The organism is Mycoplasmatota bacterium (genome assembly GCA_018394295.1).
In the GTDB taxonomy this organism is placed as follows: Bacteria; Bacillota_I; Bacilli_A; order Haloplasmatales; family Haloplasmataceae; genus JAENYC01.
Map to the genome: position 1 here is coordinate 2,825,897 of CP074573.1, position 57,671 is coordinate 2,883,567.

The window sequence follows — 57,671 nt, forward strand, 5'->3', positions numbered from 1 at the left end:
AAAATATTGCTTATCATTCACTTTTCCCATTCCCAGGAGAAATTGTAGAATTTGACAATTAGGTAGGTCTACTGGCTTATAAATCATCCTACTTGAGATTCCTTCCCGCTTTCACAGTGGATTACTATCTCTTTCGTCCTCACATACAGTTGCTGGGACAGCTCAGGTTTATCCTGATTCCCTATTAAGCTTATAATAGCGCCTAAATATCATATTTACTTTTTGTCTACAAAATCATTATAATTGTTTATATATTAATTATCAACACTTTTCTTTACTTTTCTATACTTAGTGAAGTTGTGATTCATACATCTCAAAATACTTCCCTTTTAAAGACATTAACGCTTCATGATTACCTCTTTCAACAATACTTCCTTTTTCTAACACAATAATCTGATCAGCATCTTTAATTGTAGAAAGACGGTGTGCAATAATGAAAGTTGTACGATTTTTCTTAACCACTTCTAATGCCTTTTGAATTAACTGTTCTGTTTCTGTATCAATATTTGCGGTTGCTTCATCAAGAACTAATACAGCCGGATTATATATCATTGCTCTCGCAAAAGAGATTAATTGTCTTTCACCTGTTGAGAAGTTTGAACCCATATCTAACACAGGATCATGAATTCCTTTAGAAAATTTCTTAATAAAACGCTCAGCTCCTATTTTTATTAAGGCGTCCTCAATTATTTCATCTGTAACCAATTCATTATTTAAACTGATATTTGAAGCGATTGTTCCAGTGAATAGCACAGGATCTTGTAATACAATCCCTACATGTTTTCGATAAGCTTGTTTAGAATATTTTCTAATATCAACATCATCGATAAGGATTTCTCCTTCAACATAATCATAGAAACGAAGCATTACATTCATCATTGAACTTTTCCCACTACCAGTATGTCCAACTAAAGCAATCGTCTGCCCTGAGTTAACTTTTAAATTAATATCTTTTAAAATATAATTATCTTTTTCATAAGCAAAATATAAATGTTTAAATTCAATATTTCCTTTAAATCGTTCTACTTCATCATCATATAAGGCAATTTCATCTTGATCTAGTAAATAAAATACACGATCACATGAGACTAAAGATTGTTCAAACACATCAATGTTTCCAAAAATTTGATTGATAGGGTTAATTAACTTATTCATATAATCGATAAATGCATAAATAACACCAACTTCAACAACCGTCTGGATCCCAAGAGCTCCCCATCCAAAATATAAGAGAATTGCCCCATATATTAATCTTTGCAAAGATCTTACTAAGTTACCAGATAAAGTCGCATTTAACGTCAACATTCTATTTCTATATTCTAAATAACGTTTATTATGTGATTGGAATTCCTCATAACTTAAATCTTCACGATTAAACGCTTGAATAACTTCCATACCTTTTATAGACTGATTTAAATAAGCGTTTATTTCTGAATTTTCACTTCTAATCACTTGATTATTTTTTTTAGCCCCTTTTCTATATAACTTACCCCAGATTAAAAGAATCGGTAATAAAATTAAACTATATCCTGCTAACTGCATATTTAAAATAAACAAACTAATATAAATTCCTACAAAATATACAATAGCACTTATAAATACAATTAGAGTTCTTGAAAATAAGTTGATAATCGTTTGTGTATCATTTGTGACTCTTGCGACTACTTTACCAGCTGGAATTTTATCAAAATAGGAAATATGTAATTTTTGAATCTTTTCAAAAGCATCTTTTCTAATATCATAAGTTACTTTATTTCCTAACCTAAAGAAGCTTAAACGATATAAATAGGTTATAATCATCACAATGAAATTTAAAATAACATTGATTATAACAAGTACAATAATAGGATAAACGGCAGGTTGATAAAAATTTAATACTTCATTTGAACCTAATAAATCAACATCATATCGATGCTCTATATTATTAACATCAGTAACAACCAACTGGTTATTACTTATTTTTTTAGAACCCTTTACCACATATTCATCAATAAAATAAAATTTATTATTAATCAAATATACTCTAACCTCATTATCTGTAGAAATCCATTTATCTTTATTATCCTTTATGTTTCTACTTTGTGCATAATACTTTCCCTCATATTCAACAGGGTTTTCCACAGTTTTATCCACAACATACCAAGGTTTCTCCACACCTATTAAATAGTCATCAATAATCGTTTTATAAATAAAAGGAAAAATCAATTCAATACTGATTGCTATTATGAGCGATATGAGTGATAGGAAAACTAATTTTCTATATTTATTTGTATATTTCCATATTCTTAAAAATCTCATTTTCTATCACCCCTGTTATTACTCAACAATTGTTGATGAACATATTGTTTACAATACCATCCATCGATCTCCATCAATTCTTGATGAGACCCACGTTCAACAATGACACCATCATTTAATACAATAATTTCATCTGCATGTTCAACAGCTGACAATCGATGAGCAACAATTATTGTTGTTTTACTCTTTCTTACCTGTCTAATATTTGATAATATATCTTTTTCTGTCGTTCCATCAACTGCAGATAATGAATCATCTAAAATCAAGACTTCAGGATTTGTGATAAAAGCCCGTGCAATTGATAATCTTTGTTTTTGTCCACCTGAAAGCATAACTCCTTGTTCACCAACAATCGTCTCTAAACCATCATCTAAAAAAGCGATATCTTTTCTAAATGAAGCTAAATCAATTGCTTGATTCACTTCCTCTTCTGTTGATTCTTTTTTACCAAATGCGATATTTTTTTTAACTGTACCTGTAAATAAAATATGTTCTTGTGGAACATACCCTAAATATTGACGAATATCTTGAGATTTCATATCTTTTATATTAACACCATTTATTAATACATTTCCTTCTTTTAAATTATATTGTTTTAGTATTTGTCTTAATATCGTTGTTTTCCCAGAACCTGTTTTCCCTACAATACCAAGTGTTTTTCCTTTTTCTAATTTAAAACTAATATTTTCTATCACATTATACTCACTAGTTGGATATCTGAATGTAACATTATCAAATTCAATTACGTTTAAATGCTTCCCTGCAGATATTGGATGAACCGGTTCTACTATATCTGATTTTTGTTTCAAAATACTATTAATACGATCATATGAGGCATTCCCACGACTCATAATATTCACCATATCACCTAAGGCAAACATCGGCCACCCTAACATTCCTAAATAAATAGAAAAAGAAACTAATTTACCAGGTGTAATTTCTTGATGAAATACCATATAACATCCGACACTTATCGCAATCGTATATGCTATGGTAAATGCTGTTCTAAATAAAGGATCAAATAATGCATTTACTTTAATTAATCCTAAATTTTTCTGATAAGCATTTTTAGCACTATCTTCTAAACGATTAATATCTTCTTGTTCTTGAACAAATGCCCGTACCACTCGTACACCAGTTACAGATTCTAATACCTTATTGTTCATTTCACTGAATGCATTTTGTGACTTTGTATAAGCTTTATGTATTTTATCACCTAAGATTTTGACCCCAATCACAACAAATGGTAATGGAATTAAAGATAGCAGTGTTAATTTTAAACTAATTGTATATATCATCATAAATAATATAAAAATTAAATATATAACTGAATCCACTAAAGTTAGAACACCATACCCAGCTGTCATCGACACAGCGTTTAAATCAGTGGTTGCACGAGCCATTAAATCACCAACTACATTTCTTTCAAAAAACTTGCTATCCATTTTTAGAAGATGTCGAAAGAAGTTTTTTCTAATCGTAAACTCTAATTTAATTCCTGCGCCAAACAATAAATAAGCCCAAAAAAACGTCACTATATATCCGCCAACAGTGATAAGCAACAAATATAGAATTAATTGTATTAAAGATTCTTGTGTGATTGTTTTGTTGATTATTTCATCGATTCCTATTTCTAATATTTTTGGAGGAAGGACACTAACAATACTCGCTATATTTAAACAAGTTATTGCTAGTAAATAGCGAACCCAATGGTCCTTTATGTACCAACCAATTTTTTTGAAAATACTAAACATATTCTCACCTCACTTAATCACATTTAGCACTATTATATAATAACAGAGTAATATATCAATAGTTCTTGTATTATTTTTAATAAAAACTTATTTATTTTCGCTAAATTCAATTTAAGTGTTGATATTTTTTTATTGTTACATCTATGATGTAATAAGTCACTTTATAATGAAATTATAAAGTGAGGTAATTAGAATGATAAATAAAATAGATTTAATTAATGAATTAAATAAACTATCTATAAAGAATTATGAAGATGTTTTTAGTTTCATTATGTCTTTCAATAACCCTATAGAATCTAAAAGCGATATTTGTTTGAATTGTCCACATTGTGGTTCAGTTGAGTTTGTTAAAAATGGAAAAACAAACAAAGGAATTCAAAGATACATTTGTCGCGAGTGTAATAAATCATTTTGTGATACATCTAACACTCTTCTTTATAGAAGTAGATGTACTGAAGATATATGGTTAAAATTTATTGATTGTGAAATATCAGGATTATCTTTAAAAGAAACTGCTTATTATAATAATTTAAGTATCACAACTTGTTTTTATATGCGACATAAGCTTTATAAAGCAATCAGAAACTTAAAGATGAAAGAAACTTTATCTAGTAAAGTTGAATTAGATTGTATTTATACAAAGATAAATCTTAAAGGAACCAAACCATCAAATATGCCTAGACATAGTAAAAAGAGAGGTAATACATCTGCATATTCAGGTATATCTCATCACAAAGTATGTATTGTCGCTGCAATCGATGAAAATGATAATATGTTGCTTGAGATAGCTGGAGTTGGATCGGAATCAATGGAAAAATACACTAAATATACCGATAAATTTATGGATACAACTTTAATTATTTCTGACAGTAAACCATGTATTCAACAATTTGCGAATAATTTAGGTGTTAAGAATGATAAAGTTCCTGTGATAGCTAATAAAAAACGTTATACTACTAATCTAGGTAATAGTTTAGGTGATATTAATCAATTGGCTACCGGGATTACTAAGATTATAAAAAATAGTCATGGTGTATCTATAAGACATTTACAAGATTACTTATCATTTTACCTATATAAAAAACAATTACATTATAGAACTAATCGAAAAGATCATGCAAATATAATGTATAACTTATTAAAATACAATCATCATTTATCTAATAAGGATACGTTAAATTTTGATTATCCAATATCTTTAAAAGATGCTTATTATGAATATCGATATGGGATTTTTGCATAATCATCAACACTTAAATTGAAAAGAACGTTTATTTTTAATTTTTAGGAAAGTTTACCTTAGTCAACTTCTATTCAAAGCATACTTCAACTATCAATATATAAAAAAAGTTGTCATTACGACAACTTTTTGTATCTTTTGATTAATCTTCACTTAATAAATTCTTAAAATGATTATCACTAACATCTAGTTTTAAAACAATTTGTTCTAGTCTAAAACTCAGAATTATAAATGCTGTTGACAAAAACACACCTTTAATAATATTAGGTATTATTGTCGCAACCGCACCAGTATATATTAGATTATGAGTATATGGTATATTTGTATAAATAAAGTATAGTTTAAAGAAAATCAAATAATTTAATGTTGGTAATATAACAATCATAGCTATAGTTGCTACAATTGTTGGAATCAAACGAATTAAAATTTTGTTATTATTGAATATCTTCTTAGAATATTTCATAGAAAAGTAAAACGGAAGAACATAAACCATTGAAGCTGTAAATGCAATGATTTCTTCTAATCCTACTCCTGTTTCACCACGTTTCACCAAAAAATGTAATAATGATTTTAGAAAAGCTACAATTATTCCACCTATAGGACCATAAATCACTGTTGATATAATAACCGTTAAATCACTAGCATCAACTTTAAAGACATTTGTTAATGGTATTTCAAAATACATCAAAACTGTTCCTAATGATGCTAATATTGCTAATGTAACTAGTTTCTTTGTTTTATACATAATTTTCCCTCCAAAATATATTTTTAGATAAGAAAAACCCCTTATATAATCTTCTAAGGGGTTTAGTTTCAGAGGTACATTAATTGCATACTAAAACCATTAAAACTTCTCCCAGCCAGACTTTACTGTCGATTACGGAATTTCACCGTACTGACTAATGATGAATCATCATTAGTGTTGTGGACTATAACCACCGGTAAGGAATTTCACCTTGTCTCGAAGATTGTATATTCGGTTATTTCTTACACTGACATTATATGATAGTTTGACGAAAAATGCAAGTTGAAAGTTTTGTTATTTATAGTATTTACTTAAAAATTAGTCATAATTCATTATATATAATGAATAGTATATATTAACAACGAAAAGGAGGAAACTATGAAACTTACTAAGTGGGAATTTATTGGTGTTATTCTTATCTCAGGATTAGGAATATTTTTACATTATGCTTACGAACTATCTGAAAGTAATCAATATGTAGCTTTGTTCGCTCCTGTTAATGAGACGATTTGGGAACATTTGAAAATGGCGTTTTATGGTATGATTGGCTTTGCTTTATTTGAGTATATTTTTATAGGTAGTGAACATAAAAATTTTATATTCGCTAAAGCATTTAGTTCATTACTAGCTTGTTTTTTAGTTGTTGTTTTATACTATGGATATACTAATTTCCTTGACCCTAGTTTATATCTAGACATCATTATTTTTGTTGTCGCAATATTACTTGCTCAAATGTTTAGTTTTGCAATATTAAAATCTAAACTATTTATTAATGGACTAAACTACATAGGATTAATCGCAATATTCTTAGCTGCATTAACTTTTGCAAGTTATACATACGAACCACCTCATGATAATAATGTTTTCACTGAAACTCTATCACACGAATAATATTACTTGAATAGTTTAAAAATTCCTCCTTTAAATTGTAATTTTTGACATAAAATGTTAAAATTTATAATACATAAAGGAGGAATTTTTATGGGGTTAAGAACAATTATCAAACTATATTTTCGCTTAATTATACTAATTATTTTTTCAACTTTTTTAGCCTATGATTATTACTACAGTACAAACATGACTAATTACCTCATAAATTATAAGCTATTTAATGTTGTTTCTATAATTCATATTTTATGGCTATTTTTAGTGTTAGAAATGATCGTTTTAATCATTCCTAAATTCAATCGATATTCTTATAGCGGTAAACATTTATTAAAACATTGCCTTCCTGAAACAAATTACAACCAGGAAAAATTAGATCAATTTACAAATCAAAATAAAAAAAGAGCATTAAACAGTGCTATCTTTTGGATTTTATTAAATGCACCATTTGCACTTTTGTTCTTTTTAGGCTATCTTCATCCACGATTTTTTTATTGGTTATTTTTCTTATACTATTTTTTCGATACTGTTTGTATCAACATTTTTTGTATTTTCCATGTATATATCGTAAGAAATAAATGCTGTAACGAATGCCGTATTTATAATTGGAGTAATTTTATGTATTGTACACCATTGTTATTTATGCCTAATTTTTGGAACTACTCACTCATTTTCCTATCAATTATAATTTTAATTCAATGGGAAGTTTCAGTGCATTTTCATCCAGAACGATTCTCATCCATCTCAAATCGTACTTTACAATGCAAACACTGTCCGCATAAATGTCGATATAATACAAATAAACATACGCTTATACAATGGATAAATAAAATTGGACAATCCTTATATAATAAATTTAAACATGCAAAATCCTAAAAAGATACTTCAATATAAAGTATCTTTTTTTTCTATATTTTTTAAATAAATTAGTCGTAACATAAAAAATATAAATCTGCAAAATATAATAAAGAGGAGGAAAGAAATGAAAGATAAGATTAAAAAAATTAACGAAAATGTTATAAAAGAAAATACAACTAATAATCAACCAAAAATAGAAACCAATCAAACAAACAAAAAAACATTCAAACCATCTTTAAACGAAATATATGAAATGAAATCAAATAATTACTCAGACTATTCAACAGAAACTTTAGAAAAATTAGAATAATAATAGTATGAAAGTATTAAAGTTTAAATCTTTAATACTTTTTTAACTAATTACATCACTAAAAATTAATTAATAATTTTTATTATTTATCAATCTTAAGCTCTAAATATCAAATAGTATATTTTAGCTTTTATATTTTGTTAAATAAGGAAAATCTCCCATTTCACTTCCAAGTGAGGTTGTTTATAAATTTATATAAACTATTTCTATCTTATTTCTTTAATTTCTTAACTCTAATAACTTCTAATATATATCCTATGCCCATACCTATAAAAGAACCTGCTGTTCCCCACATAAAATTTCCTGTAATGACTCCAACAGCTGTCCCAATTATAAAACCTCCAAGCATTAAACTAACTGAAGCTTCTTCCACACCATCTTCATCATAACTACCATCGTTATCAGTAGATATATAATCTGCTTGATTTATACTTTTTTCTTTATCCATTTTTTCATTAACCACCAACTCATCTAAACTAACCTTAAATATATCCTTTAATGATATAAGGTTATCAATATCTGGATAAGCTTTACCAGATTCCCACTTTGAAATTGCTTGACGTGATATATTTAACTTTTCTGCAAGCTGTTCTTGTGATAGTTTTTTCTCTTTTCTTAATTTCTTTAAATTATCTTGTAAATTCAAATTTACCACCTCATATGTAATTATCCCTATTTCTTGATCATTATGCAAGCATATAGTAGTTGCTTTTATTGTAAACCAATAGTTGCACCAATGTAAAATACTAATATAGTTTTTATTTCTATCAATGATTGAGTCAAGATTCTTCAATCCATTATACTACTCATATCCCCACTAATTACTATTTCTAGTTAATAATTTTTTGATACCACATTGTTTAGCTGTATTTTTTATTTTTATTTTGATATTCCTATCTGTTTTCGCTATAAATATTTTTTACTATGGGATAATTAATTAATAATTTTTATCATTTCAACAATAATATTATTAACGATAAAATGGAGGAAATAATATGAAAAACAGAAATGTATCAAGCAAAAATTGGCTAGTAGCCTTATTGCTATGTATTTTTTTAGGATATTTAGGTGGCCACAGATTTTATGTTGGAAAAATAGGAACAGGAATATTATGGCTTTTAACCGTTGGACTTTTTGGCATTGGTTATATAGTTGATCTATTATTAATCGCTTCATTTAAATTTAAGGATTCATATGGTGAAATACTAAAATAAGTTTAAATTATTAATAAAAGGCATGTTATATCATTTTTATATTTTATATAAAAAGATTGTGTCTATCCAAGAGGAGATTCAACCCATTTTCTAATACCTAATGATGGTAATAAAATATCTCCTTCTAGTGATAAACACAATCTATTTTTTTGTCTTTATATAAATGTATATTTAGTGATTATGATTACATTTATTCCTAAATGGACAACCTGTACATTTCCCTCTTTTTGCATCTTTAATAAGTTTTCGAACAGCTAAGATTAAAGAAGATAAAATTATAGCTCCTAAAAAGTAATTAATCATAATACCAATTCCTTTATTTTTCTTTTTTATTATAAGAATTTCTTAATTTATTAACAATCCCAATAACAACAGCAAGTATTATAAACGCAGCAAATATTATTGAAACTATATCACCTATAATAACATTACCTTCAGATGCTGACTCAATTGTATCAGGATCCATGATGACAGGTTTAACAGCATCTGTTCCTTTGAAAATTAATCCACCAACATTATAAACTAACATAGCAAGTATATAAGCTATACCTGTTTGATAACCTATTGCGATAAAAGTCCATTTCCAATTACCAAACTCTCTTTTCATTGCACCAATTGCGGCGAAACAAGGAGCTGCAAATAAGGTAAATATCATGAAAGCATATGCTGATACTTGAGTAAATTCAACAGTAGTAGAAGTTCCAACAATAGCGAATGTAGCAACTACAACTTCTTTTGCGATTAAACCGGTTATCAATGCAACTGGTCCAGTCCAATCATTTCCAAAGCCTAGAGGTGCAAACAACCATTTAATAGAATTACCTATTTTTGCTAGTATACTTTCTTCAATTCTTTCTCCACCAAGAAACTCAAGTGAAAAACTAAAAGACTGAAGGAACCATAGAACTACCACAGCTATTAAGATAATAGTTCCGGCTTTAATGATAAATGATTTCGCCTTTTCCCACATATGAATTACTACTCCATTTGCTTTCGGAAATCTATATTGTGGTAATTCCATCACAAAAGGTGCAGGATCACCCTTAAACAATTTAGTTCTTTTAAGGATTATTCCAGATATAACAACCATCGCAAATCCAATTATATACATTGAAGGTCCAACCCAAGACTGTTGGCTAAACATTATTGCGATAAACATTGCGAAAACTGGAAGCTTTGCCCCACATGGAATAAATGGGGTTAGCATAATTGTCATTTTTCTATCTTTTTCATTTTCAATAGTTCTAGATGCCATAATCCCAGGAATCGAACATCCTGTACCAATTAACATAGGGATAAATGACTTTCCTGAAAGTCCAAACTTATGGAAAATTTTATCCATTATAAATGCCACTCTTGCCATATATCCAGAATCTTCTAAAAGAGATATAAATAGAAATAGTATCATTAATTGAGGTACAAATACCATAATTCCACTAATACCACCAATAATACCATCAATTATAAGGCTTTGCATCCAATCTACTGCTCCAGCGCTAACTAAAAATGACTCAACGCCACCACTAATCCATTCAAAAAACATTTCAACCCATCCGATTAAATAATCTCCGAGTGTTGATATAGATACCCAATAAATAAACCACATAATTCCAAAAAACATTGGTAATCCTAACCATTTGTTAGTCACAATTTTGTCAATTTTATCAGAGGTTGATAATTTTTGTGTCGAATTTTTTTTATATGTACCATTAAGAATTCTAGAAATACTTTCGTATCTCTCCTTGATAATAATACTTTCAGCATCATCATCAAGTTTTTTTTCACAACTATCTCTTAAGATAGTAATTTTTTCTAGTATTTCTTTTGAAATATCTATGCTAATCAATGCCTTTTCATCTGATTCAAATAACTTTATCGCTAACCATCTATTATTCATATTTTTAAAAGAAGGCAAACTAGATAAAATATCTTCAATTTGTGAGATAACACTTTCAACCTCTTTTGAAAAAACTGTATTTATTGTTGTATGATTTATTGTTTTAGCCATACTAACGGATACACCAGCTAATACGTTAATACCCTTATTATTACAGATTTTTTCACATTGGTCTTTATATCCTTGAAGATAATATTCTTGAAATCCTTTGTTTCCTTGGTTAGTTATTGCTGAAATAGGAATGACAGGACAACCTATTTGGTCAGATAATTTTTTTATATTTATCTTTTCTCCATTTTTCACAATAATATCCATCATATTTAAAACAACTACTACTGGAATATCTAGTTCTAAAAGTTGTGTAGTAAGATATAAATTCCTTTCAATATTAGATGCATCAACTATATTAACAATGACATCTGGTTTTTCGTTAATTAAATAATTACGAGCTACCACTTCTTCAAGCGTATATGGTGATAATGAATAAATTCCTGGTAAGTCAATGATAGACACACCTTTATAGCCTTTTAATTTACCCTCTTTCTTTTCTACAGTAACACCAGGCCAGTTTCCTACATGTTGGGTAGACCCTGTTAATAAATTAAAAACCGTTGTTTTACCACTGTTAGGATTGCCAGCAAGGGCAATTGTAATAGACATAATATAATCCTCCTCTATAAAATTAGTGTATGCTAACTTTATGTTTAAAATTTTTTTTATGAACAGGTGAAAATTATTCCACTATGATTGTTTGAGCATCTGCTTTCCTAATTGAAAGCTGATATCCTCTTACAGTAATTTCAATAGGATCACCCATTGGTGCAGCTTTCCTAACAATAATTGCACAACCTTTAGTAATACCCATGTCCATTATTCTACGTTTTACAGGTCCAGAACCGACTAATTTTTTAACAATTACAGTTTTTCCAAATTCCACTTCTTTTAATGTTTTCATCACAACTCTCCTTTATAATTATATTAATTTAAACCATGACTCGATTTGCCATCGTTTTATCTAAAGCAATACGTACTTCTTTAACTTTTATCAATAGGTTCCCATTAAGTTCAGTAATGATGGTCACTATACCACCTTCTACGAACCCAAGATTCATTAAATGATTTCGGATTTTATCCTTACCAACTACTTTTTTAATTATTACAGGTATTCCTGGTTTAACCATTGATAGTGGCATCATTTGTACCTCCTTTATAATAAGTTAGCGTTGTCTAACTATAGAAAGTTTACTACCGCTAACTTTATTTGTCAAGTCTTTTTTAAAACTATCTGAAAAAGTAAGTTCTTTAAATACGCATTATCATTGCTTCTTCAATTATTAAATGATAATATGAAATGTATGAGAGGTGATATATATGCAAAGTAAAGAATCAAGAGAAATGTATTTAGAAGTTATATTAAAACTTTCTGAAAAAAATGATGTCGTTCGTTCAATAGATATTGCGAATGAACTCAATTACTCAAAACCAAGTATTAGCCGGGCAATGAAAGTTTTAAAACAAGAGGGATATATAACACAACTACCCTATGGTGATATTAAGTTAACTCAAAAAGGATTAGAAAAAGCTAAGAAAATATACAATATCCACAACTTAATAACTGATTTTTTAGTGAAAACATTAAAAATAGATAAAATTACTGCTGAAAAAGATGCTTGCAGAATAGAACATGTCATCAGTCAAGAAACAGTTGATGCGATAGAACAATATTTAATAGATAATTGATATATTATATAATATATATTTTAAGAATATTCTCATTATAAACCTAAACATAAAACAAAAGAGTTACTATTATAAAAAATAATATGTAACTCTTTTTAGTTATTTATATATATATAACTTATTATAAAAATAATCTTTTTTGGCTTTCTTTGTCTTTAAGTTAAGAAGTTGTCATTTTCTTACTCTTCTTCACTTTGGTTTTTTACGACTAAAACATCCTTTGGTGCATGTTTAACAATTTCTGTAGCCATATTACCAAACAATTTAAAAATACCTTTACTACTACTAGAACCACATACAATTAAATCACAATCAAAACCTGGTGCTATAACACCTGTAATTGCCCGTGCAGGTGTTGAACTAGCTGTAACAACAACATCAACTTGTGTTACTCCCTTGTTTAATGCTTCTTCCTTATATTTATTTAAAGTCTCTTCAATCCCATCATTTGTTTCAAAATATACGATATCTTGAGGCATGTAGACACTACCATTTGTATAATTTGGCATGATGTATTGCATGTTTTTTATATGACACAATGTAAGTTTTGCTTGATTTTTTAAAGCAATGTTTAATCCAACTTCAAATAAATGATAAGCATTAGAACCGTGAGATATTGCAACCAATACATTTTTATACATACAATCACCTCCAAAAATTACCTTATTTTTATTATTATATCAAATTTTTGTGTTTTATTCCATTATATTGACCTAGATAAACAAAAAAAGCATCCAATTTACTTGTAAAGTAAATGAAGATACTATAAATGGTGGTTCGGGGCAGAATAGAACTTCTGACACAATGATTTTCAGTCCAACATTGCTTATTAATATTATTCAACATGTTCAAACTCAATAATATTTCTTAAACGCTCAGGCAATCGCTTTATCTTATCTACAGAAATGTCACCATATGGGGTTTTTATTAAAGATCCCTCACTAACAAAAAACATAAAGAATACTAATCTAGAAGGCTTTACTGCTTGTTCCATATTTCCATAAATATCTGATATTCTATTTAAACCATTTTTATCTAAAAACTGCTCTAAATATGGTGATTGAGATTCTATTTGTTTTATATTTTTTTCATAAAGGTAAAATTCGTTAAACCTTATTTCAGTTGATAATTCATCAATAGTTAATTCAACTAGTACTTTATCTTTATCAAATTCATAAACTCCTAATATATTCATATCTTTATTTTCAAACACACAACCATCTCCTCAAGTATATCTTGTCATATATTTATAATAAAAACCTTCCTTACTATTAACTATTACATTTATGTACAATATCCATAAATTATGTTATATGTAAAGTATTTGTTAATAATGTGGTATAATATGGTATATGGTAATTCATGTTTACTTATCAAGGGGGATAACTATATGTTTCAAGATAATCGATTAAAAAAGTATGTTTATAATGTTCTAAAAAAAGACTCCAATTCTACTATTACATTAGAAGAATGTCAAAGTATAACAGAACTCGATTTAAGTAATAAAGGGATAAGGTCTTTAGAGGGGTTACAATATTTTATTAACATGAAATCATTAAATCTAAGAGATAATAAAATTTCTGACTTATCTCCAATAAAAAATGCTTTGAAGCTAGAGGCTTTGTCATTTATAAATACAAAAATAGATAAACTAGATGATATTAGTGGATTAGTTAATTTAAAGATACTATATATAAGCTCAAATATTAAAGATTTAAAACCAATATCCAATTTATTTAATCTTGAGGAATTATATGGATTTGAGACTTCAATTAAGAATTTAAACCCTATTAGAGATTTGAAGACATTAAAACACTTAATACTCCCTCTTTCTAATGTAAGTGATATATCACCAATCATTAATCTAGATAGTTTAAAATCATTAATATTAGAAGGTAAGAGAATCAAAGAACAACAGTTATTGCTTGAATTTAAATCTCTTAAATTGGTATGTGCCAATGACCTAACAAAAAAGATTATTTCAGACTTAGAAGCAATAAATTGTGAATATTCTCCTAGTTACCTTTTTGTAGATAAATTAGAATCTATAGATGAACAGGATGAAAAACTTAGTGGTTGTGCTTTCTTTTTGAAATCTAAAGATTTAGAAACACCAATTGCTATTACCGCATTTGGGTTTGTCTTTACTTTAGGACTTCTAATATACGGTATAGTTGATAACACTTTGCACAATACCATTCTTATAAGAACAGCTCCATTAATCCTTTTTAGTTTATTAGGATTAGCACTTCTACTTATGATGAATTATAGCATTTGTATGTATGATGATTACTTAATTTATAAAAATCCTTTATTAAAAAGGACAATAAAATATATAGATATAAAGTCATTAAAATATAAACATAGACAAAGTTTAAAGAATGTGGGTATAAGCATTAACATAAAAATGAAATTGCCAATATACATTGATTTATGGCATGTTAAACCTTACAAAGAAAAAGCCTTTGTAAAGATTGTAAAGGAACTCACAAAACTAAAAGTTAAGAACCATAAATAAAATTGTATCCACTTAGTAAATTTAAAGTTTATTAAGAGGATTTTTTTATCTTATAATATTATAAGGAGATGAGATTCCCACAATTTATCTATACATTTTCATTAATCCAACTTTATTTTTGTGTGCTTTTTAACATAGGTCAACTTGCTACACATCCTATTGATGCTATGTTAGACACGGACAACCATTAAAAATATATAACAAAAAAAGCCCAATTAGGGCTTTATTAATTACAAAATGGTGGTTCGGGGCAGAATCGAACTGCCGACACAAGGATTTTCAGTCCTTTGCTCTACCGACTGAGCTACCGAACCCTATTAAATTTTCAACGCTTTTATATCATACCAATTAAACATTATTTTGTCAATATTTTTTGAAAAAGAAAAATTTATAAAAAAAACTTATAACATTCCTCTAAAAGTAATAAAACAATATCAGAAGATAATAAAAATAGAGTTCATAATTGTCACTCTATTATTTCTTTATTATTTGACTCTATAACCTTAGTTCCTAAAAACATGTTCAGAATTATAAAAGTCAGATCAATTGCTATATAGGTATAAATTATATTAACCAAAAAATTAAATTCTCCCCAAGATTTATAGGAAGTTTTCAGCCATAATGAAATAATTAATAAAGAATAATATAATAGTCCACTTAATATTTCTTCAAAATTTTTTCGCTTAACAATCACATCTTCCTTTTTAATTATTTTTTTATAAAAATGAAAATTACAGTCTAACGCCGCTAAACAAGAAACTAATGTAAATACAAATGAAATTATTTTATATATAAGTTCTTCAACATATAAACCCATATACAACCAAAACAGTGTAAACCCAATAAAAGATAAACACTTAAACAATTTATAACTATATGCATATATCTTTTTCATAACCTTACCTCTTAAAAGTATAAATTTACCTAATTAATCAATTTAATATATATATTGTAAACATGGATTAATAGATCGTGCAAAGATTAACTGTTAATTTCAGTTAATCAAATTATTCTTTTGCATGCGTATATCAGTTTTTAAAAGTAAAAAAAACATATATGAATATTGTGTTTTTCATACATGTTCTATGTCTGTCTTGTATTAATTTTTTTGGTTGCGGGGGCAAGATTTGAACTTGCGGCCTCCGGGTTATGAGCCCGACGAGCTACCAGACTGCTCTACCCCGCGATCAATTACATTACTTAGTATAACATATTATTGATATAAAACAACCCTTAAATCACAAATTTTATAATTTGGTTAATATTAACAAGATAACTAACCCCGGTATTCTTAAAAAGCCCACAATTAAAATCGTAATAATATTGATTGGTATAAAGATATTTAAATCCAACCCTAAAAAGTTAACAACATATAAAGCCACAATCCCAATGAGTACATTTTTGATAACCCATTTAATATTTTTTAACATACACCATCACCTATAAATAATGTATGCTAAAAGTATATATATAATACATTTTTTTAATGTTTATTTCAATTCTCTTCTTCCTTCAATTGCTCGTAACAAGGTTACTTCATCCGCATATTCAAGTCCACCACCAACAGGTAAACCTCTCGCAATTCTTGTTACTTTTATATCTGTTTTTTCAAGTAATTTAGCAATATACAGTGCAGTCGATTCACCCTCTATTGTTGTATTAGTCGCTAATATTACCTCCTTTATTTCTTCATTTTTTAAACGTTCTAAAAGCGAAGGAATATTGATATCTTGTGGACCAATTCCATTAATTGGTGATATGGCTCCATTTAGTACATGATATAAGCCTCTATATTCTTTCATCTTTTCCATTGCGATAACATCTTTATTTTCCTCAACAACAGCAATGATTGAACGTTCCCTAGTTTGATCTCGACATATACTACATGGATTTTTATCGGTTAAATTTCCACAAACCGGACATGACATTAATTCTCGTTTAACTGATACCAAAGATTTCGCAAAATTTAATACATCTTCTTCTTTCATTTTATTCGCAACATAAAACGCTAATCGTTCAGCTGATTTTGGACCTATTCCAGGTAATTTACTTAAACTTTCTATTAAATTTGAAATTGCCTCAGGATATTGCATATTACCACCTCTTTTGCTAGTTCTATTATAACTAATTTTTAGTTTTATTAAAACAAAAATAAAAAAGTTGTATTGAAATAACATTCAATACAACCCTTATTCTAAAATAGTCCACCCATACCAGGCATACCTGATGTATATGGTGCCATAACTTCAGAAGTTTTTTCATCTACTTGTCTCATTGCATCGTTCATTGCTGCTAAAATCATATCTTCTAGCAAGTTCACATCTTCTGGGTCAACTGCTTCTGGTTTAATTTTAACAGATAGTACTTCCTTACTACCTTTTACCTCTACAGAAACAACACCTCCTGCAGTTCCAACAAAAACAGATTCCTCTAATTCTTGTTGTGATTTCATCATTTCTTTTTGCATTTTCTTTAATTTGTTTAACATATTTGGATTGAACACTTTTTATCTCTCCTTATTTTATATTCACAATATCATCACCAAAAATATTAACCGCTTCTTTTACAAAATCTGGTTCGAACTCATATTTATTTGTATTTTTTTTAACAATAATTGGTTCATCTATTGGCGATAATTTAGGGCGTTTGATATTATTTCTATATTGTTTGGCAAATTCATCACGCTTTGCATTCCAAATACGCTTTGGAAGCGGAATAATTTGATATTTATCTTTAAATTCATTTTCTAATAGTTCGATAGCTTTTTCATAAAATTCTTTTTCATATAATTTAGCACATTCTGTATCAAAATCATATGATAAGATGATTTTATTATCTAAAGAAACTGCTTCTACCTGACCATCTACTAGTAATTGCCTAATATTTGCCATATTAACCTTTGTCCCATAAATTGATTTCCATTGGTAAACAAGGTTATTTTTTTTCTCTTTACTAGCATTATTTAAAACATTTTCAATTATTGTGACATCAATATATCTTTTTTCAGTTTCATTTTCTACAGTTTTTTTAATCACTTGATTTTCTTCTTTTGGACTTACTTCTTTTGGACTTTCTTTTTTCTCTACGACTTTTTGATTTACTGTTTCTTTAACTAAATTCTCTTTTTTATCCAATAAATTAACCATTTCAAAAACAGCTAATTCGATGAATACTCGAGGATGATTCGTTTTTCGCATCTCATACTGGGCATTATTTAAGGTTTTGATGATGCTCATTAATTGATTATCAGAAATTTTCTTCGCGATTTGTTTAGTTTGTTCACTATGATTAACAACAAGATGTTCATCAATTTCTTTCATTTTCCTAATTAAAAATAAATCTCTAAAATAGAAAATCATATTTTCAATTAATCGAAGGGGTTCTTTTCCAAGCGATATTAAATTATCTAATATATTAATTACTTCTTTAGTATTAAAGGAAATTAATTCTTCTACAACTTGAACTAAATGGCCCTCAGAAACAGTCCCTGTTATTTCATGAACATCAGCTTCTGTTACATTATCCTCACTATAAGAAATTGCTTGATCTAAAAGTGATAAAGCATCACGCATTCCACCTTGAGCATTCTTCGCAATGGTATAAATTGCCTTTTCCTCTATTTTTATATTTTCTACCGTAACCACATATTTCATACGAAAAATGATATCTTTAATTGAGATTGATTTAAAATCAAATCTTTGACAACGAGAAATTATCGTTGCTGGTATTTTATGTGGTTCAGTTGTTGCTAAAATAAAAATAACATGACTTGGTGGTTCTTCCAAAGTTTTTAATAAAGCATTAAAAGCTCCTGTTGACAACATATGAACTTCATCTATTATATACACCTTAAAACGACCAATTGTTGGCGCATATTTGACTTTATCTCGAATTTCTCTTATTTCATCAACCCCATTATTACTCGCAGCATCAATTTCAAAGATATCGCTGTCAAATCCACTATTAATACTTAAACAGCTATCACATTTATTACAGGGTTCATCAGTAGGTGCTTTTTCACAATTAACAGCTTTAGCGATTATTTTTGCTACTGAAGTCTTTCCTGTCCCTCTCGGACCAGTAAATAAATAGGCATGTGATATCTTATCTTTTTTTAACGCATTTCTAAATGTTCTAGTAATATGCTCTTGACCGACAACATCAGAAAAGTTTTGTGGTCTGTAAGTTCGGTACAGTGTTTTATAACTCAAGGTATCGCCTTCTTTCCTTGATATTAAGTATTCTTTCCCATAAAGAGGGGCATTACTATACGAGAATTATTTATTATAAAATATAATTAATAAAAAAAAGAGAAATATTATTATTAATGGTTTAAACCATAAAAACCTAAATAAGTAAATTAATTTTACTTACTTTTATGTTTCATTTCTTAGATATTATAACATAAATAACTTTATTTTAACATATTCAAATTAATTTAATTTTAGGTTTTATATTTCATAACACACCTAAAATATGATAAAATATGAATATAAAAAGAAGGTGAAAAATATGCATTTTAATAACATTCTAATATTTCAAGGGAATTACAGCGACATTAAATCAATTCGTGAAGAATTAAATACCTTTCTTAAAAATAAGAAAAGCTCGAAATATTATCATGATAAAACAACAAAATACATTAAAAAAATGAAAATTGTAGAAGAAATTGAACGCAATTATTTATATGAATTAAAAGTAACATTTTTATATAATAAAACTAATTTAGAAGCACTCGTCCAAGCTTTTGAAACACCTAATATAGAAATTGCTCATATGTTTTGGAATAAAAAAATGAAAATATGGATTGTTAATCAAAAAGAATACATCGAAAAGTATCAATTAATTCCCACTTTCGCAATTAATCAAATTTTATTAGATTATATGGATTATAAAGAGTCTTCAATTATTCTTGATTCTTTTCAGACAATCAAATATGATCGTAATGATAAGCAAGTTGTTGTTAATGATAAAAAACTTAATCATGAAGAACTCATTGACCTTTTATTTAATCAAACACTTAATAGGAAGAATTTATTTACTATTTTAGAAGAATTTATTAATAATTATTATGAAAAATGCATAAATCATTACAAAAAAATATATTCTATTAATAAGGAAAAAATTGACAGTGAAGAACCTAGTCCATTAGCTTTATTTATTGTTACATTTGGAATTATTGGTATTATTATTGTTTTAATTAAAGTAATGGGATATTTTTAAAAAATGGAGGAATATATATGAAATATTTATGCCCTATATGCGGACACACTTTAGCAACAGAAGATTTAAATATCTACACTTGTATCAATTGTGATGAAATTTTTACCATCGATGAATTAGAAGAAGAGTATGGACTTACCTCTTCATGTAGTAACTGCCAAACAGATTAATCCTAATGTGAGGCGATAAAATGGCGATTAATTCAATGCTTTTAGATTCAATTGAAAATGAATTAATACAAAATCAACAGACATCTTATCAAAAGGTTATTCCAATAAAGAATTATTCTTATGAAACAAAAATAACCTTAGACTATTTAATTGATAAATATGGTGGATTTATTAATCGTTATGATGACAAAATCATCCTATATATTAATAATTCCCTTCATAAAAATAATGACACACCAAAAGCAAATGAAGAAAACAAATATGTCTCTTTAAGATTTGAAAGAATTAATACTTCTATCAATAGTTTTAATGATCGCTTATCAATAGTAGAAGATAAAATAAGTCGTCTAATTACTGAACAAAACAAACAACTCACCTTTCAAAATAAAAATCTACAAAGTTATTTAAGCTATTTCAAAACAAATGAAAATAAAAAAGAAGCAGATCGTTTACTTAAAGAAATATTAAATCATCATTAAACAGGCATTATTTCCATTTATATCACATAAACTTAACATAGGTGATATAAATGGAGGAACATATTCATTATACGGTATGTTGGGGAGATAGTTTCGAAAGTATTGCCAATCGTTTTGGTGTTTCTTCCCAAGAAATAAAATCTACAAATTCCATAGACGAGATTTATACTGGAAAAATTTTAATCATTCCTAATAAAACTGAGGAAATCCCTATTAAGAAGATTATTATTAACAAATCTTTAGGAGATTACCTAAAACGACACGCTAAGAAAAAGCACATTTTCAATTTTTATTCTTATAAAAAATCACATCAATAATCGATGTGATTTTTTACTTTAAATGTCTAATTAATAAGTTTTCCACAGATTTTTTAAGAGCTTCAGTTGTTTTCACTTCAATTACAACTCTCATTTGATTCCTTTTCGCAAATTCTAACTTATCATATAAATTGATAATACCTTTAAATAAAACCTGGTGGTCTGTGACTTTATCATAATCATGTAGATGCATATGTTTAACTTTTTCACCTAATTTTTGATAAATAGGTTCTACATTATAGTTTGATTTGGCATCATGTCCAATATCATAAGTAAAATACAAATCCTCAATATTTTTTAATTTTAAAAAAACATTTTCTAAAAAAGAAGGCACCCGTGTATTTTCGATACAAACCTTAATATGATAAGGTTTTGCGATAGCTATTAATTTTTTAAAAGCTTCTGTTAAATTAGTGATATACTTATCTATATTTTTTTCATATGACCATACAATTTTATCTGGAAGAGTAATCCTTACACCTGGTAATAAATGAACATTTATAGTTTCAACACCTATTTTAGCTCCATATTCAACATAACGTTGAAATAAAGCAATATTGGCATCTTGTACCTCTTCATAAAATGTTCCAAAATCAATTTCTTCTGGAAAATGCATTGTAAAATCAATTTGATATTTATCTCTTAATAAATTTATTTTTTTTATATTATTGTTTTCTGGTAGACAATAAAACATATTCATATTTAGTTCCACAAAATCGAGTTGCAATTTTTTACAGAATAACACATTTTCTTCAATTGAATTAAATTCAACTAAAGAAGGCATTCCATATTTCAACTTCATAATACCCCTACCTTCTTCTATCTTTTATTAAACATTTCTTCCCATTTCCAATTAAATCAAATCTGCCTGCTTTTTCTAAAGCCTCTCTTACTAAATTGTAATTTTTAGGACGATTATACTGTATTAATGCTCTTTGCATTGCTTTTTCATGTCTTGATTTTGGCACATATACTTTTTCAAAATTCCTAGGGTCTAACCCTGTATAATACATACAAGTTGAAACAGTACCTGGTGTTGGATAGAAGTCTTGGACTTGCTCAGGTATATATTTCATATCTCGTAAATATTCGGCAAGTTCAATTGCGGCATTTAAATCACTACCAGGATGGCTACTCATTAAATAAGGAACAAGAAACTGGTTTTTGTCATATCTCTTATTAATCTGTTTATATTTATTAACAAATTTATCATACAACTGACGATTTGGTTTTCCCATTTTATCTAGTACTCGAGGAGAAACATGTTCTGGTGCTACTTTTAATTGACCAGAAATATGATGTTTTACTAAGTCATTAAAAAATGTATCATCTTTATCATACATTAAATAATCATAACGAATTCCTGAACGAATAAAGACCTTTTTCACTTTAGGTAATTTTCTTAATTTTCTTAATAATTTAACATATGATGAATGATCAACAATTAATTTCTTACATGGTCCAGGATGTAAACATTCTTTATTCACGCAGGTTCCATGTTCTATTTGTTTTTACAACTAGTTCTTTGAAAATTAGCAGTTGGTCCACCTACATCATGAATATAACCTTTAAAATCTTTATCTTCAGTTATTTTTTTTGCTTCATCTATAACCGATGATTCACTTCTTGTCGAAATAATTCTCCCTTGATGATGAGTTAGTGCACAAAAAGCACAAGACCCAAAGCACCCTCTATTTGAAATAATACTAAACTTAACTTCTTCAATCGCAGGAATTGGACCTGTTTTATTATAAATAGGATGATAATTTCTTTCATAAGGTAATGAATACACAAAATCCATTTCTTCTTGCTTTAATGGAAATGCTGGTTTATTTTGTATTACATACCAATCTCGGTAAGGTTCAACAAGAACCTTAGAAACAATTGCATCAATATTTTCATGTTGGGTCTTAAAACTTTCAGCATATTTCTTTTTATCACTGATGATATCATCATAACTTGGTAAAAAATTCGGATGATAGATACGACTTAAATCCTTCGTTTTCCAAACAGTACCAGTAATATAAATTATATCCTTTATATCTAGACCACCATCTAATGCATCAGCAACTTCAATAATTGAATTATCAGCCATTCCATATATTAATAAATCTGCATGAGAATCTAAAAGAATAGAACGTCTTACTTTATCATCCCAATAATCATAATGAGCTAAACGACGCAAAGATGCTTCAACGCCACCTAAAATAATTGGAACATCTGAAAATAGACGTCTAATCATTTGTGAATAAATAATTGTTGCCCGATCAGGTCTTTTTCCCATTTCTCCATTAGGGGTATAATAATCTTTTTTCCGTCTTTTCTTAGCAACCGTATAATGATTTACCATGGAATCAATATTACCACCTGTTACTAAAAAAGCCAGTCTAGGACGCCCAAATTGTTTAAATTCCTCAGGATTTTTCCAATCAGGTTGTGGTAAAATGGCAACTCTGTATCCATAAGCTTCTAACACTCGCGAAATAATAGCAACACCAAAAGAGGGATGGTCCACGTACGCATCCCCCGAAACGAGTACAAAATCAACTTCTTCATACCCTTTTTCAATCATTTCTTGACGATTAATAGGTAAAAATGACATAAATTCACTTCCATAACTTTATTTATGTTTTTGCGCATATTTTATCGCATTCTCAAATAACTTATCACAAGATAACCCTGTCGGATTATTATGTAAACAATCCGTAATAACCTCTTCTTTATTGTAGAATTTAATTACATCAGAAATAGTAACTTCTTCTTTGTTTAACATTTTTACTGCATCTATTATATCATCTAAAGTTATTCTCCGACAATAACAAACATAATATTCATTTTTCTGACGTTTAAACCAGATAGGTACATTTAACTGACTTAATAATATTATTGCCTTATCAGGTGTAAAATAAGCAACATGACAAGTTTTATTTAAACATAAATAAAATTTTTCATCTTGATAGTGTTTTAATTGTTCTTTTATAAATGTAGTTGTCAAGTTTTCTACCGTCTCAAACGGAACTTCTAATCCTTGATTTCCACAAACTGGGCAACCATGTTCAACTTCATGACAACTTGAACAATGTCCACGGCACCCCGTACTACATTGATTTTTAGATTCTTCCATCATCTCACCTCAAATAAATAATTTTTATTATTTCTATAAATAATAACATATTATTTAAAGGAATAATAGATGGTTATTCAACATTAAATTTTTTTCCTTTAATTAAATACAATATTTGTTCGGAAATATTTGTTAAATGATCACCAGAACGTTCTATTTGCTTGTTTAAAACTAATGCACGAGAAATCATAAGTTGTTCTAATTCGTTATTCGAAAGTTTAAAGCGAGATAATAATTCATTAAAATTATCTTTATAAAGTATATCAATATCATTATCCATCAATAATGCTTCACGTGCTAAATTTTTATCTTCTTCCAAAAAGGCTTGCAAATTTATCTCTAGCATTTTAAATATTATATTAAACATTTCATCAAAATTAGAAATAATTTCACTAGCATTACCTACATTCATTTCTTTACCAGTAATAACATATTCTGCGATATTTTTCGCATAATCAGCAATTCTTTCTAATTCATAAGCAAGTTTATTAATCGTCATCACTCTTCTTAAATCAGAAGCAACTGGTTGATATCTAGCGATAACGATAATTGTTTCAAGATCAATATCTTCAGCCATCGAATTTATCTCTCCATCATTTTTAATGACTTCAAGCGCTAAATCACTATTAATTGTTTTGATTGAATGAATGACTTTTTTATACTGATCAATAATCATACTCACTAGATTCTTAATATCTAATCTTAATACTTCAATACTATCATCTAAAATACTTTTATTATTCGTCATAAAAAACCTCCATTTTTTTATCCAAACCTACCAGTGATATAATCTTCTGTCTGTTTATCATCTGGTAATGAAAATATCTTTTCAGTTTTATCAAACTCTATTAGTTCACCTAATAAGAAAAACGCTGTATTATCAGATATTCTTGCAGCTTGTTGCATAGAATGGGTTACGATAACAATCGTATAATTTTTCTTCAAATCAGCCATTAATTCTTCTATCTTGGCTGTTGCAATTGGGTCTAAAGCACTTGTTGGTTCATCCATTAAAATAACATCTGGTTCCATCGCGATGGCTCTTGCAATACATAGACGCTGTTGTTGTCCACCGGATAAACTTAAAGCTGATTTTTTTAATCGGTCCTTTACTTCCTCCCATAATGCTGCTCCTTTCAAGGACTTTTCCACAATTTCATTCAATCTCTTTTTGTCTTTTATTCCTTGACATCTTGGCCCATAAGCAACATTATCATAAATGCTTATTGGAAATGGATTTGGTCTTTGAAATACCATCCCAACTTTAGTACGTAATTTAATGACATCATAATTTTTATAAATATCCTGTTTGTCTAATAATATTGTACCATCTATTTTTACATTTTCAATTAAATCGTTCATTCTATTTAATGTCCTTAAAAAAGTTGATTTTCCACAACCTGAGGGTCCAATTAAAGCAGTTACTTCTTTTTTAGAAATATCGATCGTTATATTTTTTAATGCTTGAAAATTACCATAGAATAAATTTAAATTTTTTACATTAAATTTAATATTACTCACTTGTTACACTCCTCTTTAATAAGTTGCTTTACTTAATTTACTTGAAATTAATCGAGATATAATATTTAAAATAAAAACAATTACTAATATTACAATTCCTATGGCACAGGCCATTTCTATATTTCCAAATTCTTTAGTTTCCACATAAGCTCTTACTGTTAAAGTAGTTCCTGTTTGAAAAACAGATAAATTTCCTGTTACAGGATTAATAGGTAATTTAGCAAATGTCCCCAATGTAAATAATAACGCAGCTGATTCTCCTACAATACGACCAACAGATAATATTACACCCACTAAAATACCTGGAATTGAGGAAGGAAGAATTACTTTCCATAATGTTTGGAATCGATTAGCACCTAAACCATACGAAGCTTCTTTATAAAAAGTAGGTACTGTTTTTAATGCTTCTTCCGTCGTTCTTATCACAAAAGGTAATAATAAAATGGACAAGGTTAATGCTCCCGATAGTTGAGATGTTTGATACCCAAATATTTTCATATTGGGTATATGTATTCCAAGGAGATTAAAATTTCCAAAAGTCATTCCACGTACAAAAAGTAACATTCCAAAAATACCATAGATAATTGATGGTATTCCTGTTAATGTTTCTATCGAAAAACGAATTAAATTAACTATTTTCCCTGGTTTTGCATACTCAACTAAATAAATCGCTGCTAGTATCCCAAGGGGGGTTGCGATAGCTAATGTTAATATAATCATCATTAATGTAGATATAATCAGAGGGAATATACCACCACCTGGGTTAATTATTTTCAATTCAATCGTATCACTCTGATCAATTAAATCTATCATTTCACCTGCTGTTTTTTCATCCGGATAATATGTTTCACCATTAACATTTAAATTTTCAATTAAATAACCACTATTCACCACTAATTTATCACCAGTTCCTAATTTCCCCTTCATTAATGGTGAATCTTCATCAATATAAGTGATTTTGTAATAGGATTTATTTTTACTATTTTTATAATCTTCTATTGTAAAGCCGAAATTATTAGAGAATAGTCCATCATTATTTGAAAACTGCTTTGCATGATAAGTGACATAATTTGTCGATTTTTCATAATCATTTTTTAAAAAAGAAAAATTTATTTTTCCCATGCCATTTACAAAAATGAAGCCAATAATCCACAATAAAACAAACAAGCAAATAACTGCAGCTAAATAAATTATTAAGTAAAAGATACTATCTTTACGGTTCCCTGTATTAGATTTTAATTTATTAAATAACTGAAACATTACCTATCACCTAACTTTCTTTTAATAATCAACAAGGTCATATTTACCAACATAATAAAAAAGAATAGTACAATCGCTGTCGAAAATAACATTTGAGCATGTAATTCAGCAGCATAACCTTGTTCTAAGGCAATGTTAGTTGTTAATAAACGTACTGGGTCCAATAGACTTGTAGGAATTCCTTGTTCAGGATTTCCTGCAACTAAGATTACTGCCATAGTCTCACCAATTGCTCTTCCGATTCCTAATACAACAGCTGCTAATATTCCTGAGCGTGCTGCAGGTAAAACAACTTTAAATATCGTTTGAATTTTAGATGCACCTAAAGCAAGGGATCCCTCCTTATAATCTTTAGGAACAGCACGAATGGCTGTCTCACAAATAGTAATAACAGTTGGCAAAATCATGATAGATAATACGATAACAACAGCTAATAATGATGTTCCAGAAGCACTCGATGAACCTAAAATATTTAATTTAAATCTTGATATCATTGGAACAATAACCGCTGCCCCAAATACCCCATATAAAACAGATGGTATCGCAGCTAGTAATTCAACTGCTGGTCTAACAATACTAGCTAATTTCTTTGGTGCAACTTCTGAAATAAATACAGCCGTTAAAATGGCAACAGGAACACCAAATAGCAATGCTCCAATTGTTGATAGTATAGATGATATAATCATAAAACCAACACCAAAAACATTTTGACTCGGATGCCAAGTGGTACCTGTAATAAAATTCCAAAAATGATATCTATAAGTTTCTAAATCAAAATAACGACTTAGATTTAATAAGGCTTCTTGACCCTGCGGGTCATTTTTTAATTTATCCACATATTCTTTAATAAACTGATTATTCGGCAAAAATGGTTTTATCCCTTCACTGAATATATAGTATATAATGACAATCACACTAATAACTGCTAAAATTGCTGCCATAAAAAATAAAGTATGAAATGCCTTATCTAAAAAAACTTGAAATTTATTTATCGAAAAGTCTTCTTCATTTTTCTTTTTCTTTAACAATGCTATCAATATACTCACCTCGCTGTTTATCTAAAATACGTAGAAGAGACCATGAAAAGGTCTCTTCCCAATTAAAATCAATTTTTCTTTTACTTAATAAAATCTTCCCATTTTTTAGATTGTGTATATATCGATTGTATATCAGTCATGGATAAATCATCTAATGGATTTTCTTTATTAACTACAATTGCAATTCCATCCATAGCAACCGCTTTTTCTGTCATACCTAATTCCATTTCTGATGCTTTAAGTTCACGTGATGCGTATCCAATATGATAAGCCCCAGAGTTACCATTACTAATTCCAGTTGATGATCCTGTTGCATCATATGACCAAGTTATTGCTTGATTGACAGTTGTACATATTGCTTTATATTCTCCTGCAGCTTTTTTTACTGCATCTTCAACTGAAGTAGAACCACCTAAAACCAATGTACCAGCTGAACATGAATCTTTATTAAAACTAGAAGCATTTGATTTATCTACAATTGCTCCCGCTTGTTCTAATTGAGTTAACCCTTCTTTTGAAGCTAAGAATGTTATGAACCCAGTTTCTGCTGAAGTTAAGTTTTCAGAATGATATACCATGTTAAAAGGACGCGCTAATTGATAAGTTTGATTTAAAACATTTGCAACTGTAGGTTCTACATCTCCTATTCTTATTCCTTTTAAATTAGGATTTTCTGATAAAGTCACAAACGAAACATAACCTATTGAATATTTATTATCTAACACATAAGTTGCAACATTTCCATTTCCATCTTTGATTTGTGCTGAACTAACCATTGGAAATTCAATGTTTCCATCTTTATCTTTGTCAATATTGAAATCAACTAATTCTTCAAAAGCTCCTCGGGTACCTGACCCTGCTTCACGAGAAACAACGTCAATCATTTTAGAATTATCAAAAGTTATGTGATTTGCCTTTTGACCACAAGCTGTTACTGTTAACCCGATAATAGAAATAACAATTAAAATCATAAATTTTTTCATCGAAATTCCTCCACTTTTTATTCATTTTTATTATTGCTCTTGACACAATTAGTATACAAAATTGAAATTTATAAACAATTTATTTTTTGTTTCATTTAAGTAAAAATATTTTTACTTTGTTAAGATTTTGTTAATAATATTAATATACCTTTTACATTGGTTAATTTAATGATAAGATTAGTTTGGATTAAATGGAGGTAATAAAATGTTTCAAAATATTTTAGATTTTATAAGCAAAAATGATTTTTTAGATATTCTTTTTGGTTTAATCGGTGGTTTAGGAATCTTCCTTTATGGTATTAATCTTATGGGAGAATCTCTAAAAACAATCGCTGGAGACAAAATGAAAAACATTATTGAAAAACTAACCAATAATGTTTTAATGGGTATTTTACTTGGTATCCTGGTAACCGCCATTATTCAATCTTCTTCTGGCACGACCGCTTTAGCAATTAGTTTAATAAGAGCAGGTCTTATGACCATGCCTCAAGCAGTTGGAATCATTATGGGATCAAATATCGGTACTACTGTTACCGCATTTTTATTTAGTTTTCCCAAAATTTCTGAATTCTCATTATTATTTATTGGAGTCGGTGCCATATTAATATTCTTCTTTAAAAACAAAAGAACAAATCATATTGGTCAAGTTATTTTAGGCTTTGGATTGTTGTTCTATGGTATGGACTTAATGAGTAAAGGATTAAAAACTTTGGCAACAACTGATGCTTTTAGTCAATTTATGTTAAAGTTTACTGATAACCCATTCCTTGGGCTTATTACTGGTGCTATTGTCACTGCTGTTGTACAATCCTCTTCAGCTACAACTGGTATTGTTCAAAGTCTATATGATTCTGGAGCAATTAACATTAAAGGCGCTTTACCAATATTATTAGGAAATAATATTGGAACTACTATTACCGCTGTCATCGCAGCACTTGGTGGTTCAATCGCTGCAAAAAGAGCTGCTTCTTTCCATGTATTATTTAATTTCTTTGGTGCAATATTATTTATGATCATATTAACCCCTTTTAATAGTGTAGTCGTTTTTCTAAAAGACTTCACAAATGCTTCACCAAGGTTAACAATTGCTTATGCCCATCTTATATTTAACGTTTGTAACACTTTATTACTTATTTGGTTTGTTAATTATATAATTACATTTATTAAAAAGATGATTCCAAGTAATAATGAACTAGATGAGTCTTTCAATATTGATGTCTTTAATGAAAGAATTATCTTAGAATCACCAATACTTGCATTAGAAAGTACTAAAAATGTGATTTTACACATGGGTAAAATTGTTCAAAAAATGTTAGACTTAACACTTGCTTATTCAAAACATCCAAATTCAAAAACATTAGAAGAAGCAAAACAACATGAAGCAATAATAAATACATTAGATCATAAAATCCATGAATATTTGGTTAAGATTGCACCAAATATTGATGAAGCACATTCGACAACTCTATCAAAATATCTCGATACAATTCGTGATTTAGAACGTATTGGTGATCACTGTGAAAACATTTTAGAAATAAGCGAATACATGCATGATAATAAAGGTTATTTAACTGACGATGCAAGAGCTGATTTAGATTTGATGTTTAATACTGTTATCTCAATGTTAAAGAGTGATTTAGAAGTGATTGATAAAAACGATAAGATCCTTGCTAGTAAAGTAATTGAAATTGAAGATAATGTAGATCGACTAGAAAAAAAGGCTCGTAAACGTCATACAATGCGTGTAAATGAATGTGTCTGTACCTCTGAAGCTGGATTTAATTTTATTGAAGTCTTATCAAACTTAGAACGCATAGGTGATCATTGTTGTAATATTGCTGAGTATGCCATTAACGATGAATATTATGTTATCATTGATGAAAAACAAGTTGATTTAACAACAATACCTCAAAGTGAACCAATGAAAATTAACATACAATCTATTGAAAACAAAAAAACTGATATTAAAAAGTGATTTTTAATAAGCTTAACTTTTAAAAAAAGCAAGAGTTTTCCACAAAGGAAACTCTTGCTTTATTTTATTATACTCATTTAACTAACATGAATGAATGTATTTAACAATTAGTGTTGCTAATTATTTTACTATTATTTAAAAAGGAACATTTGTGAATCATGTATAATGATGATTAATAAATAGATAATGATAATATATATTGCCACATAAAAATATTTATATAATTTATTTAGTAATTTAGTATTTCTAATAACAAATATTAACGTAATTAATCCAGTCAGTATAAAATAAGGGAGTCTGACATCATTAACACCAAATCCCTTGATGTATTCTCCATCTACTGATCTACATCCACATCCTAACCAACTTGCTAGAAATGGACTTATAATAAGGTAGATAAAAAACGAAAATGGAAATATTAAAATAGGTGTAACTAATTGTATTATTTTTTTCATAATTAGTATACCTCTTTTTTATAATAGAATTCTTCTTACCAATATATTAATCATATCAAAACAAACACCTTAAACATATGTCGAAAAATTCATAGGTTAAATAAGCAGAAAAAAATATTGCTAATTTAACCAACAATTAATATTTAACTAAATACTTGTTAATTGTATGTTTATAATTTTTGAACATATAAATTAAGGGCTGCAGAAACCAAATTTAATTAAAATCATCGATTTCATGACAGCCCTTTAAATGGTTCTATTTATTAAAGTATATAATAAATTCTGATCCTTCATTTAATTTACTTTTAACTTCTATTTTTGCTTTATGGATATCTAAAGTTGATTTCACAATTGCTAATCCTAAACCTGTACCACCTGTTTCTCTACTTCTTGCTTTATCAACACGATAAAATCTTTCAAAAATATGTGGTAGCGCATCTTCAGCAATCCCAATCCCTTGATCTTTTATCGACACAATCACATGTTTACTATCTTGATATGTCTTAATAAAAATTGATTTATGTTCATCAGTATAACTACTTGCATTTGATAATAAATTTAAAAAAGCATGCTTTAATCGTTCATAATCACCATATACATTCAAATGATTATTAAGATCTAATTGTAGTTCCTGTTTTTTTCTATTTAACTTGAATCGTAAGAGATCAATTACTTCATTAATTAATTTATTTAAGTCTATTTTCTCAGTATGTATTAATACCCTCTCATTTTCTATTCGAGAAATTAGTAGAATATCTCTTACAATTCTCTCCATTCGATCATTTTCATTTTTAATAATCGTTAAAAATTCTTTTGTTGTATCGAGTGAATGCTTCTCTCCATTTAATAAAATTTCTGATGCACCTTTAATTGCTGATAACGGTGTCTTTAATTCGTGAGAAGCGTCAGCTAAAAATTCTCGTTGGAGTCTTTCATATCTTTTTAACTCTGTAATATCATGAAATATAAATAATATACCTACAAATGAAAAATGGTTATTCGTATGATTATTAATAGGAATCGCGTTTGCATGATAATATTTTTCACGAATTAAAATGGTATTCATTTCTTTCGTCTCATATATAAATGCATCATCAATAAATTGATATAACTTTTTTATTCTCATTTTTTCATATATATCATTTATTTCAACATTGACATCAAAACAATTTAAAAATTGATTATTCACATACCTAATACGTCCATCACGATCAATATAGATAATAGGGCTTGTGATATTATTAGTTAATATTTTTATCGTTAACTCATCTTCTGCTTTTTTAAATCTCATCTTTTCAATTTTTTTAGCCAATCGATTCAAATTTGCATTTAACTCACGGTATGATACATACTTAGAAACCATTCTTGCATCTAAACTTTCATTAATAATATTTTCAAGTGTTTGATTCATTTTTTTGTATTCTTGTTTCATTTTTATATAATAATTAAAAACAAAAATATAATTAATTAAAACCATGACGAGAAAGAAAACTGTATAAAATAGGTTTAATCCACCTATCAAATAAGAGATTAAGATTAAAATAGATATAATAAATATAGTTAGTTTAAACACTTTCATTACTTTCTTCCTCTAACATGTATCCTAAACCACGTTTAGTAATAATGATAACTTTACTCCCTACTAATTTTTCTCTTAATTTAAATATATGTACATCAACAATTCTTGTATCGCCATCATATTCAAATCCCCATAAAGTTTCTAATAAAACATCTCTAGATAAAGCAATCCCTTTATTTTTAAGCAAAAATAAAAGTAATTCATATTCTTTATGTGTTAACCGAACTAGCTGATTATTAATATACAATTCATGTCGATTTAAGTCTAACATCATATCATTAAGACGAATACAATTAGTTTGTTTATCTGATTTTTTCTGTCTTCTTAGCCCTGCTTTTATACGTGCTAAAACTTCTCGTGGTGAAAAAGGTTTTGTCATATAGTCATCTGCACCAGAATCAAGACCTGTAATTTTATTATATTCATCATCACGAGCGGTTAACATTATTATATAGACTTCATTATTTTTTTCTCTTATCCTTTTACAAATTTCAATTCCATCTAAGCCTGGTAACATTAAATCTAATAAAATTAAGTCATAATCATTTTGGATAGCTTTTTTCAAGCCTGATACACCATCTAAAGCGGTATCCACTTCAAAACCAGCTTGAGTTAAATCATAAGATAATAATTTTTGGATTGACAATTCATCTTCAATTACAAGTATTTCAGCCATATTAACACTCCATTATCATTATTTATTAATATCACCTATTATATCTAATTTCATTTTACTTTATATTTATGAGAAAGCAAATTAATTTACAATAATTTAACAAAAAATAAAAAACTCTCCTTAAGGCCCCTCACCCACATGAATAAAAACACTTAAGGCTGCTTCCGCTAAGACCTGACCTGGTTCATGCTTACCCATTGGATGAGGGTTCTTAAAGAGAGTTTAATTACATTACATATTATACATGATTATCTATTATTTATCAATCTTTTTTTGCAAGGCGTAAGGATTTGAAAAATTCTTTTAAAATACCTGCACATGCTTCACCAAGTATTCCACCTTCATAAAGTACCTGATGATTATACTTTTTTATATCCAAAACGCGAGTAACACTTACAACAGAGCCAAATTTTGGATCACTAGCTCCAAAATATACCTTATTAATTCGCGATAAAATGAGTGCGCCAGCACACATCATGCACGGTTCTAAAGTAACATATAAGTCACAGTCATTAAGTCTCCATGTATTTAATTTGCGACAGGCTTCGTTTATTGCAATAATTTCAGCATGGTGAGTGGCATATTGTGTCGATTCTCTTAAATTATGTGCCCTTGCTATAATTTCATCATCTTTAACTATCACAGCTCCAACAGGAACTTCACCTAATGCATATGCTTTTTTTGCTTCTTCTATTGCTTCTTTCATAAAATACATAGGGAAATCTTCCATTTTTACCACCTTTATTATTATATCACAATAGTAATAAAAAAACCTAAAACAACAGTTTTAGGTGAATTTTATTTAATGGCGGAGGAAAAGGGATTCGAACCCTTGCGGCGCTTTCACGCCCTGTCGGTTTTCAAGACCGATCCCTTCAGCCGGACTTGGGTATTCCTCCATAGTTGCCAAGATTTATTATATAATATTTTTTGAAAATGTCAACAGTTTTTTTTATATTTGTGGTCTGTTAGGCACTTGATGACAATGACGACATCTAGGCTCATAGGATTCACTCGCTCCCACTAATACAATTGGATCATGAAAAGAAGCTGGCCTATTATTTACGAGTCGTTGTGTTCTAGTTGCTGGTGCTCCACACACACTACAAATAGCTGTTAATTTTGTAACGAACTCAGCTTTCGTTAATAACTCTGGCATTGGTCCAAATGGTTCTGCTCTAAAATCACGATCTAATCCAGCAACAATGACTCTTATTCCCTTATCAGCTAAATAATCGACTATAGTAACAACTTTTTCATCTAAAAATTGAATTTCATCGATTGCTACAGCATCAATTCTTCCATCAATATGTTTTAATATATCCATCGGTTCATCGATTATGATTGATTTTATACTCATTCCGCTATGTGAAACCACTTCATCTAGACTATAACGATCATCAATATTCGGTTTAAAAACAAGAATGTTTTTTTTCGCATACTGCAATCTTTTTATTCTTCTGATTAATTCTTCTGTTTTACCAGCAAACATGCTTCCACAGATTACTTCAATCCAACCATCTTTTCCCGTATAATACATCATTATACACTCCTTTCAAACTATTACCTATTCTACTATTTATCTTAACACCATTCAATACATTTAATAAATTTTTTATTTCAATTTTGTATTTAATTTTGTTATCTTCCTATAAAATGAAAAAGACTGTGAAAACAGTCTTTTTTGTATTAATACTACTCTTTGTTATCTGAGTTGAAACCATATTTTTTATTGAATCTATCAACTCGACCAGCTACAGCACCGTGTTTCTGTTTTCCTGTATAAAAAGGATGACATTTTGAACATGTGTCCACACGTAATTCTTTTCTAGTTGATCCAGCTTCAAATTCATTTCCACAAGTAGTACAATGTACCATTACTTTATTATATCGTGGATGAATACCTTGTTTCATTTGTTTCACTCCTTCCGCCCTGAATACTATATTTCTCCAGAGTAAGTTGCACTAAATAATTATATCATATTTTATTTCTTTTTCAAGAACAAATTTAACAATTTATGATTCAACATATATTTTTTTTGCATTTAATGTTTTCAATTTGTCTATTAGATTACCGTAACCCCTGAAAATATGTTCCGCTTGGTCAATAATTGTTTGATGTTTTGCGATAAGTCCTGCCAAGACAAGTGATGCTCCCCCTCGTAAATCACTTGCGCTAACTTCTGTTCCTTTTAATTCTGTTGGACCTAATACAATCGCTGATGCATTTTCTATTCTAATATTAGCACCCATCTTAATTAAATCATCACAATTTTTGAAACGGGAAGAATAAATCGCCTCATTGATAATACTCATCCCTTCAGCTTGTGTCATTAAAGTAGTCATTATCTGTTGAAGGTCTGTTGGAAATCCTGGATAAACCGCTGTTCTAATATTAGTTGGTAATAATTTTTTTGCTTTTGACACTATTATTTTATCCTTTTCTACAATAATATTCACATTACTTTCTATTAATTTAGCAATAACTGCTTGTAGATGATGTGGATTAACATGATGTAATTCAATGTTTTTACCACAGCCAGCTCCTATTAATAAATAGGTTCCAGCTTCAATCCGATCAGGTATGACGCGATGCGTTGCTCCCTTTAATTTTTTTACACCTGTAATTTTAATTAAACATGTTCCGGCTCCTTCGATTTTAGCTCCCATTTGATTTAGAAATTGTGCCACATCCACAATTTCTGGTTCTTTCGCTGCATTTTCAATTATCGTCTCTCCTTGTGCAAAAATTGATGCAAACATTATATTTATTGTTGCACCCACACTTGGAATATCTAAAAATATTTTATTTCCGATTAGTTTTTCTGTATGTAAATGAATCATCCCATCATCCATATCATATTGGCAATTCAGCTGCTTAAATCCTTTTAAATGTAAATCGATTGGTCGTGGACCTAGGTAACATCCTCCTGGTAATGATATATTAGCTTCGTTAAATAAGGCTAACAACGACCCCATAAAGTAATACGATGCCCTTAACAATGACATTTTTTCACTAACTAAAGAGGTGTTTTTAACATTTGAACTATCAATTTCAATATAAGTTTCATTTTTACTAACTTCTATATTCAAATCCTTTAGTATCTCTAATAAAACATTGACATCAGATATGTTCGGATAGTTATATATTCTTACTTTATCTCGACACATAATCGACGCAGGAATTAATGCGACGACACTATTTTTTGACCCATCTATCTCTACAATACCTTCTAAACTGGCCCCTCCATTAATGATAATTTTTTCCATATCATTAATCCTTTCCATATTATGCTAATTGCAATTTATTTTTTTTAAATATTCACAAAATAGCATTTTTTTCTTAAGCATTGTACGTTATAATAGTATGTAGTAAGAGATGAGGTGGTGCATAAAATGCGATATATTGACAGAGATTTAATTGTTGAAAATGTTGAAAAGTTATGTATTGACGCTTGTTATAGTATCGGAGACGAAATTTTGAAAGCGCTTCAAAAAAGCAAAGATAAAGAAAAGTCAGCAATTGGACAAGATGTTTTGAGTCAAATCATCGAAAATGATTTGATAGCACGTGAGGATTATGTTCCTATGTGTCAAGATACTGGAATTGTAATTGTCTTTTTAGAAATTGGAAATGAGGTTCACATCGATTATGACATTTACGATGCGATTAATGAAGGGGTAAAAAATGGTTATGAACATGGTTATTTACGTAAATCTGTTGTAAGGCACCCTTTTGACCGAGTTAATACCAAAGATAATACACCTGCTGTAATTCATACTAAACTAGTTACTGGAGATAAAATTAATATACTAGTTGCACCCAAAGGTGGTGGGAGCGAAAATATGAGTTTAGTCAAAATGTTAACCCCATCAGATGGTTATGAAGGTGTTAAAAAATTAGTCATTGATACTGTATTTAATACGAAAGGAAAACCTTGTCCACCAATTATTGTTGGTGTTGGAATTGGAGGTTCTTTTGAAAAAGCCGCTATCATTGCGAAAGAAGCTGTCATGAGACCTATTGAAGATTCAAGTCCTGATGAAATAGCTAAAAAACTAGAAGACGAATTATTACATGAAATTAATAAACTAGGCATTGGCCCTATGGGATTTGGTGGAACACAAACAGCACTTGCAGTTAAAGTCAATGTTCATCCATGCCATATCGCTTCATTACCAGTTGCGATTAATATTCAATGTCATGCTGCTAGACATAAAGAAGTCACAATATAAGGGAGGTTAATATGAAAATTTCAACCCCATTAACTGAGGAAGTCATTGAAAAATTACATGCAGGTGATAGAGTTCTTATCACAGGGACTATTTATACTGCACGAGATGCTGCGCATCTTCGATTAGCTAACTTAATTAAAGATAATAAAGAATTACCATTTGATATAACCAATCAAATTATTTATTATGTTGGTCCAACACCAGCCAAACCTAATCAGGTAATTGGTTCTGCTGGACCTACAACTAGTTATCGTATGGACCCTTATACACCACTCCTTTTAAAACACGGACTTAAAGGCATGGTTGGTAAGGGAGACCGAAATAAAGAGGTAAAAGAGGCGATTAAAAAGTATAAAGCTGTCTACTTTTGTGGGATTGGCGGAACAGCTGCTTTAATTGCTAAATCCATTAAAAAGGCTAAAATAATTGCCTATGAAGACTTGGGAGCGGAGGCCATTAGAAAATTAGAAGTTATTGATTTTCCAGCGATTGTAGTTAATGACATCTATGGAAATGATTTAATGATGGATAATATTAAAAAATATAAAGTGGAGGAATAGTATGAGTAATATTTATGAACAATCATTAATGTTACATGAAAAAAACAAAGGTAAAATTGAGATTCGTTCAAAAGTACCAGTTACTGATCAACAAGAACTTAGTTTAGCTTATTCACCTGGTGTTGCTGAACCTTGTAGAGCTATTCACAAAAATAGGGATGATGCTTATCGATATACTAATAAAGGTAACTTAGTTCCAATTGTTACAGATGGTACTGCAGTTTTAGGGTTAGGTAATATTGGTCCAGAAGCGGCTCTTCCTGTTATGGAAGGAAAAGCAATTTTAATCAAACAATTTGGTGGAGTTGATGCTTTCCCAATTTGTTTAGATACACAAGATACAGAAGATATTATTAAAACCTGTAAATTAATAGCTCCTGGGGTTGGAGGCATATTATTAGAAGATATTTCAGCTCCTCGTTGTGTTGAAATTGAAAGAAGATTAAAAAAAGAGTTAGATATTCCTGTTTTCCATGATGATCAACATGGGACAGCCATTGTGACAATCGCTGCACTTCTAAATTCCTGTCGTTTAACAGGTAAGAAAATTGAAGATTTAGTCGTTGTCGTATCAGGAGCTGGTGCTGCAGGAAGTTCAATTATTAGAATGTTACATGATATAAATGTAAAAGACATTATTGCTATAAATAGTAAAGGTATTATTCATCATTCTAAAATTGATTTATATAACGATTTAACTAAAGAATTATTAGAAATTACAAATAAAAGTGATAAACAGGGTGGTATTGCTGAAGCTTTAGAAGGTGCTGATGTATTTGTGGGTGTTTCTTTAGCTGGTTTAGTTACAAAAGAAATGGTTAAAACTATGAATAAAGACCCATTTATTTTTGCGATGGCTAACCCAACACCTGAAATTATGCCTGAAGAAGCTAAAGAAGCTGGTGCTTTCATCGTTGGAACAGGTCGAAGTGATTATCCTAACCAAGTAAATAATGTATTAGCTTTTCCAGGATTATTTAGAGGCGCACTAGATTGCAGAGCAACAATAATTAATGAAAAAATGAAATTCGCTGCTGCTGCTGCTATCGCTTCATTAATCGATGATCAAGATTTAAGACCAGATTATATCATACCATCACCATTCGATAAACGCGTTGCAGTAGCTGTTAGTGAAGCAGTTATAAAAGCAGCAATTGAGACAAATGTGGCAAGAATAAAGTAATGGGAGTAGATAACAATGGATATATCAAAATATCGGATAGAAACTGATTCCATAGGGGAAAAATTAGTTCCTGTTGATGCCTATTATGGCATTCAAACTTTACGAGCAAAAGAAAATTTTCGAATAACAAAACAAAAAGTTCATAAAGAAATGATTAAAGGAATTGCGATTACGAAAAAAGCTGCTGCTATGGCTAATTTTGAAGCAGGAATGATATCAGAAGATATTTATGAAGCAATTGCTAAAGCTTGTGATGAGATTACATCAGGTAAACTGTATAGACAATTTATTACTGATATGATACAAGGCGGCGCAGGAACTTCAATGAATATGAACGCTAACGAAGTAATCGCAAATAGAGCACAAGAAATTTTAGGTGGTCAAAAAGGGGTTTATGATATTGTTCATCCTAATGACCATGTTAATTTTAGTCAATCTACAAATGATATTGTTCCAACTGCTGGTAAAATTGCTACAATTAAGTTAACAGAAAAATTATTATTAGAAATGAGAAGATTACATCGTTCTTATTTAGATAAAGCAAATGAATTTGGTGGCGTTATTAAAATGGGGAGAACGCACTTACAAGACGCTGTACCAATTCGCTTAGGGCAAGAGTTCAATGCATTTGCTTCAGCCCTAGAAAGAGATATTAATCGTATTGAACATTCGATTAGTGATTTAAAAATTCTAAATATGGGAGCAACAGCTGTTGGTACAGGACTTAATGCTAATACAACTTATATTCAAAAAGTAGTAAAAATCATTTCTGATTTTACACACGTTGAATTTAAACAAGCTGAGGATTTAGTCGATTCAACAAGAAATTTAGATTCATTTGTATGGTTATCCTCTGCTTTAAAAACATGTGCTATCTCATTATCAAAAACTGCCAACGATTTAAGATTAATGGCATCAGGTCCTAAAACTGGGTTTAATGAAATTAATCTTCCACAAATGCAGCCAGGTTCTTCTATTATGCCTGGTAAAGTCAATCCAGTTATTCCAGAGGTAATCAATCAAATCGCTTTCCAAGTTATTGGAAATGATCTTACAATTACAAAAGCAGCTGAAGCCGGGCAATTAGAATTAAACGTTTTTGAACCTGTTTTATTTGCTAATTTATTCCAATCACTTGATATCTTAAGAAGAGGGATAAGAACATTCTATCAAAGAGCAATTTCTGGTGTTACTGTCAATAAAGAGTTATGTGTTTTATATGTTGAAAGGAGTGCTGGTATCGTAACAGCATTAGCACCTCATATTGGTTATAAAAAAGCAGCTGATATTGCAAAAGAAGCAATTAAATTAAATAAACCTATCAAAGATTTAGTTATTAATAAACAAATTTTATCAAAAGATGACTTAGATATTATTTTAAATATTAACAACCTAACATCACCAGGGATTTCAGGGGAAGAACTATTAATACAGAAGAAAAAATTACATGAGGAAAAAACTGGAGAATGTAATTCATAAATAATCACTCTTTAACCTTCTCTTACAATTTTGCTAACAGGGGTATTTATAAGAGTAACATCACCAGGGATTTCAGGGGAAGAACTATTAATACAGAAGAAAAAATTACATGAGGAAAAAACTGGAGGAAGTTATGCGCAAACTAATCACTCTTTCTATCCTTGTTCTTACAATTATATTAACAGGGTGTCAAAAAAAAGAAATACAACAAATACAACAATCAGGAATCGATTATTATCAGTACTTTGATACTATAATTACTATTCAAGTATGGGATACTAAATCTTATTCTACGGATTCAAATCTTTGGGAAGGTGCTGAAGACATTATCCAACATATTCAAAGAACTTTTCAAAGAACTAAACCTCTTAAAAATGAAGATCCAAGTGAATTATACTTATTAAATCAATCTGCCGGTTCTGGTGAAGCTTTTAAATGTTCAGATGATTTATATGAAGTTATTAAAATAGGAATGGATTTTGCAAATACAACAAATGGGAAATTTGATCCTACGATTGGACCATTAGTAGATTTATGGGATATTCATAGTGTTGAAGAATCTCATCCAGCACCAACTGATACACAAATAAAATCTCTTTTACCACTTACTAACTACCAATCAGTTCAAATGAATGATGAAGAAAAAACAGTATTATTACCTAAAGAAGGTATGATTATTGATTTGGGTGCTATTGCTAAAGGATTTGCTGCAGATAAGTTAGTAGAATACTTTGAAGCTCAAGGAATAAAACATGCAATTATTAACTTAGGTGGAAATATCTATGTTTTAGGTAGTCGTTTTGAAAAAAGGACTGATGGTACTGAAAATTGGTCAATAGGGATTAGAGATCCTAAACAAGATATTAGTTCGCCTTTAGGAAGGGTATTCTTAACCGATTCAACCGTTGTTACATCAGGTGTATATGAACGGTACATAATCGACCCTAACACTCAAAAAATGTATCACCATATCTTAGACCCAGATACAGGATATCCTGCTGAAAATAACATCTCAAGTGTAACGATTCTCACAAAAAGTTCCACTACAGCTGATGCACTATCGACTTCGATATTTACTCTTGGTGTTGAAGAAGGATTAAAATTTATCGAAAATTATGAAGGTGTTGAAGCAGTCTTTATTGATTCTAATATGAAAGTTTATAAATCATCAGGTGTTGATTCAATCTACCATTTTGAATTATTATAATAATTAAAACCACTCTAGTTGAGTGGTTTTTTGATGATAAAAAATAATTAACTTCATAATTATTTTTCGTGTTAAAAATATACATAAAAAAAGTTATCAGTTTCCTGATAACTTCTATTATTACTTATTTCGCTTTACTATTTAAGTCTTCTAAGATTGTGTTAAAATCAACTACTGAATGTCCGAAAGTTACACTTGAAAGACCATCAATAGTTCCACTAGGACCCCAATCTCCACTTTCAATAGTAATATTTAATGATTGATCAGCAACTAATTTAGCTTCAACTTTATCAGCTTGCTCATACCATTCTCCACCAGCTGCTCTCATTCCATAATTCATTCCTGCAGTATCTTTTGTTAAATATGTATTTAATGGATCTCCATTTTCATCACATAAAACGATTTTTTTACCATCTGAAAGTACAAACTTATTTTCTTCCATTTTAAAATCATAAAGTTTATAAGTAGCATTGAAATCAGCATGTACGATTCTTCCATTTACAATAATAAATGTTCCAAATGTATAATCTTGATATTCTCCAGCAGTAGCTTCAAATAATACTGGTTCCTGATTGTCATCTAATACAGGAGTTCCATCTTCGTATTGTGCTACATATGAATATTCTCTATTATCTGATGCTGCTGCTTCAATATAATAGAATCCATCTTTTGCATAGTCACCTTTAGCAACAGGATCAGTATTTAAAGCAGTATCAACTAAATTAAATAAAGTTTCTGTAGTAATAGATACTGAAGAAATCGCATCTGTTTTTCCTTCTTTAAATGTTACATCAGCTTTAACTTTTTGATTATCTACGATCCACTTAGTTGCTTTATCAGCTTGTTCGTACCAATATCCTTTTGGGCTTTGAGCGATGTCTTTCATTTTATAATTTCCATCTACAGAACATTGATATTTACTATCACCAAGACATTTTGAAGCACCACCATCAACATTATAACCATCCCACTCTACATCTGTGATTTTTTTGTCTTTGATAGTAACTACTGTCCAATAAACATATCCATTATTAGCAGTTTCTGAAACAGCAAAATATTGTCCATCAGCTTTATCGAATTTTCCTTCTTTAACTACTTCTTTTTTACATGCACTAACTGTAATCGCTACCATTAATGCAATCATAATCATAAAAAACTTTTTCATCGAATATTTCCTCCTCTAAAATATGATTTATTTCACAAGTTGATTATACAATAATTTTGTGAAAACCTCAATATATTTTGTGAAAAAACAATGTAATTTATTCTTTTATACACAAACTCACAATTGTGTTATTTATTACAGAATACTATTTGACTTTTAGAAAAGAATATGTAAGAATAAGTAGTAATCATTATCGAGGTGTATACAATGAATCATAATAAATATATTCAATATGTCAAAAACTACATAATACATAATACACCAATAGACTTTATTGTAGATGAAACAAAATATTATGAAATAAAAAAAAGGTTGATTGATGATAATTTAGACTCAATTCATACTAATCTTATCTGTGCTTCATACACTTTATTTTATGCATCTCTAATGTATCATAAAAACGCTGCAGATGATTCCCTTAATCAACCTTACCATATATTAATTGGAGATTATATAAGTAGTTACGTTGCAGAATTATTATATAAAAATAAATTATATGATATTTTGGAAGTATTTGCGATAAATACAAAACAAATTATGTTAAATATTTTAAATGAACACAACGACGATCAACTACTAACTAATATTATTCTTTCATTAAAAAGTAGGTGATTAAATGGATTTAGCTGAAATATGCCATGTTGATAAAGAATTATTAGACCAAAAAATAAATGGCTTTTTAGAAAAAGACAATGATTTATCAACATCCTATAAAGAACAATTACATAATTTAATCTTTTCATCAGGAAAACGAATACGACCTATATTTACTGTCCTCGGAAGTTACTTTGGAGAACAAAAAAAAGATGAAGTCTACACATTAGCTGCTATATTCGAATTAATTCACACTGCTTCATTAATCCATGATGATATTATTGATAAAGCTGATATAAGGCGCGGAAAAAAGACCTTACATGTAGAAAATGGTGTATATAACTCGCTTATATTAGGAAACTATTTGGTAGCATTAAGTAGTGAATATATTTCTTCCTATCAATTTGAAGATATGTATTATGAAAGTTTTAGTTTAACCGATTTATGTGAATCGGAAATAAATCAACAATCTTTATTATTTAACTTTGATATAACCTTTGATGAATATATAAATAAAACTAGAAATAAAACAGCTCTATTAATTACTGCTTCACTATTAGGAGGAGCAAAACTAACAAATGCATCTGAAAAAACACTCAAGATTCTTTACGAATATGGGATTAATTTAGGGATATCTTTTCAAATTATTGATGATATTTTAGACTTTACTCAAGACAGAATGCATCTTGGAAAACCAAACGGGGCTGACCTAATGAATGGAAATATTACTTTACCAGTGATATTTGCATTAAAGGATAAAAAAATTAAAAAGCATTTATTGAAATTACAAAAAAATGCTTCAATAGAAGAATATAATCATTGTATTCAATATATTATAAACAGTAATTCCATAAAAAAAAGTAAAAATTTTAGTAAAAGGTATATAAAAAAAGCAAAAAAAGCAATTCGTAAATTAGATCATGAAAAAAAATATATTTTAGTTAATATTTTAGATGAATTAGAGAAACGAACTTATTAAAAAGACCAATTACCATTATGATAATTGGTCTTTTGTATATACATTTCTGGATTTTATTCTCTTACAGTGATTGTATAATTTATTGTTAACATCATTTTTTCAGAATCTCCACCTGATTGTGAAGCACTAGAAACCGCATCTGTTTCCGCTACTTTTTTAGTTAATTCTATAGTAACTTCATAATCTCCTACTTCATCAAAAGTTACTTTCCCGTCAGTAACTGCTACATTAGCATTATCTTTTTTCACTGTATAAGAAATATCATAAACATTAGATAACTCACTTGGTGTCATTGGTTTGTCTTCTAAGTTATACTCAATAACATTTTTTAATAATGTATATGTAGTATTTATTTTAATATTAACAACTTTCTTAGAAGGATTCGCTGGAGATTTAATAAATGTAAATACACCATAATAGTTAATCATATTTTTTTCATTACCGTCTTTTTTATTAATAAAATGTAGTTTGAAATCATAACTAACATTAGTCCCTACTTTTTTATAGGGATTCTCAAACTGAATCATATTATCTACAGTTTCTAATGTTTCAAAGTTATCATACGTTCCATTTCTACGCCACTCAACGGTTACATTATAATAGTTTTGTGGTTTTTTAGCTTTAGACATTGAAATATCTAACCAATCTGTATTTTCCTTAAATAATTCATAGGGATCAACAACTAGTGGTTCATCTTTATAATAATAAAATCCTTTTGAACCTAAATTATAATAATTAGAATTTGGTCCACATGATGATAATGTAAATATAAGGGCAACTAATAATAATAAACCATATATTTTTTTCATTTTTTCCTCCTTAATTTATTCTTTGTATAGGAGTTTAAAAGTCAACTTTTTCTCCATAAATATACCATTTCTTAACAAACGGTATTTTCTGTAAGAAACCATGTACTTTTGGCATTACATAATAATCTAATGATAGTACATGACCATTTCCACCGAAGTTTAATAAAACGATACTTGCTACTAAATACCAAATTAACTCTGATAAGAAGATACCATTATAAGAGAATAAACTTCCTACAATAACCATGATGGTTAACATTAACGAACCAGCTGAAGCTAATACAGTAAATAAACCAAGGATTAATAATATTCCTATTCCTAATTCTCCGATAGCTAAGCCAAATTCAAAGAATGGAGCCATCCATGTAACAATAGTACCCATAAACCAATCAGATATACTCATAAAGATATTATATAGCCATTCTAAAATTTCGAACAACCAACCAATCCATTTAAAGTTCTGTTCATAATAATCAAACACATAAAGAACATTATATGAAAGCCCATAATCAGTTGTAACATTTGGTTTGAATCCTGCAAAAAATTCATTGATGTAAGTTAATATCTTATCAAAACCATTTAAATCTTGGTAAGTTGTTGATGGAACTGTATAATCATTTGCTATTGGATTTGCATTAACGAAATTTACTGTTTTTCCTAACGAAGAACAGATTAATCCATTATTTTCAAATGTTTTAGGAAATTCATTTAACGTACAATAACTATCCCATCCACCTGATAATTTTTTTATTACTTTTGGTAATCCTTGCAAGAACCACATAAATCCTAACCATAGTCTTAATGGGACAGTCCAAAAACTAGGTGTTTTCTTAGAGAAAAGACCACCAACCATAGAACGATTATTTTTCGTGTTAAAAAATTCATGTTTTATATACGACCAAACTTTTGTCCAACCTAATACTTGCATAAAATAGATGACATTTATAAAATGTTTTATAAATAAAGCAATGAAACTATTTTTGATATTAAACATCATTTTTGATGTTCCAACCTGAGCTAACCCTTTTCTTCCTCCAATACATACCATCGCACCATGGAAGGCAGGTTTATAAACTTTCTTCTCTTTTCCTTTAATATCACTTACAATATTATGAGCAACTAATTTTGAAGAATTTTCTGCGTTTTCAACCATTTGAGGTACTGGTTTTTCTTCCCCTTCAGGAATATAGAAAATATTATCTCCTACAACATAGACATTTTCTTTTCCTTCTGCTTGTAAAAACTCATTACATACTAAGCGTCCACGACCTTTTTTGTTAATTTCAGTTATACTGTCTACAAGAGTCGACCCTTCAACGCCTGTTGTCCATATAATAGTTTCAGTTTTTATCGTTTTTTCACCAAATGAAATTGATTCACTTGTAACATTTTCACATGGGTGTCCAGTTAAACACTCTACACCTATTTTTTCTAATTTTTTTACTGCGTTAATTGATAACTTTTCAGGGAATGTTGGTAAAACACGTTTTGCCATATCTAATAATTTAATACTAACTTGATTAGGATTAATCTGATATTCACGGCATAATTCAGGAACATATTCAGCTAATTCTCCTGCCATCTCAACACCAGTAAATCCAGCACCTGTTATCACAAATGATAAAGACTGTTTTCTAGCCTCTTCATCATCCATTTTCGCAGCTTTTCTAAATTGATTTAAAATATGCTCATGAAGATTATTCGCATCCTCTAGAGACCATAAAGTAAATACATGTTTTTTAAATTCGTCATGTCCAAAAAATGTAGGTTTACATCCTGTACCAATAACTAAATAATCATAAGGGTATTCAGATTTATCAGATATTAACTTTTGATTACTAAAATCAATGTTTTTTATTTCATCCAATTTAAAATCTATTCTACGTCCTGCGATTACTTGGTTAAAATATATTTTGATGGAATCTTCATGAACACGACCTGCTGCTACTTCATGTAGTTCTGTCAACATTGTGTGGTAAGGATTCTTATCAATGATTGTAATTTTAACATCTAATTTTCTTAATTTTTTTTCCATGTACTTAGCTGTTAATATTCCACCATATCCTCCACCAAGAACGACAATTCGCTTCATATAATGCTTCCTCCTTCTATTATTGATATATTTCTAATTCATTTTATCACAAAGTATGCCTATTTTAAAGCAATATTTTCACAAAGCAAGAAATTTATACCGATAAATAAACAAAAAAGATATCCCTTATTTAAGTGATATCCTTTTATATGTTTTACTTTAAAAGCGGTAATTATTCATCTATTAGATTATTTTAACCTTGGTTTTTAGGTCCATAGGCAGCTTCTTTTTCAGGTAATATTTGATGTAAAATAATACCAATGATAGCTGATAATGCCATCCCTGTAAATGTCACTTTTCCAATACTAATTGATAATCCACCAACACCAGAAACTAAAATCACAGCTGCGATTATCAGATTTCTTTGTTTACTAAAATCTATTCTATTATTTATTAAAACTCTTACACCACTTGATGCGATTACTCCAAATAACATCATACTAACTCCTCCCATAACACAAGCAGGAACTGTACTAATTAATGCAGTAAACTTTCCAACAAATCCTAATACTAATGCTACGATAGCTGCGCCTCCAATAACCCAAACTGAAGCAACCTTTGTAATTCCTACAACCCCTGTATTTTCACCGTAAGTTGTATTGGCAGGTCCACCTAATAAGCCAGCAGTTAATGTCGCTAATCCATCACCAGCTAGTGTCCTAGCTAAACCAGGATTTTTTGTTAAATCTTTACCAATTATTGTACTCAAAACTAAATGGTCTCCAATATGTTCAGAAATTGTCACAAGGGCAACAGGTACCATTAAGATGACAATGTCTAAAATTTGACTCATCTCAAATCGACTATAAGCAGTTTTATTTAGCCACACAAATTGTGGTATCTCAATCCATTCAGCATCGTATACTTGTGAAAAATCAACTATTCCAAACAACACTCCAACAATATATCCTACAACAATTCCAGACATAATCGGAATTAGTTGTAATACTCCCTTCGTATAATTTGCGACTAATATCGCTGTTAATAATGCAGACAATCCAACGACTATATATCTCCAATCCGATGTCCCTTGACCATTCTCACTTAACATTTTTACTGCAACACCAGCTAAGCTTAAACCAATTACCATGATGGTTGGTCCAATAACGATAGGAGGTAATATTTTATTAATCCAATTTGTACCAACAAATCTAATTATCAAAGCGACAATCAAGTATGTAATTCCAACAGATACTAACCCAACTGTAACAGCGAATAAATTCAAATCACTAGAAGTTAATCCTAAATCACTTAATTGTACCTTATGCTTTAGATAATTTTGCACATTTTCGTTGCTCAACCCAAAACCGATTACAGATGCGGACATAATTGGTGCAATATAAGCAAATGAAGATCCTAAAAATACAGGAGATTTACCTTTTGTTAATAGAATGTAAATCAATGTCCCTATCCCCGCTGATACTAATGTTACACTTATTGGTAATCCTGTTAATATTGGTACTAATACAGTAGCTCCAAACATTGCTAAGACATGTTGAAGACTCAATATAATCCATTTTCCATATCCTGGTTTTTCATGAACATCATAAATTAAATCTGATTTTCTCATATTTGAACTCCTCCTATTTATTTATTGACTTTTAGAAGTTTTTTGCATAAAAAAACCTCCTAAGTCCAATTAGCTTAAGAGGGTACACGTTCTCCAATTAATATACTGTTATCGTGTCCTTCTCAGCCTCTCTGGACTGAATTAAAAGTTCTACTCATTATGACATAGGTGTAATAAAATGTCAACGGAATTTAAGTATAATTTTTATGGTAAAAATGGTAAATCTTATATATTTTAACTATTACTTAAATACTTTTAATTTTTTATTCTAACTTTTTTTTGAATTTAATTAATCATAAAAGAGACCCTATTATCGAAGTGATAACAAGGTCTATATATTATTTATTTAAACAAATCATAAATTGGATCCATTACTGTATTAGATGAAACTAGGAAATATAATATAAAAACAACAGCAAGAATATACATAATTACATTTATTTCTTTATGACGTTTACTTACTAATAAAGTAATTGGATAGAAAATGAAACCTAGTGCGATACCAGTTGAGATAGAATAAGCTAATGGCATTGCAATGATTGTTAAGAACGCAGGAACAGCTACGGCTGTATCATCCCAATCGATTTCTTTAAGTTGAGAGGCCATTAAAATACCTACCATAATTAAGGCTGGAGCAGTTACAGCGGCAGTAATATAACCTGTTAAAGGTAATAAAACAATTGATAAAACGAAGAATAGACCGGTAAATACAGAAGTTAAACCAGTACGTCCACCTGCTTCAACACCTGATAATGATTCAACATATGAAGTAGTTGAAGATGTACCAGATACTGCACCAATAACTGTTGCAGTTGCATCAGCAACTAATGCTTTTTTTGAACCTAATAATTGCCCTTCTTTGCTAACTAATCCTGCACGTCTTCCAACGGTAACTAAAGTACCTGCTGTGTCAAAGAAATCTAGGAATAAGAAGGTAAAAATAACGATGAAAAACTTAAAGTCCCAAGTCCCATCTGTAAAACCTTTAAAGAATGCCCCGAAAAGATGATCTTCCTTAAAGTTAATAGCTTGAGCTGCACCAGATTGAGATTGTCCAAATAAAACACTAACGATTGTAGTGATAACTAGTCCCAAAAAGATTGCTGCAGGAACTTTTAATACATATAAAATAATAGTAATAATTAATCCAATGACAGCAACTAAAATAGCAGGATTTCCTAAATCACCAAGTGTTGGTATAATTTCAGCTGGGTTGTCATTAGGAAGATAAGTGATAATTCCACTATTTTTCAAACCGATAAATGCGATAAAGAAACCAATTCCAGCTCCAACGGCTAATTTTAAATTGTTTGGAATGGCATTAATGATTTTTTCTCTTACACCAGTTAAAGCAAGTATTAAGAAAATAATACCAGAAATAAATATTCCCGCCAATGCTTGTTCGAACTTATAACCCATTGTAAATATAACCGTATAAGTAAAGAATGCATTCATTCCCATTCCAGGAGCTAAGGCAACTGGATAGTTAGCAAGTATTCCCATAATTAATGTACCTAGTGCAGCAGCAACAACTGTGGCTATAAAAACACCATTAAAATTCATTTCTGTGCCTGGAGTCGATAGAATCCCTGGATTTACTCCTAAAATATAAGCCATTGATAAGAATGTTGTTAAACCAGCGATTAACTCTTTCGTAACTGTTGTACCTTTTTCCTGTAGTCTGAAATAGTCATTAATTAATTTCATATTTCTCCTCCAAATTAATTTTTTTTAATAATTCCCATTAAAATCAAAAAAGCTCTCCAAATAATATCAGATAGCTCTTATCTACTAATGGTGCTTATTTCCAAAAATTAGATTGGTGAAAAAATTAATATAACCTATCAATTTTTGATAAAAAGCACTGAGCGTAGTCTATCAATTTACGGTTGATAGGTAGAGACTTTCGGACCTTATTTCCGACGTTATACGACTTTAATGCAATTATTCAATTTTACTTACAGATAGATTATAACTGATAAGTTAATATTAATCAAATTTTAATAACGTTTTCACTAAATATTTATTTTAAATAATCAAATTCAAATAGATTTTCTTCTTTATTAATCGCATAATATCCATATTTATTGTAGACATCTTTTTTATTATATTGATACTTATTATGATTCAAATCCCTAAAAATTCCACCTGCTTCAGTTATAACAATATCCATAGCAGCAATATCCCATTCTTTCGTTCCTAAGCCAAATTTATAAAAAGCCTCAAGTTTAGCACTTGCTAAAAAACATCCCTTTAAGGTAGAACCAACTTCATAATATTTTTCAATTATATCTTTGTTTTCATCATATAGTCGTTGTACTTTTTCTGATTTATGAGATCTACTTTCAGCAACTCTTAAATGATCTTTTCTATCTGAAACAAAAAGTTGTGTGCACTCCCTTTCCTTAACTTTAAAAGCCCCTTTTCCAATCTCAGCATAAAATAATTCTTCTAAAACTGGTGCATAGATTACTCCCATAACAATTTCTTGTTTATAAGCTAATGCAATGTTAATTGTAAACTCTCCTGTTTTATTAACAAATTCTTTAGTTCCATCAATTGGATCAATAATAAAGCATAAATCATTATCCAATCTTGAAACATCATCAGCACTTTCTTCTGACAAAAAAGCATAGGTAGGAAACGCTTGTTTTAAATGACTAATGATGATTTCATTAGCCATAAGGTCTGCTTGTGTAACCGGTGATTCATCTTCTTTATAATCGATTTTAAAATCTGTTCGATATATTTCCATTACTTTTTTACCAGCGATAATCGCAGCCTTTTTCGCCTCATATAGTTCTTTTGAAAAATCCATCATACTCATCCTTTCTATTTTTCATTTATTGGTTTAATTTTTTTAATCCAATAGATAAAAGGTGTATCTAATGCAGCTACTATCACTTTAATAATGTAGGTTGTGATTAATATTTCAAACCACTCGCTAAAAGGTAAAGCACCTAAAAAGGCAATTGAAACAAAAATAACTGAATCAATCAGCTGACTTACTATTGTACTACCATTATTTCTTAACCATAATAAGAGATCACTGCTATATTTTCTTTTAATTCTATGAAAGAAATATACATCAAAAAATTGACTAACTAAATAAGCAACTAAACTACCTAAAGCAATTCGAGGAATTAAATTAAAAATCCATATTAGGTGTGGTTGTGCTTCATCTATCACATGCGGATTAAATTGGATAGCAACCTGCATAATGATAACCATGGATACTAACGTAAGAAAACCTAACCATACTGCTTGTTTAGCCTCATCTTTTCCATATTTTTCATTTAAAGAATCCGTTGCTAAAAATAGTGTACCATACATGATGTTTCCAAGGGTAGCAGTAATTCCAAAAAATTCTAAATATTCTAAAACTTGAATATTAGCAATTACTGTACCAAAACCTATCCAAACAAAAAGACCTGTTTTACCAAAAAATTTATAAAAGATAGTGATCCCAATGAAGTTAACTAAGGCAAATACTAACCAAATTATTTCATTAGGTAAATAGTTTAAAAATGGAAATAACATTTTATTTCTTCCCTTCTAATTTTATTATGCATATATATTATTTACATAATTAAATAAAAAACCACAGAAAACTGTGGTTTGAATGTAAAAAGCCAATACAAATTTATATTGTATTAGTATGAAAATCATAACCACATAGTTTTGATAACGCGGGAGTTTAAGCGAACCGCAAGTGGATTTTATTTAATTGTGACGATAAGCAATTTTAATTTTACCAATATATTCTAAAAAGTCAAATTTTATATATTAAATTCTATATAGTAAATCACCATAGGTCGGAAATGGCCAATACTCTTTTGCCACTAATAGTTCTAACTGATCGCATGGTTTTCTTAGAGAACTCATCACTTTTAGAACATCATTCTTATATGCTTTAGCTTTATCAAATAAATCTTCTGTGTTCATCGCTTCATCTAAAGACTTTTGTAATTGTTCTAATGCCTCATAAGTTTCATTTAATGTTTCTGATAGTTCTCTTAATCTATCTTCTTGTGCTCTAACAGTAATATTTGAATTGATTGATTTTATATGATTGATATTTGAAGCAATGTCATTCATATATTTAATTGAAGCAGGTATTATTTGTTTATTTACGATATGAAGCATTGATGTTGCTTCAATTCTAGCACGTTTGACATAATCTTCTAAACGAATTTCATAACGTGATTGTATTTCACTTTCATTCAATACTTTATTATTAGTAAATAATTTAATCGCTTTATCAGAAATAAAATGCGGAGCTGAATCTACTACAGTCTGTAAAATAGGTAATTGACGTCTTTTAGCTTCATTAACCCATTCATCTGAATAACCATTACCATTAAAAATAATTCTTCGATGGTTTTTTATCGTTTTACAAATTAAATTTTTTATCGCATGTGATAAATTTTCAGCATTTTCCAATTCATCAGCAAATTCATTTAATACATCAGCAACGATTGTATTTAATATAATATTCGGGTCAGCGATTGTTTGTAAACTTCCCACCATTCTAAACTCAAATTTATTTCCTGTGAATGCAAATGGTGACGTTCGATTTCTATCTGTAACATCTTTTGGTAAAACTGGTAAAGTGATAACACCTGTTTTAATTTTACTTAATGATTTAGTCTCAAAATATACACCTTTTTCAAGTTGTTCTAAAACTTTTTCAAGCTGTTCTCCAACAAAAATAGAAATAATTGCTGGTGGTGCTTCATTTCCACCGAGACGAAAATCATTCGTATAAGATGAAGCTGATAATCTTAATAATTCAGAATATTTATCCACTGCTTTAATAACAGCTGATAAAAAAATTAAAAATTTTGTATTTTCAAGAGGGGTATCACCTGGTTCAAATAAATTAACTCCATCACTAGTTGAAATGGACCAATTATTATGTTTTCCTGAACCATTTATAAATGCAAATGGTTTCTCATGCAACAAACACACAAGATTATGTCTGTTTGCTACTGTTTCTAATACTTCTAATATAATTTGATTTTGATCAGTTGACATATTTACTGTAGAAAATATAGGCGCGAGTTCATGTTGACCTGGGGCTACTTCATTATGTTTTGTTTTCACTGGAATACCTAATTTCCATAACTCTCGATCAATATCTTTCATAAATGCATAAATATTCTCTTTAATTGATCCGTAGTAATGATCATTTAAGTCTTGCCCTTTTGGTGCAGGAGCACCAAATAAAGTTCTACCTGTATAAATTATGTCTTTTCTTTGTTGATATAATCTCTTGTCAATTAAAAAGTATTCTTGTTCTGCTCCCACAGTAGCAAATACTCTTAATGGTTCGATATTAAAAAGTTTTAATATTCTTTTCGTTGCTTTTTCAAGTGCTTGCATTGAACGTAATAACGGTGTTTTTTTATCTAATGCTTCACCAGTATATGAACAAAAGGCCGTTGGAATACATAAAGTAACCGTCCCATCCTTTTCTTTTAGAAAAGCTGGTGATGTACAATCCCATACAGTATAACCCCTTGCTTCAAAAGTTGCACGAAGACCACCACTTGGAAATGAAGAAGCATCTCCCTCACCTACTATTAGATTTTTACCAGAAAATTCCTCAAGTAGTTGGTTGTCTTCCATAATACTAAACAATGCTTCATGTTTCTCAGCTGTTTTCCCTGTCATTGGTTGAAACCAATGTGTAAAATGGGTCGCACCTTTTTCTATAGCCCAATCTTTCATTGCGTTAGCAACTACATTAGCTACATTAGATTCTAAAGCTGTTCCAAGTTTAATTGTTTTCTGTAAATTTCGATAAACATCTTTAGGTAATTTTTCACGCATTACGCAATCGTTAAAAAGACTGCTTCCATACAAATCAGAGATTCTCTCCATGGGGGCCTCCTAAAATATAGATTTTTTAATTTCATGATTATATCAGAAAATTTTGTTTTCTACAATAATTATAAGATATGATAACGTTTTTTTTGATTGTTTTTTTTCTATTATCTCTTTTTCATTTCATAAAGTAAAAATGCAAATATGAAAGAAGTTAGTACCAATATTAATATTATAACGAACAGAACTTTATAAGAAAACCATACTATAATATAACCAGATAAAATTGTGGTAATATATCCTGTTAAATTGATAGATAACGCAGAATATAAAATTAAACCTGATGCTATTTTTTCCTTTGGTAATAAAGAGGATATAAAATTAACCATCACAGGAATAAATAGTCCTGATGATATACCTCTAATTAATAATATATATAATAACAGATTTAATTGATCGAAAAATACATAAACAAGTAAAAATGGGACCTGGATTATAATTGATATAATTAACAATTTAAAATCACTGATAGAATTATTAATTTTGGTAATATATATCATCGTTATAATTTCTATTATAACCGTTAAAGATGTAACAACACCTATTTGAGATGTTGATCCACCTAAAGCTGTTATTCGTAAAGTAGTATAATTACTCATAGCACTTAAAACACCTATACTTAGGGCTGAAAAAAAGAGAAATACGATGAATCTTTTATCTTTCAAAACTAAGAGTAAATGATTTTTTCTTTTAATATTTTTCTTAAGTAAAGGTAATCTAACTTGTTTTACTTTCATAAAAGCCATTAACGCTAGGATATAAAATAAAGTACATAATATTATAATACTAGTATACCCATATTCCTTTACTGTATATCCAGTGATAAGAGTAGCAAGTGCAAAACCTAATGAACCATAAATTCGTACATCACCATATTTAAACCCATACTTACTTGTATAAAGAACGGTTAAACTATCTTGGATAGGACCAACCCCACAACTAAATAAACCAAACAATAATGCATACATCGCAACGAAATAAAAATCTTTATTTATCAAGATAAGTATAATAAATAGATTCATCATAACAATCCCTAAAAAAACAATTTTTTTATCAAGACGAAATTTGTCGTTTATTATCCCCCAAATTGGTTGAAAGAGAATAGAAATAAGTGGACTAAATGATAGAATAATCCCTATTCTTTCTTTAGGTAATTCGGCTACCTCTTTCATATAAACAGGAAACCATGGAAAAAATGCACCTAAAGCAAAGAAATAGGCAAAAAAATAAAAATTGTATATAGAGAGATTTTTTTTAATTAATTTTACTTTAATTGAATTCAATAACATAATTTTACTTCCTAGTTCATTATAAATGTTATTATAACATTATTTGAAAAATTAACAACAAAAAAATAAAAGAAACAATTTATAAATTGCTTCTTAATTTTTATTTCTTAATGTTTTAATAGCTGTGTAACTGATGACAATAAAAGTAATTAAACTTGTTATTGAAAATATTACTATTTCAGTCGGTAGCATTTTGTTTGGATTTAAATCAATATCAAAAATAACCGGTGCACTTTCATTATATGCTTCATCAATAGTAACTATAACATATCGATAAATATTATTATTTCTAATATTATTATCAATAAATACTATTTTATCATCAGATGTTTGATTAACTATTTCAATAATTGATGTAGGA

At 29.0% G+C, this 57,671-nt stretch carries 58 protein-coding genes, 3 tRNA genes, 1 other RNA gene, 1 pseudogene and 3 riboswitches (1 of these 66 cut by a window edge); of the genes and pseudogenes, 19 read left to right on the forward strand and 44 right to left on the reverse strand.

All coding sequences use genetic code 11. The annotated features are described in order from the left end of the window. Positions 1–43: 43 nt before the first annotated feature. Positions 44–221, reverse strand: a riboswitch (cobalamin riboswitch). A gap of 67 nt (positions 222–288) precedes the next feature. Together KHQ81_13360 and KHQ81_13365 are read right to left on the reverse strand one after the other, a co-directional pair. Continuing rightward, positions 289–2,298: an ABC transporter ATP-binding protein gene (locus KHQ81_13360; protein ID QVK17810.1), complete on the reverse strand. Its 2,010-nt coding sequence runs from the start codon at positions 2,296–2,298 to the stop codon at positions 289–291. Beyond that, entirely contained in the window at positions 2,295–4,052 is a 1,758-nt protein-coding gene (locus KHQ81_13365) for an ATP-binding cassette domain-containing protein (GenBank protein ID QVK17811.1), read from the reverse strand. Before KHQ81_13365 ends, KHQ81_13360 begins: the two co-directional genes overlap by 4 nt. Positions 4,053–4,245: 193 nt before the next feature. On the opposite strand from KHQ81_13365, the gene KHQ81_13370 reads away from it, so the two are divergent. Then, the gene (locus KHQ81_13370) at positions 4,246–5,295 is read left to right on the forward strand and encodes an IS1595 family transposase (GenBank protein ID QVK17812.1); all 1,050 of its coding nucleotides are present in this window, start codon (positions 4,246–4,248) and stop codon (positions 5,293–5,295) included. A gap of 139 nt (positions 5,296–5,434) precedes the next feature. On the opposite strand, the gene KHQ81_13375 is transcribed toward KHQ81_13370, so the two are convergent. Beyond that, entirely contained in the window at positions 5,435–6,037 is a 603-nt protein-coding gene (locus tag KHQ81_13375) for an ECF transporter S component (GenBank protein ID QVK17813.1), read from the reverse strand. Between the two features lie 99 nt (positions 6,038–6,136). Then, positions 6,137–6,265, reverse strand: a riboswitch (FMN riboswitch). 150 nt (positions 6,266–6,415) lie between these two features. Between KHQ81_13375 and KHQ81_13380 the strand changes: the two genes are divergently transcribed. The 3 genes from KHQ81_13380 to KHQ81_13390 all read left to right on the forward strand — a co-directional run bounded on the left by KHQ81_13380 (position 6,416) and on the right by KHQ81_13390 (position 8,090). Continuing rightward, on the forward strand, positions 6,416–6,928 hold the full coding sequence (locus tag KHQ81_13380; protein ID QVK17814.1) for a hypothetical protein: 513 nt from the start codon (positions 6,416–6,418) through the stop codon (positions 6,926–6,928). Positions 6,929–7,018: 90 nt separating this feature from the next. Next, entirely contained in the window at positions 7,019–7,798 is a 780-nt protein-coding gene (locus tag KHQ81_13385; GenBank protein QVK17815.1) for a hypothetical protein, read from the forward strand. A gap of 106 nt (positions 7,799–7,904) precedes the next feature. Continuing rightward, positions 7,905–8,090: a hypothetical protein gene (locus KHQ81_13390; protein QVK17816.1), complete on the forward strand. Its 186-nt coding sequence runs from the start codon at positions 7,905–7,907 to the stop codon at positions 8,088–8,090. A gap of 211 nt (positions 8,091–8,301) precedes the next feature. Here the strand turns inward: KHQ81_13390 and KHQ81_13395 are convergent, their stop codons facing one another. After that, positions 8,302–8,745: a helix-turn-helix transcriptional regulator gene (locus tag KHQ81_13395; GenBank protein QVK19643.1), complete on the reverse strand. Its 444-nt coding sequence runs from the start codon at positions 8,743–8,745 to the stop codon at positions 8,302–8,304. A gap of 340 nt (positions 8,746–9,085) precedes the next feature. Between KHQ81_13395 and KHQ81_13400 the strand changes: the two genes are divergently transcribed. Continuing rightward, complete coding sequence (locus KHQ81_13400) at positions 9,086–9,304, forward strand: TM2 domain-containing protein (protein QVK17817.1); 219 nt, start codon at positions 9,086–9,088, stop codon at positions 9,302–9,304. Positions 9,305–9,475: 171 nt separating this feature from the next. Here the strand turns inward: KHQ81_13400 and KHQ81_13405 are convergent, their stop codons facing one another. From KHQ81_13405 to KHQ81_13420, 4 genes are all read right to left on the reverse strand, one after another. Beyond that, the gene (locus KHQ81_13405) at positions 9,476–9,607 is read right to left on the reverse strand and encodes a FeoB-associated Cys-rich membrane protein (GenBank protein QVK17818.1); all 132 of its coding nucleotides are present in this window, start codon (positions 9,605–9,607) and stop codon (positions 9,476–9,478) included. 13 nt (positions 9,608–9,620) lie between these two features. Beyond that, positions 9,621–11,861, reverse strand: coding sequence for a ferrous iron transport protein B (feoB, locus tag KHQ81_13410; GenBank protein QVK17819.1), 2,241 nt, complete (start codon positions 11,859–11,861; stop codon positions 9,621–9,623). A gap of 73 nt (positions 11,862–11,934) precedes the next feature. After that, complete coding sequence (locus KHQ81_13415) at positions 11,935–12,156, reverse strand: ferrous iron transport protein A (GenBank protein QVK17820.1); 222 nt, start codon at positions 12,154–12,156, stop codon at positions 11,935–11,937. Positions 12,157–12,184: 28 nt separating this feature from the next. Then, positions 12,185–12,397, reverse strand: a complete 213-nt coding sequence (locus KHQ81_13420; protein ID QVK17821.1) for a ferrous iron transport protein A — start codon at positions 12,395–12,397, stop codon at positions 12,185–12,187. Between the two features lie 175 nt (positions 12,398–12,572). On the opposite strand from KHQ81_13420, the gene KHQ81_13425 reads away from it, so the two are divergent. Then, positions 12,573–12,941: a metal-dependent transcriptional regulator gene (locus KHQ81_13425; protein QVK17822.1), complete on the forward strand. Its 369-nt coding sequence runs from the start codon at positions 12,573–12,575 to the stop codon at positions 12,939–12,941. Between the two features lie 179 nt (positions 12,942–13,120). Here the strand turns inward: KHQ81_13425 and KHQ81_13430 are convergent, their stop codons facing one another. Then, positions 13,121–13,582, reverse strand: coding sequence for a universal stress protein (locus KHQ81_13430; protein QVK17823.1), 462 nt, complete (start codon positions 13,580–13,582; stop codon positions 13,121–13,123). 194 nt (positions 13,583–13,776) lie between these two features. Further along, positions 13,777–14,154, reverse strand: coding sequence for a hypothetical protein (locus KHQ81_13435; protein QVK17824.1), 378 nt, complete (start codon positions 14,152–14,154; stop codon positions 13,777–13,779). Positions 14,155–14,331: 177 nt separating this feature from the next. Between KHQ81_13435 and KHQ81_13440 the strand changes: the two genes are divergently transcribed. After that, positions 14,332–15,459 carry a leucine-rich repeat domain-containing protein gene (locus KHQ81_13440; protein QVK17825.1) on the forward strand — a complete coding sequence of 376 codons (1,128 nt, stop codon included), beginning with the start codon at positions 14,332–14,334 and terminating at the stop codon, positions 15,457–15,459. A 238-nt stretch (positions 15,460–15,697) separates the two neighbouring features. Here KHQ81_13440 and KHQ81_13445 read toward each other — a convergent pair. The 7 genes from KHQ81_13445 to dnaX all read right to left on the reverse strand — a co-directional run bounded on the left by KHQ81_13445 (position 15,698) and on the right by dnaX (position 19,670). After that, positions 15,698–15,773, reverse strand: a tRNA-Phe gene (locus KHQ81_13445). A 152-nt stretch (positions 15,774–15,925) separates the two neighbouring features. Next, positions 15,926–16,354: a hypothetical protein gene (locus KHQ81_13450; GenBank protein QVK17826.1), complete on the reverse strand. Its 429-nt coding sequence runs from the start codon at positions 16,352–16,354 to the stop codon at positions 15,926–15,928. A gap of 214 nt (positions 16,355–16,568) precedes the next feature. After that, positions 16,569–16,645: transfer RNA gene (locus KHQ81_13455), tRNA-Met, on the reverse strand. Positions 16,646–16,706: 61 nt separating this feature from the next. Continuing rightward, entirely contained in the window at positions 16,707–16,889 is a 183-nt protein-coding gene (locus KHQ81_13460) for a pro-sigmaK processing inhibitor BofA family protein (protein QVK17827.1), read from the reverse strand. Between the two features lie 60 nt (positions 16,890–16,949). Then, positions 16,950–17,552, reverse strand: a complete 603-nt coding sequence (recR, locus tag KHQ81_13465) for a recombination mediator RecR (protein ID QVK17828.1) — start codon at positions 17,550–17,552, stop codon at positions 16,950–16,952. A gap of 101 nt (positions 17,553–17,653) precedes the next feature. Further along, a complete protein-coding gene (locus tag KHQ81_13470) occupies positions 17,654–17,947 on the reverse strand; it encodes a YbaB/EbfC family nucleoid-associated protein (protein QVK19644.1) in 294 nt (97 codons plus the stop codon). Positions 17,948–17,975: 28 nt separating this feature from the next. Then, positions 17,976–19,670: a DNA polymerase III subunit gamma/tau gene (dnaX, locus tag KHQ81_13475; GenBank protein ID QVK17829.1), complete on the reverse strand. Its 1,695-nt coding sequence runs from the start codon at positions 19,668–19,670 to the stop codon at positions 17,976–17,978. Positions 19,671–19,971: 301 nt separating this feature from the next. On the opposite strand from dnaX, the gene KHQ81_13480 reads away from it, so the two are divergent. Genes KHQ81_13480 through KHQ81_13495 form a run of 4 tightly spaced genes read left to right on the forward strand, consistent with a single transcriptional unit; the run spans position 19,972 to position 21,648 of the window. Further along, positions 19,972–20,682, forward strand: a complete 711-nt coding sequence (locus KHQ81_13480; GenBank protein QVK17830.1) for a hypothetical protein — start codon at positions 19,972–19,974, stop codon at positions 20,680–20,682. Between the two features lie 17 nt (positions 20,683–20,699). Beyond that, entirely contained in the window at positions 20,700–20,852 is a 153-nt protein-coding gene (locus KHQ81_13485; GenBank protein QVK17831.1) for a hypothetical protein, read from the forward strand. Positions 20,853–20,872: 20 nt separating this feature from the next. Beyond that, positions 20,873–21,331 carry a hypothetical protein gene (locus tag KHQ81_13490; GenBank protein ID QVK17832.1) on the forward strand — a complete coding sequence of 153 codons (459 nt, stop codon included), beginning with the start codon at positions 20,873–20,875 and terminating at the stop codon, positions 21,329–21,331. A gap of 50 nt (positions 21,332–21,381) precedes the next feature. Continuing rightward, complete coding sequence (locus tag KHQ81_13495; GenBank protein ID QVK17833.1) at positions 21,382–21,648, forward strand: LysM peptidoglycan-binding domain-containing protein; 267 nt, start codon at positions 21,382–21,384, stop codon at positions 21,646–21,648. 13 nt (positions 21,649–21,661) lie between these two features. On the opposite strand, the gene KHQ81_13500 is transcribed toward KHQ81_13495, so the two are convergent. The 8 genes and pseudogenes from KHQ81_13500 to KHQ81_13535 form a co-directional block, all read right to left on the reverse strand. After that, positions 21,662–22,450: a sugar phosphate isomerase/epimerase gene (locus tag KHQ81_13500; GenBank protein ID QVK17834.1), complete on the reverse strand. Its 789-nt coding sequence runs from the start codon at positions 22,448–22,450 to the stop codon at positions 21,662–21,664. Positions 22,451–22,457: 7 nt separating this feature from the next. Further along, a pseudogene (locus tag KHQ81_13505) lies at positions 22,458–24,250 on the reverse strand (YgiQ family radical SAM protein). An 18-nt stretch (positions 24,251–24,268) separates the two neighbouring features. Next, a complete protein-coding gene (locus tag KHQ81_13510) occupies positions 24,269–24,772 on the reverse strand; it encodes a (2Fe-2S)-binding protein (protein QVK17835.1) in 504 nt (167 codons plus the stop codon). Between the two features lie 73 nt (positions 24,773–24,845). Then, positions 24,846–25,520, reverse strand: a complete 675-nt coding sequence (gene phoU / locus KHQ81_13515) for a phosphate signaling complex protein PhoU (protein QVK17836.1) — start codon at positions 25,518–25,520, stop codon at positions 24,846–24,848. A 17-nt stretch (positions 25,521–25,537) separates the two neighbouring features. Then, the gene (locus KHQ81_13520; GenBank protein ID QVK17837.1) at positions 25,538–26,293 is read right to left on the reverse strand and encodes a phosphate ABC transporter ATP-binding protein; all 756 of its coding nucleotides are present in this window, start codon (positions 26,291–26,293) and stop codon (positions 25,538–25,540) included. A 15-nt stretch (positions 26,294–26,308) separates the two neighbouring features. Further along, complete coding sequence (gene pstA / locus KHQ81_13525) at positions 26,309–27,553, reverse strand: phosphate ABC transporter permease PstA (protein ID QVK17838.1); 1,245 nt, start codon at positions 27,551–27,553, stop codon at positions 26,309–26,311. After that, the gene (pstC, locus tag KHQ81_13530; protein QVK19645.1) at positions 27,553–28,494 is read right to left on the reverse strand and encodes a phosphate ABC transporter permease subunit PstC; all 942 of its coding nucleotides are present in this window, start codon (positions 28,492–28,494) and stop codon (positions 27,553–27,555) included. Before pstC ends, pstA begins: the two co-directional genes overlap by 1 nt. A gap of 176 nt (positions 28,495–28,670) precedes the next feature. Then, positions 28,671–29,573, reverse strand: coding sequence for a substrate-binding domain-containing protein (locus KHQ81_13535; GenBank protein ID QVK17839.1), 903 nt, complete (start codon positions 29,571–29,573; stop codon positions 28,671–28,673). A 205-nt stretch (positions 29,574–29,778) separates the two neighbouring features. Between KHQ81_13535 and KHQ81_13540 the strand changes: the two genes are divergently transcribed. Beyond that, positions 29,779–31,548: a Na/Pi cotransporter family protein gene (locus KHQ81_13540; protein ID QVK17840.1), complete on the forward strand. Its 1,770-nt coding sequence runs from the start codon at positions 29,779–29,781 to the stop codon at positions 31,546–31,548. 131 nt (positions 31,549–31,679) lie between these two features. Here KHQ81_13540 and KHQ81_13545 read toward each other — a convergent pair whose 3' ends face one another. The 9 genes from KHQ81_13545 to KHQ81_13585 form a co-directional block, all read right to left on the reverse strand. Continuing rightward, entirely contained in the window at positions 31,680–32,003 is a 324-nt protein-coding gene (locus KHQ81_13545; protein QVK17841.1) for a hypothetical protein, read from the reverse strand. A gap of 256 nt (positions 32,004–32,259) precedes the next feature. Then, positions 32,260–33,582: a histidine kinase gene (locus KHQ81_13550; GenBank protein QVK17842.1), complete on the reverse strand. Its 1,323-nt coding sequence runs from the start codon at positions 33,580–33,582 to the stop codon at positions 32,260–32,262. Beyond that, on the reverse strand, positions 33,569–34,258 hold the full coding sequence (locus tag KHQ81_13555) for a response regulator transcription factor (protein QVK17843.1): 690 nt from the start codon (positions 34,256–34,258) through the stop codon (positions 33,569–33,571). Before KHQ81_13555 ends, KHQ81_13550 begins: the two co-directional genes overlap by 14 nt. Before the next feature lie 121 nt (positions 34,259–34,379). After that, positions 34,380–34,469, reverse strand: an RNA gene (gene ffs, locus KHQ81_13560) — signal recognition particle sRNA small type. A 51-nt stretch (positions 34,470–34,520) separates the two neighbouring features. Beyond that, entirely contained in the window at positions 34,521–34,988 is a 468-nt protein-coding gene (tadA, locus tag KHQ81_13565; protein QVK17844.1) for a tRNA adenosine(34) deaminase TadA, read from the reverse strand. A 76-nt stretch (positions 34,989–35,064) separates the two neighbouring features. Then, positions 35,065–35,157 (reverse strand) — tRNA-Ser (locus tag KHQ81_13570). 53 nt (positions 35,158–35,210) lie between these two features. Beyond that, on the reverse strand, positions 35,211–35,798 hold the full coding sequence (locus KHQ81_13575; protein QVK19646.1) for a thymidine kinase: 588 nt from the start codon (positions 35,796–35,798) through the stop codon (positions 35,211–35,213). A gap of 155 nt (positions 35,799–35,953) precedes the next feature. Further along, positions 35,954–36,172, reverse strand: a complete 219-nt coding sequence (gene rpmE, locus KHQ81_13580) for a 50S ribosomal protein L31 (GenBank protein QVK17845.1) — start codon at positions 36,170–36,172, stop codon at positions 35,954–35,956. 102 nt (positions 36,173–36,274) lie between these two features. Continuing rightward, a complete protein-coding gene (locus KHQ81_13585) occupies positions 36,275–37,528 on the reverse strand; it encodes a UDP-N-acetylglucosamine 1-carboxyvinyltransferase (GenBank protein ID QVK17846.1) in 1,254 nt (417 codons plus the stop codon). Positions 37,529–37,654: 126 nt separating this feature from the next. Between KHQ81_13585 and KHQ81_13590 the strand changes: the two genes are divergently transcribed. The 5 genes from KHQ81_13590 (at position 37,655) to KHQ81_13610 (ending at position 42,923) form a co-directional block, all read left to right on the forward strand. Beyond that, a complete protein-coding gene (locus KHQ81_13590) occupies positions 37,655–38,494 on the forward strand; it encodes a fumarate hydratase (GenBank protein QVK17847.1) in 840 nt (279 codons plus the stop codon). 11 nt (positions 38,495–38,505) lie between these two features. Further along, positions 38,506–39,054 carry a Fe-S-containing hydro-lyase gene (locus tag KHQ81_13595; protein QVK17848.1) on the forward strand — a complete coding sequence of 183 codons (549 nt, stop codon included), beginning with the start codon at positions 38,506–38,508 and terminating at the stop codon, positions 39,052–39,054. Position 39,055: 1 nt separating this feature from the next. Further along, a complete protein-coding gene (locus KHQ81_13600; GenBank protein QVK17849.1) occupies positions 39,056–40,237 on the forward strand; it encodes an NAD-dependent malic enzyme in 1,182 nt (393 codons plus the stop codon). Between the two features lie 15 nt (positions 40,238–40,252). Further along, positions 40,253–41,716, forward strand: coding sequence for an aspartate ammonia-lyase (locus KHQ81_13605; protein ID QVK17850.1), 1,464 nt, complete (start codon positions 40,253–40,255; stop codon positions 41,714–41,716). Between the two features lie 133 nt (positions 41,717–41,849). Further along, positions 41,850–42,923, forward strand: a complete 1,074-nt coding sequence (locus KHQ81_13610) for an FAD:protein FMN transferase (protein QVK17851.1) — start codon at positions 41,850–41,852, stop codon at positions 42,921–42,923. A 124-nt stretch (positions 42,924–43,047) separates the two neighbouring features. On the opposite strand, the gene KHQ81_13615 is transcribed toward KHQ81_13610, so the two are convergent. After that, complete coding sequence (locus KHQ81_13615; protein ID QVK17852.1) at positions 43,048–44,088, reverse strand: hypothetical protein; 1,041 nt, start codon at positions 44,086–44,088, stop codon at positions 43,048–43,050. Between the two features lie 207 nt (positions 44,089–44,295). Between KHQ81_13615 and KHQ81_13620 the strand changes: the two genes are divergently transcribed. Next, on the forward strand, positions 44,296–44,700 hold the full coding sequence (locus tag KHQ81_13620) for a hypothetical protein (protein ID QVK17853.1): 405 nt from the start codon (positions 44,296–44,298) through the stop codon (positions 44,698–44,700). 4 nt (positions 44,701–44,704) lie between these two features. Then, positions 44,705–45,661, forward strand: coding sequence for a polyprenyl synthetase family protein (locus KHQ81_13625; GenBank protein QVK17854.1), 957 nt, complete (start codon positions 44,705–44,707; stop codon positions 45,659–45,661). A gap of 53 nt (positions 45,662–45,714) precedes the next feature. On the opposite strand, the gene KHQ81_13630 is transcribed toward KHQ81_13625, so the two are convergent. From KHQ81_13630 to KHQ81_13670, 9 genes are all read right to left on the reverse strand, one after another. Next, positions 45,715–46,470 carry a hypothetical protein gene (locus tag KHQ81_13630; protein ID QVK17855.1) on the reverse strand — a complete coding sequence of 252 codons (756 nt, stop codon included), beginning with the start codon at positions 46,468–46,470 and terminating at the stop codon, positions 45,715–45,717. 34 nt (positions 46,471–46,504) lie between these two features. Then, positions 46,505–48,562: an NAD(P)/FAD-dependent oxidoreductase gene (locus tag KHQ81_13635; GenBank protein ID QVK17856.1), complete on the reverse strand. Its 2,058-nt coding sequence runs from the start codon at positions 48,560–48,562 to the stop codon at positions 46,505–46,507. A 193-nt stretch (positions 48,563–48,755) separates the two neighbouring features. Next, positions 48,756–50,132 carry an NCS2 family nucleobase:cation symporter gene (locus tag KHQ81_13640; GenBank protein ID QVK17857.1) on the reverse strand — a complete coding sequence of 459 codons (1,377 nt, stop codon included), beginning with the start codon at positions 50,130–50,132 and terminating at the stop codon, positions 48,756–48,758. Positions 50,133–50,474: 342 nt separating this feature from the next. Then, on the reverse strand, positions 50,475–51,830 hold the full coding sequence (locus KHQ81_13645) for an NCS2 family permease (GenBank protein QVK19647.1): 1,356 nt from the start codon (positions 51,828–51,830) through the stop codon (positions 50,475–50,477). Between the two features lie 153 nt (positions 51,831–51,983). Continuing rightward, a riboswitch (purine riboswitch) is annotated at positions 51,984–52,085 on the reverse strand. Between the two features lie 70 nt (positions 52,086–52,155). Then, the gene (locus KHQ81_13650; GenBank protein QVK17858.1) at positions 52,156–52,950 is read right to left on the reverse strand and encodes a 3'(2'),5'-bisphosphate nucleotidase CysQ; all 795 of its coding nucleotides are present in this window, start codon (positions 52,948–52,950) and stop codon (positions 52,156–52,158) included. Positions 52,951–52,964: 14 nt separating this feature from the next. After that, positions 52,965–53,672 (reverse strand): queuosine precursor transporter, encoded by a 708-nt coding sequence (locus tag KHQ81_13655; protein QVK17859.1) that lies wholly within the window; start codon positions 53,670–53,672, stop codon positions 52,965–52,967. A 246-nt stretch (positions 53,673–53,918) separates the two neighbouring features. After that, on the reverse strand, positions 53,919–56,018 hold the full coding sequence (locus KHQ81_13660; GenBank protein ID QVK17860.1) for a glutamine synthetase III: 2,100 nt from the start codon (positions 56,016–56,018) through the stop codon (positions 53,919–53,921). Positions 56,019–56,128: 110 nt separating this feature from the next. Beyond that, positions 56,129–57,310 carry an MFS transporter gene (locus KHQ81_13665; protein QVK17861.1) on the reverse strand — a complete coding sequence of 394 codons (1,182 nt, stop codon included), beginning with the start codon at positions 57,308–57,310 and terminating at the stop codon, positions 56,129–56,131. Between the two features lie 93 nt (positions 57,311–57,403). After that, positions 57,404–57,671, reverse strand: partial view of a family 10 glycosylhydrolase gene (locus KHQ81_13670; protein QVK17862.1) — the final stretch only. It continues 1,481 nt past the right edge of the window; the window shows 268 of its 1,749 coding nt (coding positions 1,482–1,749); its start codon lies beyond the right edge, outside the window; the stop codon is at positions 57,404–57,406.

What these genes read in the sequence shown, in the direction of transcription:
- KHQ81_13360 (QVK17810.1), bottom strand. Translation starts at nt 2,298, where the DNA reads ATGAGATTTTTAAGAATATGGAAATATACAAATAAATATAGAAAATTA.
- KHQ81_13365 (QVK17811.1), bottom strand. Translation starts at nt 4,052, where the DNA reads ATGTTTAGTATTTTCAAAAAAATTGGTTGGTACATAAAGGACCATTGG.
- KHQ81_13370 (QVK17812.1), top strand. Translation starts at nt 4,246, where the DNA reads ATGATAAATAAAATAGATTTAATTAATGAATTAAATAAACTATCTATA.
- KHQ81_13375 (QVK17813.1), bottom strand. Translation starts at nt 6,037, where the DNA reads ATGTATAAAACAAAGAAACTAGTTACATTAGCAATATTAGCATCATTA.
- KHQ81_13380 (QVK17814.1), top strand. Translation starts at nt 6,416, where the DNA reads ATGAAACTTACTAAGTGGGAATTTATTGGTGTTATTCTTATCTCAGGA.
- KHQ81_13385 (QVK17815.1), top strand. Translation starts at nt 7,019, where the DNA reads ATGGGGTTAAGAACAATTATCAAACTATATTTTCGCTTAATTATACTA.
- KHQ81_13390 (QVK17816.1), top strand. Translation starts at nt 7,905, where the DNA reads ATGAAAGATAAGATTAAAAAAATTAACGAAAATGTTATAAAAGAAAAT.
- KHQ81_13400 (QVK17817.1), top strand. Translation starts at nt 9,086, where the DNA reads ATGAAAAACAGAAATGTATCAAGCAAAAATTGGCTAGTAGCCTTATTG.
- KHQ81_13405 (QVK17818.1), bottom strand. Translation starts at nt 9,607, where the DNA reads ATGATTAATTACTTTTTAGGAGCTATAATTTTATCTTCTTTAATCTTA.
- feoB (QVK17819.1), bottom strand. Translation starts at nt 11,861, where the DNA reads ATGTCTATTACAATTGCCCTTGCTGGCAATCCTAACAGTGGTAAAACA.
- KHQ81_13415 (QVK17820.1), bottom strand. Translation starts at nt 12,156, where the DNA reads ATGAAAACATTAAAAGAAGTGGAATTTGGAAAAACTGTAATTGTTAAA.
- KHQ81_13420 (QVK17821.1), bottom strand. Translation starts at nt 12,397, where the DNA reads ATGATGCCACTATCAATGGTTAAACCAGGAATACCTGTAATAATTAAA.
- KHQ81_13425 (QVK17822.1), top strand. Translation starts at nt 12,573, where the DNA reads ATGCAAAGTAAAGAATCAAGAGAAATGTATTTAGAAGTTATATTAAAA.
- KHQ81_13430 (QVK17823.1), bottom strand. Translation starts at nt 13,582, where the DNA reads ATGTATAAAAATGTATTGGTTGCAATATCTCACGGTTCTAATGCTTAT.
- KHQ81_13440 (QVK17825.1), top strand. Translation starts at nt 14,332, where the DNA reads ATGTTTCAAGATAATCGATTAAAAAAGTATGTTTATAATGTTCTAAAA.
- KHQ81_13450 (QVK17826.1), bottom strand. Translation starts at nt 16,354, where the DNA reads ATGAAAAAGATATATGCATATAGTTATAAATTGTTTAAGTGTTTATCT.
- KHQ81_13460 (QVK17827.1), bottom strand. Translation starts at nt 16,889, where the DNA reads ATGTTAAAAAATATTAAATGGGTTATCAAAAATGTACTCATTGGGATT.
- recR (QVK17828.1), bottom strand. Translation starts at nt 17,552, where the DNA reads ATGCAATATCCTGAGGCAATTTCAAATTTAATAGAAAGTTTAAGTAAA.
- KHQ81_13470 (QVK19644.1), bottom strand. Translation starts at nt 17,947, where the DNA reads ATGTTAAACAAATTAAAGAAAATGCAAAAAGAAATGATGAAATCACAA.
- KHQ81_13480 (QVK17830.1), top strand. Translation starts at nt 19,972, where the DNA reads ATGCATTTTAATAACATTCTAATATTTCAAGGGAATTACAGCGACATT.
- KHQ81_13485 (QVK17831.1), top strand. Translation starts at nt 20,700, where the DNA reads ATGAAATATTTATGCCCTATATGCGGACACACTTTAGCAACAGAAGAT.
- KHQ81_13490 (QVK17832.1), top strand. Translation starts at nt 20,873, where the DNA reads ATGGCGATTAATTCAATGCTTTTAGATTCAATTGAAAATGAATTAATA.
- KHQ81_13495 (QVK17833.1), top strand. Translation starts at nt 21,382, where the DNA reads ATGGAGGAACATATTCATTATACGGTATGTTGGGGAGATAGTTTCGAA.
- KHQ81_13500 (QVK17834.1), bottom strand. Translation starts at nt 22,450, where the DNA reads ATGAAGTTGAAATATGGAATGCCTTCTTTAGTTGAATTTAATTCAATT.
- KHQ81_13510 (QVK17835.1), bottom strand. Translation starts at nt 24,772, where the DNA reads ATGGAAGAATCTAAAAATCAATGTAGTACGGGGTGCCGTGGACATTGT.
- phoU (QVK17836.1), bottom strand. Translation starts at nt 25,520, where the DNA reads ATGACGAATAATAAAAGTATTTTAGATGATAGTATTGAAGTATTAAGA.
- pstA (QVK17838.1), bottom strand. Translation starts at nt 27,553, where the DNA reads ATGTTTCAGTTATTTAATAAATTAAAATCTAATACAGGGAACCGTAAA.
- pstC (QVK19645.1), bottom strand. Translation starts at nt 28,494, where the DNA reads ATGGCAGCAATTTTAGCAGTTATTAGTGTGATTGTCATTATATACTAT.
- KHQ81_13535 (QVK17839.1), bottom strand. Translation starts at nt 29,573, where the DNA reads ATGAAAAAATTTATGATTTTAATTGTTATTTCTATTATCGGGTTAACA.
- KHQ81_13540 (QVK17840.1), top strand. Translation starts at nt 29,779, where the DNA reads ATGTTTCAAAATATTTTAGATTTTATAAGCAAAAATGATTTTTTAGAT.
- KHQ81_13545 (QVK17841.1), bottom strand. Translation starts at nt 32,003, where the DNA reads ATGAAAAAAATAATACAATTAGTTACACCTATTTTAATATTTCCATTT.
- KHQ81_13550 (QVK17842.1), bottom strand. Translation starts at nt 33,582, where the DNA reads ATGAAAGTGTTTAAACTAACTATATTTATTATATCTATTTTAATCTTA.
- KHQ81_13555 (QVK17843.1), bottom strand. Translation starts at nt 34,258, where the DNA reads ATGGCTGAAATACTTGTAATTGAAGATGAATTGTCAATCCAAAAATTA.
- tadA (QVK17844.1), bottom strand. Translation starts at nt 34,988, where the DNA reads ATGGAAGATTTCCCTATGTATTTTATGAAAGAAGCAATAGAAGAAGCA.
- KHQ81_13575 (QVK19646.1), bottom strand. Translation starts at nt 35,798, where the DNA reads ATGTATTATACGGGAAAAGATGGTTGGATTGAAGTAATCTGTGGAAGC.
- rpmE (QVK17845.1), bottom strand. Translation starts at nt 36,172, where the DNA reads ATGAAACAAGGTATTCATCCACGATATAATAAAGTAATGGTACATTGT.
- KHQ81_13585 (QVK17846.1), bottom strand. Translation starts at nt 37,528, where the DNA reads ATGGAAAAAATTATCATTAATGGAGGGGCCAGTTTAGAAGGTATTGTA.
- KHQ81_13590 (QVK17847.1), top strand. Translation starts at nt 37,655, where the DNA reads ATGCGATATATTGACAGAGATTTAATTGTTGAAAATGTTGAAAAGTTA.
- KHQ81_13595 (QVK17848.1), top strand. Translation starts at nt 38,506, where the DNA reads ATGAAAATTTCAACCCCATTAACTGAGGAAGTCATTGAAAAATTACAT.
- KHQ81_13600 (QVK17849.1), top strand. Translation starts at nt 39,056, where the DNA reads ATGAGTAATATTTATGAACAATCATTAATGTTACATGAAAAAAACAAA.
- KHQ81_13605 (QVK17850.1), top strand. Translation starts at nt 40,253, where the DNA reads ATGGATATATCAAAATATCGGATAGAAACTGATTCCATAGGGGAAAAA.
- KHQ81_13610 (QVK17851.1), top strand. Translation starts at nt 41,850, where the DNA reads ATGCGCAAACTAATCACTCTTTCTATCCTTGTTCTTACAATTATATTA.
- KHQ81_13615 (QVK17852.1), bottom strand. Translation starts at nt 44,088, where the DNA reads ATGAAAAAGTTTTTTATGATTATGATTGCATTAATGGTAGCGATTACA.
- KHQ81_13620 (QVK17853.1), top strand. Translation starts at nt 44,296, where the DNA reads ATGAATCATAATAAATATATTCAATATGTCAAAAACTACATAATACAT.
- KHQ81_13625 (QVK17854.1), top strand. Translation starts at nt 44,705, where the DNA reads ATGGATTTAGCTGAAATATGCCATGTTGATAAAGAATTATTAGACCAA.
- KHQ81_13630 (QVK17855.1), bottom strand. Translation starts at nt 46,470, where the DNA reads ATGAAAAAAATATATGGTTTATTATTATTAGTTGCCCTTATATTTACA.
- KHQ81_13635 (QVK17856.1), bottom strand. Translation starts at nt 48,562, where the DNA reads ATGAAGCGAATTGTCGTTCTTGGTGGAGGATATGGTGGAATATTAACA.
- KHQ81_13640 (QVK17857.1), bottom strand. Translation starts at nt 50,132, where the DNA reads ATGAGAAAATCAGATTTAATTTATGATGTTCATGAAAAACCAGGATAT.
- KHQ81_13650 (QVK17858.1), bottom strand. Translation starts at nt 52,950, where the DNA reads ATGGATTTTTCAAAAGAACTATATGAGGCGAAAAAGGCTGCGATTATC.
- KHQ81_13655 (QVK17859.1), bottom strand. Translation starts at nt 53,672, where the DNA reads ATGTTATTTCCATTTTTAAACTATTTACCTAATGAAATAATTTGGTTA.
- KHQ81_13660 (QVK17860.1), bottom strand. Translation starts at nt 56,018, where the DNA reads ATGGAGAGAATCTCTGATTTGTATGGAAGCAGTCTTTTTAACGATTGC.
- KHQ81_13665 (QVK17861.1), bottom strand. Translation starts at nt 57,310, where the DNA reads ATGTTATTGAATTCAATTAAAGTAAAATTAATTAAAAAAAATCTCTCT.